This is a genomic window from Paenibacillus sp. (assembly GCF_048976745.1).
Taxonomy (GTDB): Bacteria; Bacillota; Bacilli; order Paenibacillales; family Paenibacillaceae; genus Paenibacillus.
In genome coordinates, this window is the sequence record NZ_JBHGUU010000023.1 from 230,687 (window position 1) to 288,357 (window position 57,671).

Below are 57,671 nucleotides of genomic sequence, written 5' to 3' on the forward strand. Positions count from 1 at the left end.
TTAATCCACCAGTTCCACTCCCCGCTGATGAACCATCGTGAGGATGAATATGGTCAGGACCTGTCTCGTTTTGGCGTTGAAGTCATTCGTGCAGCGAAAAAGGAAATGCCAGCAGACATGCCGCTAATTATGCGGATTTCGGCTGTAGAATACGCGGATGGTGGATACGATATCGACCACACGATCAATATCGCTCGTGCCTACCAAGACGCTGGCGTGGACATGTTCCATATCAGTTCAGGTGGCGAAGGACCTTCGGGACAGCGGAAACCGGGGAACTATCCGGGGTATCAGGTACCATTTGCCCGTCGCTTCCGTGAAGAACTGAACGTTCCTGTCATTGCAGTGGGCATGCTGGAGGATGCAGCATTGGCTCAGGCGGTGATTGGAAACGGCGATGCGGATCTGGTTGCCGTTGGCAGAGGTATGTTGCGTGATCCGTACTGGGCGAACCATGCGGCTCTGGAACTGGGTGTCAGCAAGGATCAAGCTGCCATTGCGGAGCAATATTCCCTTGGATACTAATTTGCTCTAAATTGTATTTAGTAAAATAAGGCCACAGCATGGGTTAAACCTCATACTGTGGCCTTATCTGTAAGATGAGAAGCAAGTACACTCAATTACGGATGATTATGCTCTTCGAGTTGCTTCATAGACGAATTTTTGATTCGATTGTGTCGGTGGCCGGTCCGGGTTAAAGTCGGCGTATACTTTAATATCAGAGAAACCAATGTGTTCGAGAATTAGGCGTAACTCTTCTATGCCGTACCAACGCAAGGTAAGTTGTTGCATCTCTGTAGCGACAAGTTGACCCTGATGCCATTGTTCATAGCGAATCAGACTTACTTTATATTGATGTAGAAGGTTCACTTCAATGGTTTTCACCTCTAGAGTGATCGTATCCCCATCAGGTAATGGAACGGTTGATGTTTCTATCGAAGAGGGTTGTGTCACATCGGGCAGAAACAGATCAAACACGAGCTTGCCGCCAGGTTCCAAATGTTGAAATAGATTACGCAATGCGTTAATCGAAGCCTCTCTGTCTTGGATGAGAAGTAAAGAACCTCCGGGAATGATAATGGTTTTGTATCGATACGGAAGGTCAAGCTTCTCCAGATTGGCAATGAACAGCTCAGGCATGGGCAATGCCCGCTCGGTGCAGCGAGAACGGCAAGAGTTAATCATATCGGTTGAATAATCAAGTCCATCCACCATCAGGCCTGCTTCAAGCAAAGGAATGAGCATTCGGCCCGAGCCAGACATGGCTTCAAGAATCCGTCCTTTGCAGCCTCGAAGATAGTGCCGATAGAATTCAATATCTCCTCCCAAGGAGTGTCCCACGGGTTTGGTTAGATCATAAACGGCGGTACATAGTGGACCGTAATAACTGAAAGACATGGTATAGGTATCCCCCACATTTCAATGTAATGAATTGCAAACGTGGAAAGGAATACGTTAATATTATCCCTTCCGACAACGGTTGGAATTGGATTTTTCAGAGCAGACTATCATAGGAATCACGCACCTTATATGTAGTATATTCCAATTATGGGGTGATGGCACAGTTGGGGTCAACACCTTTTTTAGTCGTTATGTGAACCCATTTGACATGAATCTTAAAATCTCAAACAATGAATAAATATATTCAAGGAGGCGATACGATTGGAATCATCATCAAGTGCATTACCGGATATCCGGGAGGAACTATTGCTTCATGCACCTGTAGAGAAGGTGTGGGAGATGGTCTCGACAGCGCAAGGATTGGGTGCCTGGTTCATGCCAGGTAATCTGGAACCCGTGGAAGGTCACGAGTTTATATTGGAAGCAGGCCCCTTCGGCCAATCACCATGTCAGGTGACGGAAGTTCTTCCGCAACAGAAGCTGTCATTCCGCTGGGGTAAGGACTGGACGTTGACGTTCCAACTGAATGAACAGCCGGAAGGTACGGATTTCACACTGATACACAGCGGTTGGGATGCAGATAAACTGACTGAATTTGGACAGGCCCACGCCATCGTACGGGAACGTATGGAACAGGGATGGGCCGGAATTGTTCAGAAACTTGCCCAAGCTGTTAAATAATCAGTGAGATTCAGATTCAAAAATAGCTTCATCTAAGCTTATTCATTCAATCAACCTCAGACCATCTTGCTCGTTCATTCGGGTGGACATCGGTCTGGGGTTCTTTGGTGTGCTAGGATCTGGCGGAAACCCAAAAAATCCTTCAAATTATAACGATGTTGACCGATTATGATACGTAAACTATTTCAGTGAGCACCAGAAACGTTTAAAATGAATGAAAGCAATAAATCGACAAAATTAGACATCTCTCGCCATTGTGGATGGAAGGAATACATAGATGAGAAAACACTGGATTATGCTGACCATAAGTTTCATATGCATTGTCATTTTTCCGTTGGGCTGGATTGTCCAGACGTTAATTAGCGAGCGGGGTAACCCCCAGGCTACAGATGGAAAAATTGATCTGACCCACTGGGACTTTGATCGCAAGGGTGCAGCGTCTTTAAAGGGAGTTTGGGATTTCTACCCTGGGCAGTTACTGAGCCCCGCAGATATTGAAGCGAATGTATCTGGTCGTAAGCCATTGCTGGCTTCGTCGGGCACGCAGGTCCCGGCCCGATGGAACAAATCTCTCGGGCAAGCACATGGGTATGGAACCTATCATTTGCAAGTGCAGCTTACACCCCGAACGATGAAAAATGATTATGGTATACGCACGCAGAATATACGCATGGCTCACCAGGTGTTTATCGATGGTAAAGAGATTGGTGGCAGAGGCCTGCCAGGAAAGACCCCGGCGACAGATGTACAATTAAACCTGCCATTTACAGGATTCACTTCTATTGAGGGCAATACGGCTGACATTATCATTCAGGTATCAAACTATAGTTATTCTTCTGGGGGCATTGTAGCGCCCATTTTGTTTGGAGACGAGCATAGTATTCTGAAAAGCCAGCAACAGGATTGGCTCAAGGATCTGATGACCTTATTCGGTTTTATCTTGCCAGCCGCCTTTTTTCTGCTTCTGTTCAGATTACGGCGTACGGAGAAGGAGCTTCGTTTTCTCGGATTATTCAGTCTTTCCGGTGCGTTATACGCTCTGACACATGGGGAGAAGTTACTGGGAACGTTTGTACCGTTCCTGACCAATAATGAGATGCTTCGGATTCAGCTTCTTAGTTCAGCCTTTGCCTATTACTTTTTGCTTCGGTATATGGATGCCCGTGTGCCAGGAGCAATTCATCAGTGGTTTGTTCGTCTGGCGGTAGTGCTAGTTGTTACCCAGACCATTGTGGGTCTTACGCTCCCTCCAACACTTTTCTCGTCTCTTGAGCTTCCCATGTTATTGATCTCGCTTGTTGTCATGTTCTATACGCTGCGAGCGATGTTATATTGGTTGAAAAGACGGCCCAATGATAGCCACTTTGCACTGGTGAGCATGATGAGCATACTCATGGTTGTTGTGCTGCACACGCTTGGTGCGTTTACTACCCTAGACACAGCGTTCTTTGCGCTGATTGAACTTTTATTATTTGTATTTGCCCAGATGATTGTGACCGCAATCCGCTTCGCACAATCATTCCGCGATGTGGAAGCCCTTTCGGAGCGTTTGCTTGCCATTGACAGCCTCAAGGATGAGTTCATGGCGAACACTTCGCATGAGCTGCGGACCCCCCTGCACGGCATCATTAATATTGCACAATCAATGCTGGAAGGGGCGGCAGGAGCGGTCACACCCAAACAAGCCAAAAATCTGTCCATGATTACTTCAACCGGCAGGCGGCTTTCACTGCTAATTAACGACATTTTGGACTTTTCCAAATTAAAAAATAGTGAAATCGAGTTGAAAAGGGTAGCTGTTGATCTGGAATCCGTTGCTCGTACAGTGGTTGAAGTCTCGGGATTTTCGTTTGAGGACAAGCCGATTTTGTTGATTCAGCAATGGCCACAATCGTTGCCGCTTGTTGAGGCAGACGAAGATCGCCTCCGCCAAGTTCTGTATAACTTGCTGGGTAACGCCTACAAGTACACTGAGCAGGGTGAGATTCGGTTGTACGCCAGTGTTGAAGGGGATTGGGTGAAAGTATCGGTCGCTGATACAGGGGTAGGCATTGCCTTGGACAAACAGGAGGATATCTTTCAGGCGTATGAGCAGAGTAACGGGACGATTGAGCGATTGAATAATGGTACCGGACTGGGTCTGAGTATTACACGGAAACTCGTTGAGCTTGGCGGTGGTGAGATATGGGTCGAATCGGAACCGGGGCAAGGTTCGACCTTTCATTTCACCCTGCCTGTTATGAAGATGCCACTACTGCAAACTCATTCGAAACCCGTTGCAGCCCGATATGTTGCTGCACAGGGAGCGGGGACGAAGGCGCTTGTGACAAGAGAGTCAGATGAGCCTTCTGATCTTACAGAAGCGGAGCACACGATTCTGATTGTAGATGATGACCCCGTGAATCGACAGGTATTGCTTAATCTGTTATCGACGGAACGATATCGGGTTATCGCAGCGGACAGCGGGTCCACCGCATTGAAACTCCGTGAAGAATTCCCGTCCATTGATCTTGTTATTACGGATTGGACAATGCCTAAAATGTCTGGGCTTGAGTTATGTCGCAAGCTGCGCGAGCACAGTTCCTTGTCTGAGTTGCCCATTCTGATGCTGACCGCCCGAGGGTTGCCTGAGGATATCAAACACGGATTCCAGGCGGGAGCCAATGACTTTCTGAGCAAACCGGTGGATGCTGGTGAATTGCGAGCCAGGGTTCGGACGTTAATTGAGATGCGGAGTTCGGTGCAGGAAGCTATTCGGACCGAAATGGCCTTTTTGCAGGCCCAGATCAAGCCGCACTTTCTATATAATGCACTCAATGTCATTATCGCGACCTGTGCAGTGAATCCGGACAAAGCAACTGATCTGCTGATTGAACTCAGTCATTACCTGCGCGGAAGCTTTGACTTCCAGAACAGGGAGCAGCTTGTTCCTTTGACCAAAGAGTTGGAATTGGTGGAGTCTTATGTGCATCTGGAACAGGCCAGATTTGAAGAAAGACTGGTGGTTGAGTATGAGGTGGAATCGGATGTACAGCTATATCTGCCACCTCTCAGTATTCAGCCACTTGTGGAGAATGCCATTCGACACGGCGTGATGGAGCGGGCAGCCGGTGGGACAGTTCATCTTCAGATTTACAAAGAGAGCGAGCATGTGGTCGTTCAGGTTCAGGATGATGGTGTGGGTATCCCTCCTGAGCGTATGGCTCAGGTCAAGTCTGGGCGCACGGAGGGTCCTGGGGGTGTCGGGCTGCAAAATATAAACCGCCGCCTGATGTCTCTCTATGGTCAGGGACTGGAGATTCATAGCCATGTGGGTAAAGGTACGCAGATCCAATTCCGCATCCCTGTGCAAAAGGTGGATTATGCCAAATAATGTGCCGAATTAAGCAATTATGGTTAACAGAGTAATAAGCGGATACCGATAAAATCGGTATTCCTATTGAATCTTTCATGGCAGGAGGCTAATAGAACGGTGAGAGCCATTGTGATCGATGATGAGAAGCCAGCGCAGCTTCATCTGGAGCGTCTACTACGAACGGACGGACGAATTACACCCGTGCAATGTTTTTCAACAGCTCGTGATGGTCTTCATTTTCTGGCAAAGGAACGTGTAGATGTTGTGTTTTTGGACATTGGAATGCCGGAGATGAATGGCCTGGAAGCGGCTGAATATATACAGCAATTGGACCAGAGTATTCGTATCATCTTTGTTACGGCTTATGCGGACCATGCGGTTGAGGCATTTGAGCTGCATGCATTGGATTATGTGCTTAAACCGGTAAGCTCCGCAAGATTGGCCAAAACGATTGATCGGATCGCGGGCATAATGTCATATACTTCCCAGGTTGCAGCCACCGCCGAGGTACAGGAATCGGAGCCTGTCTCTGTGGAACTGGATAACGAAGTTCCGGGGCTGCTTACGTTCAAACACCTGGATATCTATAGAAGCCTTGATCAGGGTTCCGAGAAACACAAGTGGCGTACAACCAAATCACAGGAATTGTTTGCTTTTTTGTTTCATCACAGAGGAGAGTGGGTAAGCAAAGAGATTCTGCTGGATAAGCTGTGGGGTGATGCATTCCAAGAGAAAGGGTTAACCCATCTGCATACATCCGTATATCAGATCCGAAAGCTGCTTAAGGAATGGAACATGACAGGCAAGCTTGAGTACAATATGAACCGCTATCGTCTGTTATCAGGCAATCTGGTAAGTGACGTTGAACAATTCGAAAAAGCCATGGTATACAACACCATTACATCAGACAATGTCGATGACCTGAGGCATATGATTCCGCTTTACCGTGCCGATTATCTGGAAGAGCATGATTATCACTGGGCACAGGCCAAAGCAAGGGAACTGAGACGGAAGTACACAGGGCTGGTTATGGATATCGCGAGATGGGATATGGAGCATGGTCGTGGCAAGGAAGCGATTGAGCAATTAACGATATTGCAGGAACGGGAGCCTTATTCGGAAGAGATCTGCCGACTCTTGATGGAGGTATATGCATCCCTAGATGATCAGCAAGGCATACTTCGTTTATATCATTCATTTAGATTGACCCTGAATGAGGATCTGGGACATCAGCCGGAGCCGGAAACAAGCAGGTTATATCAGAATCTGACGGACAATTAAATGTAAGTTTGGAGGGTGAGGCGTGAAGTTATTCATACACCGTAAAGATTTGCGTACGGATGATCTGACTGCATTCGATTATTTACGGGAACACGAAGAAGAGAGTCTGCATGTTCTCATCTATGATTCATTTCTCCTGCGGCAAGGCCGAGAGAAGGAACACAGCGGTGTGAATTTTAGGCAGCATGCGGCGGCATTAGGCAGGCAGTATCTTGAAGCCAAACAAAAACTGCATGTTGCTTACGGGAAACCGGCTGAAGTGGTTGATTACATCCTGAAGGAATTCAAAGGCGAGATTGATGAGCTTGTGGTCCATCGGGACATGACACCATATGCAATCGAGCGGGATAGGGCCATACGCAAAGTCAGCGAGGCACACGAGGTGACATTCACACAACTGACCGATCATCTGCTGATGGATCTGAATGGATTTGCTAATTTCACAGGCAAGTCGGAGCCTTATAAGGTATTTGCGGCTTTCCATCGGCGTTGGGTGGAATTCATGAATGAACATCCCAACCCTCCTTCGGCTACAACGGTTGCAGAGTTGAAGGTGAGTGATCGTCAGATTGAATGGCCGGATACGATGCAGGTACCGGGGGAGCTGCTGGAGGGCAGTGGTTCGAAGGACGAGAACCCGCACCTGCTGTTGGATCAATTCTTATCGGATCGAATTGCTGAATATGGGGATCATCGGGATGAATATGAGGCTTACGAGCCGAGTCATCTCAGCTCATATGTAGCGGTGGGAGCCGTGTCTATCCGCAAGATGTACGATGCAGCGAGTCGCACAGCCGAGGCTGGGGAATGGATCAGGCAGCTGTGTTTCCGTGACTTCTACCTTTATCGAGCGGTTTATGAGAGTCACTATTTTACATATGAAAAGGTGTACGATCTCTCTGCTCTCCATGACGATCACTTTGAACGGTGGTGCAAGGCGGAGACAGGCATTCCGATTATTGATGCAGCCATGACGCAACTGAATGAAACCGGGCATATGGCGAACCGTTTGCGGATTCTCACGGCGATGTTTCTCACCAAAAACCTGCAATGCCCATTCACCTTGGGTGAGGCCTATTTCAGGCGCAAGTTGAGTGACTATGATAACATTCAGAATCGTGGTAACTGGCTATGGTGTGCCTCGCTTGGTGAAAATGCGGCTCCGTATTTTCGGGTGAACAATCCGGTAACGCAATCCGAGAAATATGATCCGCAAGGCGATTATATTCGCAAGTGGTTGCCTGAATTGAAAGACTTGCACAGCAAGGACATTCATCAGCCGCGCAAGGATGCCATTGTGGATCTGAAGACATCGAGACAGGCGGCTATTGACGTGTATAAACAGATCCTGGCGAGTCGTGGGAAGTAGACTCAGTCAGGGGCGCGATCATGCCAAACCCAAATTTACCATTCTCATCCGGTTGATCCAACAATCATTTGGTTGAGAGCAGGATGTTCCAAAGACCGCGTACTCGCGGTCTTTTTTACATATATAGACATGAAAATAGTGTGAAATGTGTTGAAAATTTAGGAATTATTAAGAAATTGGACTACCCTTCTTAAGCATTATGGCTTTTAATAGATAGAGAGCTTTATTGTATTAAGTCATATCTGACATATTGACGAACACATTAAGGAGAAACGTTAACATGAGTGAAACACTGAAAAGAGAGCGAATTCCAGAGCTGAATCTGGTTCGTGCCATGGCAATTATCGGCGTACTCAGCGTGCATTCCACGTCCTATGCGACGGTGGACATGACGGGCTCAGGCTACTACTGGCTGTACAACTTTATTAATATCTTTATGAAATATGGTACGCCAACCTTTATTTTTATGAGCAGTTTTGTCCTGTTCTATAACTATTATTCCCGTCCGCTGGATAAGAAACTTGTGAGTAACTTCTACAAAAAAAGATTTGTGTATATTTTGCTTCCATACTTCCTGTTTTCATTGATGTATTTTGTTTTGCTGCATTTCACGCATTATCAGGGCCGACCTTTCGGCGAATCGGCAGTAAGCTTTATCACAAAATTGTTTACAGGCAAGGCCTATACACATCTGTACTTTGTATTTATTAACATGCAATTTTATCTGTTATTCCCATTGGTGTTATGGCTGCTTAAGAAGTATCCTTCCGTGGTGAAATGGTCTGTTCCGATTGGACTATTGATTCAATGGGCATTCATCGTAAGCAATAAATATGGATTCCAGGTACCCAACAAGGGAAGCTGGGCGTTCTCTTACTTTTCCTATTTCATGCTGGGTGCTTTTATCGGGGTGTATTTCCCTAAAATCAAGCAATGGTTTGTCATCAGTCGGGCCAATGCTACCAAAGGACGCGTAGCTTCATGGATTCTGCTCTGGGCGGTCTGGATCATTGCCGGACTTGGTCATGTGTATATCTATTATCTGCTGCGTCTGAAGATCGCAACGTATAACACACTGTGGTATGAATTCTTCTGGAATGTGCATACCTTTGCTTGTGCGCTGGTCCTTATCCAGATTGCCTATCTGCTCTATCGCAAAGGGCCGTCACTGATCGTCAAGCCGCTGAATCGGCTTGGGGCATTGTCCTTTGGCATCTATCTGATTCATCCATTCTTCCTGCTGGTGTATCGGAATTATCCACCGCAAACAGGAGTCTCTTGGTTAGTGCATCTGTGGTATGCCGGAGGATTTGGCGTAGCTCTGATCGCTTCGTGGATCGTCGTTGGATTGACGGCAAGGTTCGTTCCATATGCATGGGTCATCTTTGGCAATCTGCCGAAACCCAAACCACGTCTGGTCCCACAACAGAACTCGGGACAACTGGACGTTCGTTAAGATGGTTTTCCAACACAGGAATAATAAACCGTTTCTTGGTCGACCTTAGGGGAGAGCAGGGAGCGGTTTTTTTGTCTATAAAGATATGCGTGATACGGGGAACGAGTGTTTCTTTTTCCTATATGAGGGGTAATCATAAGGCGGAACGATAATACATTATGGATAACAGGATTAAGGTGAATATAATGACAACATGCGAAAAATGCGGGAGACCGATGCAGGATATATTGGAATATGTGGAACACATTCTTCACGAATGCAGTGAACAGACACAGGAGTACAACTCGAAAGATTATCAGGCCTATGGGCATGAGGGTGTTCACGAGCAGATGTGATACAATAGAAAGAAACCGGATTCATACGGAACCGAGGTGACAACATGGAGACGGGTCCAGCCCCTTTCCGGCAAGGAAAGACGGAACAAGAAGCGCGACTGAGCAAAACATGTATGTATTGCGGACAACAGCGGCCGATGTCCGAATTCCGGCGCAGAACCGGAAAGCGGGCAGGTCCCGGAGCCAGACGGGGAGCCTGCCGCAGCTGTCGTCAGCTTGGCGGACAGGCTGATCACGATACCCGTTTAATCGGGCAAACAGGTGAACCTGGGGAGGTTCAACGGGATAACGTGGTGACACGTCCTGTTGCTGCCAGACCCTCTACATCTGCGAGAAATAAGGCAGGTCGTACCTTCCATGACGTGGAGCAGGGATCTGCTACGGTGCCCGAGTCTGACAGAAGTCTGGTGTCTCAACCGTCAGTAGACTCGAATTCTGCGAATGACGATGAACGTGCTGACTTGGTGACTTCTTCACCCTCTTCTTCAGGTATTCGGAAGAAGAGGAGAAGGCGGAGGAAGAGCAAGCGATCGGAAAGTATAACGGGCAATGAGCTGAGAGAGACGAGCCTGGAGCATGATGGTTTGGCAGGTGAGGTTGTGACTGATTCTGCTGAGCCACAGCCAGGCGAGCGCCGGCGTGGCCAGGGACATTCGCAGGGCCATGCTGCGAATGAAAAGCACACTGCACAGCGGGCTGACGCGCGAGCAGCCGCTGTCGTGCAGGCCGCCGAGCAGACTGCGGCGGCCCAAGGGATGCTGCCGGCTGAGCCGCAAGGCCCGGCAGCAGAGCCCCTGGCTGCGGATCAACCGACCGCAGCCAAACGCAAGCGCAAGCGGCGCCGCAAGCGTGCTGGCGCGCTCTCGCCCGGCGCAGGGCAGACCCGCAGCATCGCTGCTGAGGCCCATGCGCCGGCCCTGAGCGACCGTGGCGATGCCACCACGGTCGCTGCACCTGCGGCGGCGGAGGCACAGCCAGCCGCCGTCAGGCGCGAGCCTGGGCAAGCGCCGGGGGCTGCTGCGGAGGCAGGGCCTCCTGCGCCCGTGCGCCAGCCTGGCTCGCCAGGGTCCAAGCCGCGCCAGGCGCGCAAGGAGCGTGCGCCCAAGGCGAACGGCGAAGAAGCTGCCCGTGGTACATCCGGGCAGCGACCCGCGCATGCCAGCCGCAGTCACGGCGCTAGCACGGATGGCCGTCCCCGCCGCCAGACGCCGGCGGCCCCGGTAGCCATTGACCCGGAAGATCCGGCTTCGCTCCGGACCAACCGGCAAGGTATGGTACGGATGCGCGGCAAGACAGACAAGGGTAGGCGCTGGCATCAGGAAGTGGACATGGAGCTTGCGGTTACGCTGGTCAAGGAAAAAGCTGCTGTGGTGGTCAATCGGTACACGATTCGCCGATTGTTCAGCAATAAGGATTTCAAGCGTTATATCCTGACCCGGGATCACTACACCTGTTACTTCTGTGGATCGTATGGAGATACGATCGACCATCTGCTGCCACGTGCCAAAGGTGGACACACCACCCCGCTTAACTGTGTCTGCGCTTGTAATCTGTGCAACCAGTCCAAAGCGGCGATGGATGCCGAAGAGTTCATGCGTTCCGGAATTCCCGAGTGGAATGCTGCCCACCAGGAAGAACTGAATGAACTGGAAATGCAGGAAGCGCAGTTGGAAGAAGGATAAATACCCCCAAAGAAGGATCGGGGTTTCGATATAAAAAGCACACCAAGACCACAAGAGGTCGAGGTGTGCTTTTTGGATTTAAATTCTGACTCTGGTGGGAGGTCAGTTCACTGTGCAATAATTTCTTCAAATTGACAACGTTGTTCATCCAGGATGTACGTTATACTTGGAGGGCGTAGATTAAACGGCTCCAACATTCGTCTGGATGATGGAGCAACATTCTGAACGAACAACATCAGATAGTAGACTGTATAGATTGGATGGATGCAGATGACCCCGGCAGCATTGGACATTATGTCATATATTACGGAAGAAAATATTCGTTTCTGGCTGGAGAAGTTTCGCTCCTTGGGCCCGTTACCCGGAATTTTGCTTACGTTTATGAAATCATTTGTACCGCCGCTGCCAACGCTGTTGATTGTGGGCGTGAACGGCGCGGTATACGGTCTCTGGGGAGGATTTTTATATTCATGGATCGGCATGGTCCTCGGTTGTACCGTTACGTTCCTGATTGTACGGGAGATCGGGAAATCTGCTTTTGTGGAACGATGGGCACGCAAACCGCGTGTGCAACGCAGTATGGTATGGATTCGGAGGAATGCATTCAGTTATGTTTTTTTGCTGAGTATCTTCCCGGTAGGTCCGTTCGTCATTATTAATGTGGCGGCGGGTATTGCACGAATGCGGTTATTATCCTTCCTGCTGGCAGTGGGCTGTGGTAAAGCGATCATGATCTTCTCTGTTACGTATATTGGTTCCAATGTGGAACAATTTCTGGAGCACCCTGTACGCTGGGTAGGCGTATTACTGTTCATAGCAGTATCCCTGTGGGCAAGCCGCAAACTGGAGCGACACTTTACCCGGTCATCGTCAGATGGTGAAGATCTACATGATCTGAATCAGCCAACTGGCAAATCGATTTCCTCCTAGTTACGGGGTACAGTGGTATAGTTGTGTGGTATTTATGAATTAACCCGGAGATGAACCTTTTTAAAGGGGGATCAGTATGATTGAAAATGTCTTTGATTTTGATAAAGAATTATATCGCATGAATGAAGAAGAGCTTCGTTCATTATTGCGTATGCTCTATCTTAGGGCGGACATGGCAGTCAGTCATCAGACAGAAGAAGAACATTCAGCTCATTTTGCAGTGAGTATACAGCGGATTTTTGAAAGGTTAGATGAGGAAAGGAATAGGAAGCAAGCTGAGCAGCAATTGCTTGATACACAGAAGCCGCGTGAAATTCATATAGCGATTGGTGAATCGCCGTTGGGTAGCATTAAGGTTGCCATGGGTAAAGTTCCGGGACGCTTGGAGCGGCGATTTTATTCTATGAATGACTACTATGCGATTGGCCCATTGGGAGATCTTACTGATAAGATAGTTCTACAACGTAGACACCTTTGGTTGCTGGAGCGACTTTATTTGAGTGAACACGGAAGTTACGCTATCAAAGGTTTAGATGAACTGATGCAATTAAATACCGTGATGAGTTCCATCGATGAAGAGACCAGAATAACCATCTGGTATGCTAATAACGCTCATGAGAAAACAGGTCTCTTGCATGCTATGCATTTGCTGAGTAACAGCAAGAGTCCAATTTATCTGATCGAGACAAGTGGACTGTATAAGAAGTTATTCCATAACCCTGATATTGAGTATGATGTTTGGGGAACAGGAGAGATTATATCTGAGAAGTTGTTAGCCATGTGGAACCACTGTGCAAATGCAGAGCCGGTGTCTTCAGAAGAACGCAAGCAGATGGAGCAAGAGTGGGATCTGCTCTCTGAACAACCAGGCCATCTTCGAATAATGAAAGATAGTAAGATTCATAGCGTGTCCGAGGATGGAATTGATGATTTCATTATGCAAAAGGTGAGAGATCTTACGTTAACCAGACAATCTGATGAATTTATAATATGTGCCCGTGTTGTAGGTGAAGTACTTGGATATTTAGAGCAAGCTGTGGGAGACGCATTTATTGAATATCGAATACGTCAACTTGTACTGCAGGGGCGACTGGAGATGGAAGGCAGGCCACATGCGATGAGGTACTACAGTATCCGACTTGCGAGTACGGAGCGGGACTAAAAGATGCTGGCGTGCGATAGATTAGAGATTAAAGAAAAACGAATAGACTGTTCCACCGGTGAGTAACTCCTACATGTCCGGGGAACAGTCTATTTGTTTCTCGTGAAGTGCTGAATCAGTTTCGTTTGTACATTGTCCAATACCATCCGTCTTTCGATCTTCATTTTGTTATGACTTCTTTCCATTCCAGATTTCCATTAGTGGCCCATCCTGCCCATAGACCGGATCGGTATCCGGAATCGGAACCTCTTGGATTTCCTGAAGAGCTTTGGCACGATCGTCTTCTTCACCTGTGCGTGTGTTGTAACTCATACCGCCCGGATAGGCACCGGCAATACGAAAATCAGTGCTGGACTCCAGACGTTTATGTCCTGTCCCAGCGGGAAGCACAACAACGTCACCTGTTTGAAGATAAACTTTTTGCCCATTTTCTCCGCCTAGCATCAGTTTCACGAATCCACTCACCACCGCAAGAGCCTCATGCGCATTACTATGAAAGTGATGATAGTTGAATACACCATTCAACCAACTATTTCCCCATCCATTACGGTTCAGTAACGATTCTGCGTGAAGCGCCTCTTCAGCCCATACGTTCTTATACAAAAGCACAGGCAGGGTTGGATGATTGGGAATCACACCGTTATCCTGAAGAAATAACGTCTCGATATTTGTTTTCCATTCATGCATCTCATATCACCTCCCTATAAATTACCCGATAAACTCAAGGACGAACAAAAAACAATTGTAAAATGATACAAAATGTATCATTTTAAGGTTATACTCAGTACATAAACTCTCTTCAGGTGCACTCGTTGTATAAATCGCAAGGGGGAATCGTGTGTGAACATTGTTATTACAGGGGCTTCCGGATTTGTGGGATTTAATCTGTCACAGTATTTGGCGCAAAAAGGGCATCGAATTACCCTTCTGGATCGGGATGATTATTGTCAGAGGCTTGTTCATATCTCTCCTCTGCATGAGATGCCGTTCATTTGTTGTGACCTTGCATCCGAGCGGATTCATCTGCCTTCTGGAACAGATTACATTATTCATCTGGCTGCCATGCCTCACGTAGATTATTCGTATCATCAACCGGGGGAAGTCTTCCGCAACAATACCCTCAGCACCCAGGCTATTCTGCAATATGCCACCGAACATCACATCCCTGTTTTGCTGGCATCATCTGTTGAAGTGTATGGTGGCGATTGGGGCAGAGTCTATCATGAATCAGATCCGTATGCGCCCGTCTCTCCTTATTCTGCATCCAAAGTCGCCTGTGAAATGCTTGCTCACTCCTACGCTCAATGTTACGAGCTTCCAGTCAAACTCTTTCGTTTGACCAATCTCTATGGTCCATGGCAATTGCCAGACCGTATCATTCCTCGAAACTTCGGTCGGATGCTGGACGGACTTCCTCTGGATATTCAGGGATCGGCAGTGCGTGATTTCTTGTATGTAGATGATGCCCTCCGGGCCATTGAACAGATCATGCTGAAAGGCAAAGACGGACAGGTCTACAATATATCGACAGGGCTTGGAACAACTATGCAGGAGATCGGGGAGATATTGAAACCAATGGATCGATCGTTAGCTGCTGTAGAGATTCGGGAGCAAGAACCAACCCAGTCCAGAGGGTCCAGTCTGGTTGTACATTCAGGTAGATTACGGGCGGAATTGGGATGGTTACCTCAAACCACATTGGAAAAGGGATTGGAAAGAACTTTTCGCTGGTACCAGGAGCATCCCGAATGGGTAAGGCAATTCAGCCGTGAATATCATACAACAAGGGAAACGCGCAGTTTCATTATCGATATGGCAAGATACGCAGTTCCAGCCGTATAAAAGTACACAAAAAAAGCCAGGGAAGGGTGTATTGAGTAACACCTTCCTTGGCTTTTTTGTGCCTCCGTCTCATCTTCAGTGTTCCTCCGAACATGGACAGTTAGGCTATTTTAAAACGATCTATTGCACGAAATCTTCGTGCTTTTTGACTTCTGCGTCAAAAGGATCTAATGATCTTTTTTAACGTCGGCAATTTTATCCTGTACAGCACCTTTGGCTTTATCTTTTTTACCCTCAGCCTGAAGGGATCTGTTATTGGTTGCATTACCGATCTGATCCTTCACTTCGCCTTTGGCCTTGTTTACGCCTGCTTTGATTTTATCGCTAGTTGAATTACTCATATCGAACATCTCCTTCGTTTCTGGGTTAGTCCTTATTAACCGGGATACTAGCATTCTAAACGTTCACTATTTCATGGCGGTCAGAAATTTGTTCTGGATATTCTGTCAGAAATGCTCTGTACGAAGAGTCAGTATAAGTATAGGCATTGCATAGTCGCGTGCTTCATTAAAGGAATGAGAGGATGTTATGATATGAGCAATTATATTGGAAATGGTGCGTATTGTTATGCCAATTCAGCAGCGATGCTACTGTCATCCATTGGAGAAAAGGTTGACCCGGGTCTCCTTGAAGCTATAGGTGGCTTTTCCCTGGGGGCTTTCTGCACGCAGGAAGATCTTCTGTTTTTTGATAACTGTATCTCCAGCCCAGATCTGGCCATCAGCAAAGCGATGAGCATTCTGGGGTTTAGTGTGCGTGAAAGTGTGCAATCGCGGGGGACAGAGATGCCTGTAGATGAGCTAAGAGAGGCTTTGAAGCAGGGTCCAGTGATGATGGGGCCGCTGGATATGGGCAAACTCATTTACAATCCCAATTCTCCCAACCTGGGTGGTTGCGATCATTATGTAGTGGCGCTCAATATGAAGGGCGATGAAATAAGCCTGCATGACCCGGCTGGATTTCCGAATGTCTTCCTGACACTGGATAACCTTGAGGAAGCATGGAAGTCCGAATTCCCATGGAGTAGCGGTGTGTATCGACGATGGTGGAGTCCTGAACGCATTGAACATCCTGACCTGGAGGAGATTAACCGCCGGGCTTTTACTTGGTTCAAATCAGCCCTTACAGAACAGACCCATGATATTGCTGCACAAGAAGGACGAACCGGAGCTTCAGCCATTCTACATAAGGCCGAACAGGTTCGTGCTGGAGCAATTGATGGTAATGAGTGGGCTCATTATGTGTATTTTGCTCTGCCAGTAGGCGCGCGTCGTGCCCAAGATTATGGTTTGTTTTTTAAAACAATCCATCCTGACCTTTCTGCTTTGAAATACGCACAATCCCGCCAATTCGGGGAATGCCAATCCCGTCTTGTCTCCCGGAACTGGGAGGCTGCTGCGACAATCATGGTGGCACTTGCTGAGACGGAAGCCATGATCGAAGCTGCTATTTTGAAGCTGGAGTAATTGAAGTGAAGCGAGGTTATGAGAAAGGGGGATACATACACATGGATGAATTAGCTGACAATCGCCATATCAGGCCAGGGGAAGACGAGACATTCGAGAATCGGCAACAGGAGTCGGACATTGCGCTTGTCATGCAAGCCCAGACCGGGGATACAGAGGCTTTTGGTGAGCTGATTCACCGTTACCGTGGGCAATTGTTCCGTTATGTGCGAGCACTTACACATGATTCTTATCTCGCAGAAGACATTTTACAGGATGGGCTTATTCGTGCATTCATTCATATTAGACAGCTTCAGAATGCTGGCCGTTTTATGGCCTGGATACAGCGCATTGTGCGTAACCAGGCGTACTCGCATATGCAGCGCCAAAAGCAGCAGCGGGAACAACATTTTTCTTCGTTCCTTGCATTTGGAGCCGATGACGCTTCATGGAGTGAACAAGACTCGCTCGACATGACGCTGAATCATCTTTTGAATGACACCGATCGGAGATCACAGGATACAGGCTATGATCCGTATCAAGCTGTTGCTCAGCAGGAGATGAGGAATAATCTTCACAGGCTGTTGGGTTGTCTGAATGAAAGAGAACAACAGGTTTTCACATCATATTGGATGGAGCAGCTATCACCTCAAGAAATGGCGAACAAATTCAATCTGACAATTGCCAATGTGTATCAAGTTCTGTCCCGTTCACGTAAAAAAGTGTCTCAGCTTCATATTCATTTATCTGTAGATGAAATGCTGGCGGAGTGGAATTCACTCGGGCAAAATCGAGTGACTCTGGAGGAGCCCCTTTCGTTTCGGGCTCCCCAAACCTGGAACTCGGCAGCAGCATCCATTCACGAGATGTTAGGCTATATGGGTCCATCTCCGTCTCTCCCCATGGTTATGGGAATGAGTGGACTTTCTTTTCGTCTGACCATCCTGCCTCAGGACATACATATCGCTGGACCCACCGCCTATAACTTCAAAGAAGTGCTTACCAGAGCATTGCAACATATGGGTTATCGTTCCCATGCGGTTGAGGCTTTGGCAAGCGAAGCGGGACTTAATGCCAATCTGGTCGACCCTTCGATGCTAGAGGAGAAAGCAAAGGGGAAAAGGTTGCTTAATCCAAGGATTGTTCGGGCCCTCTCCCTGATACGTTACTCCATTCATCGAGGAATTCCCGCTGTCGTGTGGGACTTGAATATTCCCGAATTCGGGTTGATCTATGGCTATGATGATGCAGCCCGGACCTTATACGGTACCGATTTCATTAAATCAGGAACAATTTCCTATGATCATGTAGGGCGGGGTGTGAATCAGGAAGTATTTGTGCTGGCAGCGGAATCAGATGGCATGATACGAGAAATGAACTTGCATGCGGCACTGACAGCTGTTTTGGCTCATTATCGTGGGGAGGACCCGTATACCTTGCCGAACACTGTCAGTGGTCTTGCTGCCTATGCAGTCTGGAGAGAGGCCCTAGAATATAGACGGTTAGAACCGAACGGTCACGCCTATAACATTGCCGTTTTGTGGGATGCCAGACATTATGCAAGTGAGTTTTTCAAAGAACTTTCTCTAAAGTGGGCTTCGACTCCCCGCTATTCCAGCTTGATTCCATTCTGTCTTCGGGCGGAAGAGTTATATCGAAACATGTCTCAAAAGTTAAATATACTCTCGGAATTATTTCCTTTTCCAGATGGAGGACTGCCTAATGATAAGCTTCATGCCGATCAGGCTATCTCGATACTTTTGGAGGTGGAGGAATTGGAGCGAGCTGCCATCGTTGCAATAAAAGAGTTGCTTGAAGAAATGGATCGGCATTCCCTCGAAATAGTTATGGTGTGACCTAATTGTAACGATCAGATCTGGCAAACAGTGAAAACATATATCAGGAGGCAGGACGATCCGTCAGGCCTTCTTTCTGTCTTTTTTGCATTCGTGACGCAAGAGGTTCATACTTGAAATAGAAAAGATGTCTCAATGATGGAATAAGGCTGAGCTCAACGCTGCATAATAACGACAGTGACCAATTTCGTTGCATGAAAATTGTGATATTGGAAAACAATTCCTAACCAACTGGATAAATCAATCCTTCCGTGTGTACATATCGCACATCTGGTCATATGTGATCTTGTCTTAATACCACATGTGGTAGGAATACGGATCTTTGACAGGCGGAGAGGTGGCTTTAGCTTGGCTTCATGGGTTGACAAAAAAATCGATTTTGTTACAATGTTCACAATATCTTCACAAGTGTAAAAAATTTCTTTTTCATGTTCATGTGTAAGAGGTGTAATATAAGGGTATAGAGTTCGGTTTCGGCCTGCTTGTCGTTTTGTGCGTCAACACATGTTGTCCGCAATAGATCCAAGATACAATGCATGAGGTGAGAGTGGCCCTGAGCTACGCTTATCCTATTGTGTGAAATTTGGTACATTTAAATGTATTCGATGTATTTTGTGGTTCGGCTCTGCTTGACAGGCATCATGAAAGTCGCGGACTTCTATCCCAAAGTAAAGGAGGACTTTCTCTTATGTCACAATCGCCTACTCAACAAGAGGTGCCGGTTACAGAAGGTGCCGACGTTTCCCAACGCCAGTCCTTGGATGTACTGGATCAACTGATGAAGCCTGAGGTTCAGGAGTCTTTAACCGTTCTGGTGGAGAACCTGCCTAAATTGGCTGAAATGGTTACTGCTATGACGAAAGCTTATGACTTTGCACAAAGTGTAGCAACAGACAAAGTTCTGATCAGCGACACAATGAGCGCAATGGGCGAGTTCGCTAAGCCTGTTGTAGACAAAGCTAAAGGTGTAGCTTCTGCTGCCATCGAAGCCAATGACCGTGCGCAAACAGAGCAAACTTCAGTTGGCTTGTTCGCTATGCTGAAAATGCTCAAAGATCCAAACGTACAACAATCGCTTCGTTTTGCTCAATCTTTCCTGAGCATTCTGAACGAGCGTCAACAACAGAAACGTTAAGACTTAGAAGAACGGAGGATGGATATGTCGAAGCAAATTTTGATCTTGGGTGGAGGATACGGCGGTCTGTTGACAGCATTGACTGCACGTCAATACTTGTCTCCGGAAGAAGCGACAATTACTGTCGTGAACCGTTACCCTACACACCAAATTATCACGGAACTGCACCGTCTTGCAGCAGGAAGCATTGCTGAACAAGCAGTTGCTCTTCCGCTCGAAAAATTGCTGCGTGGCAAAAACGTGAACCTGAAAATCGATACGGTGGATACAATCAAGCCGGACGAGAAAAAAGTTCTGATGACCAGCGGCTCCACTTACTCTTACGATGCACTCGTTGTTGCCCTGGGTAGCGAAACAGCTTACTTCGGAATTCCGGGACTGCAAGAGTACAGCTTCACGCTGAAATCGGTTAGTGATGCAAACCGCATTCGTGCACACGTTGATGCACGTCTGGATGCATACAAAAAATCCGGCAACAAAGCAGACGCAACGTTTGTTATTGGTGGCGGCGGCTTGACAGGTATTGAACTTGTCGGCGAATTCGTTGATCTTCTTCCAGCTGCATGTAAAGAGAAAGGTATCGATTTCAACGATATCTCTCTGTACACTGTTGAAGCAGGTCCTTCCATCCTGGCTGGTTTCCCGCCAGAGCTGGTTGATCGTGCGAAATCAAGTCTTGAGAAACGTGGCGTTAACTTCATCGTTGGCGTAGCAATTACCGAGATGAAAGAAAATGAAGTTATGCTGAAAGACGGCAGCTCCATCCCTACGAATACCCTCGTATGGACTGGTGGCGTTCAAGGTAACGCAGTTGTTGCTAACAGCGGAATTGAAGTGGATCGCGGCCGTGCGAAAGTTACGGAAGTTCTGCAATCCACTTCTCACAAAGACGTGTTTGTTGCTGGTGACAGCGCAGTGGTCTTCCCTAGCGAAGGCGCTCGTCCTTACCCTCCAACAGCACAATTGGCTTGGCAAATGGGTGAAACCATTGGTCACAACCTGGGCGTAATGTTCAAAGGTGGCGCAATGGAATCCTTCACACCAGTATTCTCCGGTACGCTGGGAAGTCTGGGTCGTAAAGATGCTGTCGGCATGATCGGTGGCAACCAGACTCGTCTGAAAGGTCTGCCTGCAACCATGATGAAAGAAGCAAGTAACATCCGTTACCTGGCTCATATTCACGGTTTGTTCGCACTGGCTTACTAATCTTCATGCCATTCAAGGGCGCCCTTCTGGGCGTCCTTTTTCTGTTGTGATGGATGCAACAAAGATCATTAATATTCTGATGTGAAAAGAGTGCGGCGGAAGTGGTCGATCTGAGGTCGCGTATAAATCACATAGGGTTTTAGGTATATTATTAGACAACGGAATGTTACATTTTCCATAGATGTTCAGATGATGTACCGGATATGTACTTAGCAAATATGAACCTGGAGCCGGCGCTTAGAAGCGCCGGCTTTCGTTTAAATGATAGGATGAGCACTGTATATATAAGGAACGGGTAGCCGCAACAAGCAGTCCGTTCAACTGAGAGGAGAAATGACGTATGAACGTTTTAGTTATAGGAGCTAATGGACAAATCGGCAAGTTGGTGGTAGAGCAGTTGGCACAGGAAGGCAAACATAAGGTAACGGCCATGATCCGCAAACCGGAGCAGGCGAATGCATTGAAGGAACTCGGTGCCGATGTGGTGATTGGGGATCTGGAGGGCAGTGTGGAGGACTTGGCTGAAGCTATGAAGGATCATAATGCCATAGTATTTACAGCGGGCTCTGGCGGATCTACGGGTCAGGACAAAACCCTGTTGATTGATCTCGATGGAGCAGTGAAAACGATGGAGGCGGCAGAGCAGCAAGGCATTTCCAGATATATTCTGGTCAGTGCATATGGCGCAGATCAACGGGAGAAATGGTCAAAGTCCATCAAGCCTTATTATGTGGCCAAACATTATGCGGATCGTGCATTATTTGCAAGTGATCTGAATTACACGATTATCCGTCCAGGTGGTCTCAAGAATGAACCAGGCACAGGCAGGATTGCAGTTGGAACCGATCTGGAACCGGGAAGCATCCCGCGTGAAGATGTGGCCCGCGTCATTGTGGCTTCTTTGCAGGAAGAGAAGACGTACCGAATGGCCTTTGATCTGATTGCCGGGGATCAGCCCGTTGAAGATGCCTTGGGCAAACTGTAGATGTTATTGTAAGATAACGGGAGAATGAAATGATGGGGATGAGGGGGAGCGCTGCATGAACGAAGCCGTGCTGGTCATAGAGGATGAGCCCAAAATAGCGCGTCTGCTTGAACTGGAATTACAGTATGAGGGATATCAGGTAGGCAAGGCGGGGAGTGGAACAGAAGGACTGGAGAAGTATGGGGAAGGTCAGTGGGATCTGATTCTGCTTGATGTGATGCTGCCTGGTCTGAGTGGCATTGAAGTGTTGCGCCGAGTTCGGGCCAAGGATGCTACAGTTCCGATTATTATGCTCACCGCCAAAGATTCCGTGGAAGACAAGGTATCCGGCCTGGATCTCGGAGCCAATGACTACATCACCAAGCCGTTCCAGATTGAAGAGTTGCTTGCCAGAGTTCGGGCTGCATTGCGGCTTAATGCCGCGTCATCTGTGGTTTCTTCCGCTTCTTCATCTACACCTGCTGATCCAGGCAATGACTCGTCTGGGCATAAGAATGAAGCTGAGGTGGGCTGGTTGACCGCTGCCGGGCTGAAACTGAATGAAGGAACGCGAGAGGTATTCCGAGATGGCGTGTCTATTGAACTTACTCCACGTGAGTTCGATCTGTTGGTGTATCTGCTGCAGAATCAACGTCAGGTGCTTAGTCGTGACCAGATTGTACAGGCTGTGTGGGGATACGACTATTATGGAGATACCAATGTGGTGGATGTGTATATCCGTTATGTGCGCAAAAAGGTGGATAACGGATTCACACCGCCCTTAATACATACTGTACGGGGCGTAGGATACGTCCTGAAGGAACAGTCATGAGCCTGCGCAGTAAAATCTACGGATATTCGTCTGTATTATTTGCTGTGCTGTTAATCGCGGTGAACCTGTCGGTCTACATCGTGTTTGAACGGATGTCGATAGATAACGAGGTTAATCGGGTAGAAGCGGAAGCAGAGTCTATTGTCAAAGGAGTGCGTCAGTCTGCCGGCTCCATTCCGCCGGATGACTTGCTGCGCGCCTACGCGCCTGTGAACGGCATGCTTCGGATCGTTAATGAAGACGGCACCAGTTCCCCGGTGACAACAACAGCAGCTTCCGATCAGCTGAGCAAGCTGCCCTATAAGTACGAAAGTGAGAAGAAATCGGAGTATACCCAAGTTGAACAGATTGGTTACGTGTGGGTATCAGTCCCGGTCATCTGGCCTGATGGTGAGGTAGTGAATGTACAGGTCACCGAGAGCATTGCCGAGACGGAGAATCGTCTGTCTGTACTTCGTACCGTGCTTGTGGCAGTCACAATTATTGCTCTCATCCCAGCGATTATCTCCAGCCGGATTCTGGCGAATCGGATGACCAGACCGATTCAGCAGATGACACGCACAATGAGTGACATTCAGTCCAGCGGCCAATTCAAGCGTCTTCCACTGGAGGAAGGGTCGAAGGATGAACTGAAAACGATGGGACAGACGTTTAACCGGATGATGGATCTGCTTGAATCCAACTTTGAACGACAGGAGCGATTCGTATCCGATGCATCTCATGAACTCAAAACACCGCTGACCATTATTGAAAGTTATGCCAGTCTGCTACAACGGCGAGGAAAAGAGCGGCCTGAGGTATTCGATGAAGCGGTGGAAGCGATTCTGTCCGAATCGGTTCGCATGCGAGAGATGACCGAGCAACTGCTATTGCTCGCGAAGCAGCCAGAGCAGTGGAATGTTCAGCTGGAGCGTGTGGATATCACGAGACTGGTGACGGACTCCACACGTGCGTTTCGCGAAGCCTATCACCGTGAAGTCCGGTGTGAAGATCCAGGTCCAATCTGGGCGATCAGCGATGAGAGCAAGCTGAAGCAGCTGTTGTTTATTTTGCTGGATAATGCCCGGAAGTATAGTGAAGATGCCATTGAAGTCAGACTGGAAGCCGAGGGGCAAGCGTGCCGAATTCGGATCGTGGATACCGGGATTGGCATGCGGGAGGATGAGCTGGAGAAGGTATTTGATCGATTCTACCGCGTTGATCCGGCCAGAACACGCAGCTTAGGCGCAAGTGGCTCAGGTCTGGGATTGTCGCTTGCCAAAGAACTGGCAGGTGCAGTTGGGGCACGAATCGAACTGACCAGTACCGAGGGTGAAGGCACCGAGGCTTCAATTATTTTGCCATTATCGGTTCAGAACGGGCCGCTCTCATGAAATTCTCATTCTTCTCTTATATACTATATAAACTGAACTAAAGATTGTTCACACTGACACTGCGATGACAGAACAACCTTCCAATCGCTGTTATCCCCAGATTTTTTTGATTCCCTGTTCTCAAGGGGGAAATCCGGGGATAGCGTATGCTTCCGATGTAGCTTTCTTTCAGAAAGCTTTTAGGCGAACGCTTCGCTTTTTCAGGTTTTTTCTGTCCTCTCCGTTACTGTGTAAAAGATTAGTTCATTTTATGTAGTAGCATTGGAAACTAAACTCAGACCGAATATATAACAGATGAACTCGGGCTATGGGGAGAGCTATAAGGGGGAAACGTGATGACAGATCATGAGCAGCGACCACCGGAGATGAAACGGCATGAACAAGGTAACAGTGGATGGGCGAAATCGCGAAGATCACTTTGGTGGGGTTCAGGGCTTCTCATTATGCTGATTGTGGCAGCTGTTGTTTGGTGGAAGCCGTGGCAATCGACGGGTGTAGTACTTACCGCAGATGCGGCAGCCCAATCCGTACTGGATCAATATCCAGGAGAGATTGTGAATTCCACGTTGAAGGACGGGACGTATATCATGCAGCTCCGCTCGGAGACCGGACTGTATGATGTGCAGGTGGATGCCGTCACGGCTACCGTGAATTCCATCAAACGGCTGGAGTCGAACCCACAAGCGGAAGAGAAGACGTTATGGAGCCGCGAGCAGATCAAGACGGCGTTGTTAAAACAACAAACGGATAACCAACTGGTCTCGCTTGAACTTGTCGAGCAGCAAGGCAGTCCGGTATACACCGCGGTTGTGAAGGCGAAGGATAACAGCCGTGAAGAACTCACGATTGACCCATATACGGGAGAGACGATATCTTCCAAAACAATCGCAGCGCCGACAACTGAACCACCAAAGGATGATCCCAAGCCTCAGTTTCTAAGCGAGAAACAAGCCAAGCAGAAGGCACTTGCAGAGGTCCCGGGGGAAGTGGACGACATTGAACTGCGTGGAACCAACAGCGGGAATCCGTATTATCTGGTGGAAATTGATCTGGAGGATGGCCGGGAGGCTATTGTGCAGGTGAATGCCATCTCGGGAGCCATTCGTTCCGTAACCTGGGATGAAGACGAGGATTAACTTTTGCTATGGAAAGAGAGCGATTGAATATAAATTTAACTCGTTGGACAGATGATTCCTAATGTGGAGTCATCTTTTTCATTTGTTTTAAATACATGTTTTTGAATACATACATTATGAACAACAGTTAAAGTTAAATGAGCATTCTCCTCATTTTCTCATCAAATTCTAATCTAACTCTCGCTGATCTCTCATTCCTGCAGGTTATTCTATAGATGTAGACGAGAACGAGAACAACAAACGAGGAGATGAATGATGATGATGAACAAACATAAACTATGGATTGGCAGCTTGTCAGCAGCGGTATTACTTGGTGGATCGGCCGTAGCGGCTAGCGGAAATGTGAACGGACAATCGGTGCAAACGACACCATCGTCAACAACACAATCCGTAACACAGAATCAGAACAGCACAGGCAAAATGCTGAATGCATCCCAAGCAAAAGCGTTGGCCTTGAAAGCGGCGGATGGTAAAGTGGATGACGTCGATCTGGAGCGTAGAAACGGCCAAACGTTCTATGAAGTTGAGATCGATCGAAAGGGCAAAAATGATGTTGTCGTTCGTTTGGATGCGTACACAGGCAAAATCCTGGCAGTTGTGGATGATGAAGACTACGATGATGACGATGATTATGAAGGTGCTGTAACAGGCAATACATCTAACAACTCTGTTTCCAAGCAAGTCAAATTAACGGCATCCCAAGCTTCAAACATTGCGTTGAAACAAGTTACGGGTGGTAAAGTAACCAAAGTTGAGCTGGATCATGATGATGGTCGCTATGTGTATGAGATCGAACTGAGAACCGCTCAAGGTGAAGCGGATGTAGATATCGATGCCAACACGGGTAAAGTGTTATCGTTCGACCAGGATTTTGACGACCAAGATTGAGTAATAAAGGCGAGTATACACCGATAAAACATCATATAAAAAATCTGCCTGTGAGAACAGCCGCACACAGCGAGAGACTGTTACATCATGGAGGCAGGGCAGGTAGAGCAGAGGACGCTTCGGGGGAAGCGTCTTTTTTGCTGTCAATGAAGAGAGTGTGAGTATGAAAATGTACATCTTCCGCCGGATTGTTCACTATTCGAGCAGGAACGTGGCGGATACAATCGGAATCAAGGAGGTGAATGCCCAGCCAGTTTGACCATGAATTTTAATGCTAAAATGCATCATCGATCGGAGGCAGATGAGACATATCGATTTTAATTTATGTAAGCGCTTCACAAAAAAATATGGAGGTGCATTACGATATGGCTATGAACGATGGATGGTTGAAAAAGAATACACATTCACCCCGCTTTAGCCGCCGCTTAAGTTATTTGCTTGTGTTGGTTTTGGCGTTGCAATCATTAGGCATGTTGCTCGCACCCGGACCCAATGCTTCAGCTGCTCCGCTCAGTGTAACGAACGGGGTACAGTTCAAGGATACCAATGGCAATATCGTTCATGCCCATGGGGGCGGTATGATTAAGGCAGACGGGTATTATTACTGGTTCGGGGAGAATCGTAATCCGAATGGAACGTTCAAGGCGGTATCGGTGTATCGTTCAGCGGATCTGAAGAACTGGGAGTATCGCAATGATGTGCTCACCAGCAGCTCGGCAACGGAGCTAAATATCTCCAACATTGAACGCCCGAAGGTTATCTACAACAGTGCTACCGGCAAATATGTACTTTGGATGCACAAGGAGAATGGTCTGGATTATGGCGAGGCCCGAGTGGCCGTAGCTACTTCGAATACGGTTGATGGGAACTACACGTATGTGGGCAGTTATCGTCCACTTGGATATGATTCCAGAGATATGACGGTGTACAACGATAACGGAACCGCTTATCTGATCTCCGCGACCCGAGTGAATGCAGATCTGAATATATATAAGCTGACCCCGGATTTCCTGGGTGTGGAATCGCTTGTCACAACACTGTGGCCCGGACAATATCGAGAAGCACCTGCTTTATTCAAAAAAGACGGCGTCTACTTCCTGATCACCTCGGGTGCCACCGGCTGGAATCCAAATCAGGCCAAATATGCGACAGCCTCCAGCATAACAGGCACATGGAGCGGCCTTAGCAACTTTGGAGACAGCACAACGTATGGTTCTCAATCCACCTATGTTGTTCCCGTAGAAGGTTCGCAGACGACCTCCTATCTCTACATGGGTGATCGCTGGGCTGGAGCGTGGAGCGGACCTGTGCAGGATTCCAAGTATGTCTGGTTGCCACTTTCATTCCCAAGCACAACCAGTCTGGCGATGAACTGGGCCAGCAGTATTACGATTGATACAGCAACAGGGATCGTGACCGGAGTGAATACACCGGATGTCTGGGACCCGAATGCTTCATATCAGCTGATCAGCCGTAAGAGTAACAAATTGCTGAATGTCATCGGGGGTTCTTCCGCCAACGGTGCGGATGTGGAGCAGCGAACAGATGGGGGAACAACGAGTCAACAGTGGCAGATTACCGATGCGGGTGGCGGCTATGTCAAAATCATCAACCGTTCCAGCGGTAAGTTAATCGGTGTAGAGAATGGTTCCACGACCGATGGGGCTGTCATTGAACAGTGGAATGACGGGGGTTGGGCCAGCCAGCAATGGCAGCTCATCCATGTAGGCGGTGGTTATTATAAACTGAAAAACCGCAGTACTGGAAAGGTCTTGGACATCTCTGGTCAATCCTTGGCAGATGGGGCTGCGGCCATCCAGTGGACGGATAATGGCGGTACGAATCAGCATTTTCAGATTGTTAAGGTGCCGTAAGACTTTTTAGATATTACCAAATAAGGTTCCAAATACCGAAAAAGTTATAGATAAAGCTACGAATAAAGCTACAGATAAAGCCCTTGTCACTTACCTTAAGGTGGGATAGGGGCTTTGTGCTGTGTTCACGCTTGTTACGTGATGCTCTTACTCGAAAGGGAAAACCAGATGAGGGCTCACTTCGTGATGTATTTCCGATCATTATCATCCCAAACTGTGGTAAACTAGTAGAATTGTAGAAAAAATAGAGACAGGAGCTGGATAACGAAGTGAGTGAACAACAAGTGCTTTCAATTGAAAGCTTGCGTATGAGATACAACGGACGTTATGTGCTGAATGGCATCGATCTGGAAGTGAATCGCGGTGAGATGATTGGATATATTGGTCCCAACGGGGCCGGCAAGAGTACAACGGTTAAGATTTTACTCGGGCTGGTTGAAGGATATGTAGGTACGGTGCGAATCTTTGGTAAAGATATTGCGGATGGGGATGTGGAGTATAAACGCAGAATCGGCTATGTTCCAGAGGTCGCGGAATTGTACGAACAATTAACGCCTGCGGAATATCTGACTTTTACGGGAGAATTGTATGGCATGTCCTATGAGGATGCGGATTATAAAGCGAGGCTGTTAATGGATTGTTTTGGACTCGAAAAATCATATCATGCCCGCATTGCCTCCTTCTCCAAAGGTATGCGTCAGAAAGTATTGCTGATCTCGGCGCTGCTTCATGACCCGGAACTGCTGTTCCTGGATGAACCTCTCAGCGGACTGGATGCCAATAGTGTGATGGTGGTCAAAGAGATTTTATCGCAGTTGTCAGCCAAAGGTACAACCATCTTTTACTCGTCCCACATCATGGATGTGGTAGAGAAGATCAGCAGTCGAATTGTACTCATCGCTGAAGGACGTGTCGTGGCTGATGGGACGTTCAAGCAGCTCCAACAGCAGTCCATGGAAGGGACGCTGGAGGAAGTATTTAATCAATTGACAGGCTTCAATGAGCATATAGCCATTGCTGAGCGATTTGTATCGATTGTGCAGGAGGTGTACTGATATGGAGAAATCCTCCGACTTCCGCACACTCAAGATTCTGGATCGCTTTCGTCCGATCATCGCCAGAACAGGAGCTGATTATGATGTGCTGCGCCTGATTTTGCGGGTGAAATTTCAGATGGATCAACGCAGAGTACCTACCATCTTGTCCAACAATTCAGGGAAAAAAGAGCGCAAGGAAGGCAATCAGTTTCTTCGTTCCCTGTGGATGTATGGATTAATGGGACTGATGATGGTCCCCTTCATTGTCTGGGATACGGGGCATTTCATGCTTCAGATGGGCCTTGTGTTTGGCATCTTAATGTTTATGATCATGACGTCCATGATCTCGGATTTTTCATCCGTACTGCTGGACATTCGGGATCGTAATATCATTATGACCAAGCCTGTTAATGCACGAACGGTAGGTATGGCCCGAGCCATTCATGCAGGCGTATATCTGCTGCTGTTGACGGGTTCTTTAACTGGCATACCGTTAATTGCTGCGTTGGTGACGCACGGGGTGTTATTCTTTTTGATCTTCCTCGTGGATCTGATTCTGATCAATATGCTGATTCTGGTGACAACGTCCCTGATCTATCTGTTCATGATGAAGTTTCTGGATGGTGAGAAGCTGAAGGATATGATCAATATGGTACAGATCCTGCTTTCCGTGGGGATTGCGATCGGTTATCAGCTGGTGATTCGTTCGTTCAGCATTATTGATTTTGGGATGGTATTTACCCCGGCTTGGTGGCAGCTGCTGCTGCCTCCGTTATGGTATGCGGCTGTCTATGAATGGTTATTCGCGGGCGGTGGGAATGTGTGGATCTATACGTTCACAGCACTGGCAGTCTTGGTTCCGGTGGTAAGTCTGATCATATATGTGAAGCTTATGCCTTCCTTTGAGTTGTATTTGGAAAAAATGGCACATTCGGGTCAGTCCTCCGGACGCAGACGTGGAAGATGGGATCGGTTGATCTCCAAGGTGGTCAGTCGTTCCAGAGAGGAGCAAGCTTGCTTCCGTTTGTCAGCCAGCATGATGCGCAATGAACGGGAATTCAAACTGAAGGTGTATCCATCGCTTGGTTTATCATTTGTTTTGCCTTATATATTTTGGTTTACCCAATTGCAATCCTCCACCTGGGCGGAGTTCAGGCAAAGTTCGTTTGTATACACCTTTTATATCGTGCTGATGCTGGTTGTTACGGTTGTGGTTATGCTGAAATTTTCAGGGCAATACAAGGCGTTCTGGACCTTTCGGGCTGCACCGATGGCAAATGATAGCGCGTTATACAAAGGCGCTCTGAAGGCGTTCTTGTGCAATATGTTCCTGCCTATATTTCTGGCAAATGCCGTTCTGTTTACCTGGACATTCGGATTACGGATACTGCCAGATATTGCGATCATCTTGTTGACGGCGACCGCGCTTGTCCCGCTGGCAGGCAAGTTATTGCTGCGTAAGCCGCCGTTCTCCCAATCCTTCAGTATGGCGCAGCAAAGTGATGGCTGGTATGTATTTGCCGCCCTCCCTGTGCTTGCCATGTTATGGGGAGTCCATGTCTTTTTCCGTTCCGTGTCAGGGGGCGTGTGGATCTATGGTGCGCTACTGATTGTGGCGAATGTGTTGTTATGGACGCTGCTGTTTCGGGAGAAGAAGACAGCAGGTGAGAGGTCGGTTGCGGTTTGAGAATAGAGTACTATAGAAAGAGAGTAAGAGAGTAAGAGCGCTAGACAATAAGAGAGGGTAAAAGAGCTAACCTGGACGCTGCTGTCGGGCTTAGCTCTTTTTGATAGGTGATGCTACAAACTAGGCACAATAGCTTCTCTGTGATTCGTTAGATATTAGATTCATGCTAACAGGGGCAAATAACGTGTATCAGGTTCGTTAAAATGAAGTGGAGCAGTGGAGGCTCTCAGGAGGGAGAACCCTATTTTTTATAGCCTAATCGAAGGATGGATTCCGCTAACCGATCGGCAGCATCGGCTGTGGAGATCGCAGATTGCGCAGCTTCTGCGTATACTTTGCTTAGTGTGCCTGCAATCCCCGCCACCTTTTGGCGGATCAGGTCAGGCCCGGCGCCTTCCAGCTCGTAGGCGGTGGAGATGATTCCGCCTGCGCCCAGCACATAATCAGGTGCGTACAGAATGCCGCGCGCCTGCATGCGGCCTGCAACCAGCTGTCGTTCACTCAGCTGGTTGTTGGCCGCCCCGGCAACGATGGAGCAGCGCAGCTCCTCCACCGTTGCCGGGGTCAGTACGCCCCCTAGGGCACAGGGGGCGAAGACCTTGCAGTCAGCGGCGTGGATATGGGCCGGATCGGCCGGAATGGCGCCGCTGAACTGCACAAGGGCACGTTGTACACGCTCCGGTACAACGTCTGCCACAATGAGCCGTGCCCCGGCTGCATGCAGGTAACGGCACAGGGCATACCCGACCTTGCCCAGTCCCTGGACTGCAACGGGAATGCCCTGCAAAGATGCAATGCCTTGCTGGCGCAGCGAGGTCACAATGCCGATGTGTACACCGTAGGCGGTCATCTCGGCAGTGAAGTCATCCTGCGCCCCAAGTGAACCGGTGGTGTCCGTCACATGTGCAGTCTCCAGTCGGATCTGGTCCATGTCTGTCGCCGTGGTACCCAGATCAAGACCGGTCACGTACCGCCCGTTCAGCCGCTCCAGACAACGTCCCAGTGCGCGAAAGCGCTGCGCCCGCCTGGATGCGTCTGTATCCGGGTTCCTATCTACATGATGCGATACTTCCTCAGCGACAACTTCCCGTTCCGCGCCAGCGGCCTTTCGTTGCTCTACCCCTGGATCTCCAGCGACCGGATCACCACTAACAGACCCGTAACCTTCCTCATCCGGTGCTGCATTCTTTGCAAAAGGTAAATCCCATATGACCACTTTCCCGCCGCCATAGGGCAGTCCGGAGACTGCATTTTTGTACGTCATGCCTCTGGCAAGCTTCATTGCGTCCCGAACAGCCTCTTCCTCGGATGCATACGTCCAGTAGCGGCATCCACCAAGCGCAGGTCCAAGGGCTGTGTTATGAATGGCAATGATCGCCCTCAATCCGCTATGCGCATCATGGCAAAAAATGAGTTCCTCCATGCCTTCCCGCTCCATCTCCTGCCATAGCTGCATGACGGTACCCCCCCTTTTTTTGTTTTGACCCATCCATCCTGTATTCTGTACGATCGTAGTCAGCGTTATGATGATACAGCATATTCACAGGCACCGGTTTTCGACCCTGGGACCTCCGCCGGGTTGATAATCGGTACAAACGGTTCTATAATGGCAGTTCCGGTATGCCAGAGAGCAGAGAATGCCTACGGATTTACACCTAACCGTTTAGAACGAGGGTATAAAGTCCAATGATGGAGATAGAGCGAACGTACAGGCAACGTAGATGAAACAAACTCGTCGAGTAGATGCAGCAAAGGGCCGATTCCGTTGTGAGGGCCAGGAAAGAGGGATTACGATTGTTTAAAATATTGGTATTTATCTTTTTGATCCAGATTGTGTACGTATCGGCTTATACACTCCGGATGATTCTGACACTCAAAGGACAGAAATATATCGCTGCACTGATCAGCATGGGTGAGATTGTGATCTATGTGCTCGGTCTGAATCTGGTGCTCAAATATCTGACTCAGCCTTCAGCCTTAATCGTCTATGCGGTCGGTTACGGACTTGGTGTGTTACTCGGAGCCTGGATTGAAGAGAAGATTGCACTCGGTTACGTTACCGTTAAAGTCATCTGTAACCAGATGGGTGGCAACGTTGCGAATGCCCTGCGGGATAAGGGCTACGGCGTTACCGCGTGGGTGGGCAGTGGACGTGACGGGGATCGGCTGGTGATGGAGATTCTGGCAAAACGCAAAAACCAGAAATTGCTCTATCAGACAATTCTCGATCTGGACCCCAAAGCATTTGTCATTACCGTAGAGCCCAAACAGTTCCATGGCGGCTTCTGGACACGTTCCATCAAAAAGTAAAATCGAGCAGGTCTGCAGCAGATGCAGTCCTGCTTTTTTAGTTTCATTTTATCCGACACCTCCTGGTTACCTCCATGTATCCCTGCAACCTTACTCCCCAAGTTAAGTCTGTACGATTCAAGGTTACTTCCAGTACAATCCCTCACCACATCAGCACTTCTTCCTGAATGTGAGATAGGGATTATTGTTGTAATCGCTTTCGACATTTACATTGAGAACATGTCCTTCGTAACCCGGCATGGCAGCGATGGACGGATGTAATCATTATAAATCGGGAGGAATGGAATCGATGAAAACGACATTTCGAAGCTGGTGCAGTACAGCCTTGGCTATAACGTTGGGACTAACATTATTGTCCGGACCGGCAAGTGTGCAGGCAGCGGGTAACGCAGACTACAATCTCACAGGCTTCTCCCAAGGTAACGCGGGCGGCGGGATCATCAGCGAATCGAACACAGCCACGTATAAGAAAGTGTATAATGCGACTGATCTGGCGCTGGCTCTGAAAAAGAACTCCGGTGTCAAAGTTGTTGAGATCATGAACGATCTGAATCTGGGATGGAATGAAATTCCGAGCGCAGCGCAGACTTCTCCTTTTGCCAAGCATAATGATGCACTGACACATCCCGTATTGAAGCAGACAGGTGTCAGCAAGCTCACGATTGATGGTTTCAATGGACTCACCATTTTCTCCGCCAACGGCTCCAAAATAAAACACGCTGCGATCAGCGTAAAACGAAGCTCCAACGTGATCATCCGCAACCTGGAATTTGATGAGTTATGGGAATGGGATGAATCCACCAAAGGTGATTACGACAAGAATGACTGGGATTACATCACCCTGGAGGAGAACAGCAACGTATGGATTGATCACTGCACATTTAATAAAGCCTATGACGGACTCGTCGATTCGAAAAAAGGAACCAGCGGCGTGACCATCTCCTGGTCCCTCTTCAAAGGGGATGACGGTAGCTCGAACAGCTGGGTTACCCAGCAGATTAATGAGTTGGAAGCAAACAAGGCTTCCTATCCCATGTATAACTATCTGCGCAGCAGTGCCGTAGGTCTTAGCAAAGCCGATATTATCGCCATCTCTGGACCACAAAAGAAAGGGCATCTGGTCGGTTCGACCAGCCTGGAATCGGCTAACGCCAACCTGTCCATGACGCTCCACCATAACTTGTACAAGGATATTCAGGACCGGATGCCACGCCTGCGTGGAGGTAACGCACATGCATACAACATCGTGATGGACGCAACAGGGGCACGTGCCGCTAAGGCCAAAATTACAACGGCGATGGCAACAGCGATTGCGTCCAAAGGTTATAAGTTCGATATCATTGGCAATGGGGCGATCTCTACGGAGAGCGGAGCTGTATTGGTTGAAAAATCAGTCATTAAGGACGTGCTGTATCCTGTTCGTAACAATCAGACCGATCCGGCAGACCCAACCTATACCGGCAAAATCAGAGTGACCGATACGATGTATTCTTTGGATGGCAGCTCCTTCCGGGGCAGCAGTGATACGTCCGGCAGTCCGCTGGCGCCAATCCCGGCCGTGGTAAAATCGTTCTCCTGGAACGGCTTCTCAACACTTCCTTACAGCTATACCACAGATGATCCATCCACGTTGAATGCACGCCTCACGGCTTCCAATGGCGCGGGTTCAGGTAAACTGACCTGGTCCAAGGACAATTGGTTGAAGACGAGTTATTAAGTATCCGTGTAATCCGGTTTTGGGGCAGAGGGAGTACCCTTTACCGTTTGTATTTCCGTAACGATTCCGGGTTCCAGTTAAGAGGGCTTTCGGTTATAACAAAGAGTGCTCCTGCAGCCTTGATGGCCGGGAGCACTCTTTTTATCCATTCAATGATCAATTGGGCACAGAACCTACCGAGTCACGATAGATGATATTACCTTTCACATGTACACGGCCGAAACTGCGGTTTGGGTTGTCGACCTTTTTGAGCATCGACTGGACCGCCGTCCGCGCCATCTGTTCCACATCCACTTCAACGGTTGTCAGCTTGGGATCGGAGAGCATGGCATAGATATCATTATCAAAACCAACAACAGAGCATTGGCCAGGTACCTGAATATCCATGGAAGTCAGTTTCTGGACGAGCAGATGAGCGACCTGATCACAGTTGCATACAAAGGCCGTTGGCAGCTGCTCCGGCAGATCAATCTCAATAAACGTACCTCGTTCATCCCGATCATTCAGAACCAGATCCGGATTCATCGGCAACCGATGTTCCAGCAAGGATTTGTAATACCCGAGGAATCGGTCCTGAATGCTGCTCGTGGAATACAGGTTCCCTACATAGGCAATGTTGCGGTGGCCCTGCTGAACCAGAACGTTCGTCAGCTCATAGGCAGCGTAGAAGTTATCGGTAACAACGGAATCAATGTCCGAATGTTCATCGTAGAAGTCGAGAAACATTTTGGGAACTTCCATCGATCGCACCAGTTCAATATACTCTTTGCTGATCTGTCCGAGCACGATGAAACCATCGACCTTGTTGTCGCTGTACAGCTTGGGCAGTGTTAATTCCTCTTCATCCTCCACATTCAGAATATGTAGAATACCGTAGTAGCCCTGTTCCTCCAGATGTTTCGTAATGCGCTGGAACACGCGTACATAGAACGACTGCGTAGGTCCGGTAAAACGCTCCGGGATAATTACACCAATATTATGGGTTAAGCCTTCCTTCATCGAACGGGCAGCGGCATTATACCTATAGCCCATTTGGGCAGCAAGCACTTTAATTTTTTCCTTTAATTCGCCACTCACGCCATCTTTATCATTCAATGCTTTCGAGACGGTCACACTGCTGACCCCGAGCCTGTCGGCGATATCCCGCATGGTGATATTGTTCTTCAGTATGGTCGCCTCCTTCAAGCCGGTATGGGCACAATGTGCTGTCATTATGATGAGTGCTTTCCTCCAACATAATAACAATCCATATCAGTATACATCGTTACCCACTTGGAATAAAGGCATTCGGGCTGTTGTTTGGCTAATTTTCAGCACATTGCAGGTTTCCCTGGGAGAACGCTCTACCGATGTTACGTTAATTGTTTCTGGAGAAGCTTCTCATTCTGTTCAATCAGCTGACCCCGCTGGCTGGCACAGTCCAGGGAACGATACGGATCGGACGGTGTATTAAACGTATAATCGACCAGTTTCTCCAGGGTGGTTGTTGCCACATGACAGCGGGTATCACTGGATGCGTAATAGATAAAGACTTCTTCCTTCTCATTGACCACAGCACCGTTGCAGAAAATAACATTGGACACATCGCCTACACGCTCGTCGTCATAAGGGGCGATGAAGTGGCCGCCCGGCTTGGCAATTACGCGCGCGGGATCATTCAGATCCGTTGCGAAAGTGTATAACACATAACGCAGTCCTGCTGCGGTGTTCCGAACCCCGTGAGCAATGTGAATCCAGCCACGATCCGTCTTGAGCGGAGCAGGGCCCTGACCGTTTTTGACTTCGTAAACCGTATGATATTGCCGTTCATCAATAACTGTCTCTTCATGAATGACCGGGTTCAAGATATCCTCACACAGACCAAAGGCGATACCGCCGCCGCTGCCAGTCGAGATGAATCCGTCCTGTGGACGGGTGTAGAAGGCATACTTTCCATCCACAAATTCCGGGTGTAATACGACATTGCGCTGTTGAGGGGAATTCGTTGTGATGTTGGGCAACCGTTCCCAGCTTGTGAGATCTCGTGTCCGAACCAGTCCTGCCTGTGCCACTGCGCTGGATGTATCAAATGCCGGAGCCTCCGGGTCTTTGCGTTCCGAGCAATAGATGCCATAGATCCAGCCGTCTTCATGTTGAACGAGGCGCATGTCATACTGATTGGTTTCATCCGCATCGATATCATCCCAGACCAATGGTTTACCCGTGAAACGGAACCCGTCAATTCCATTGTCACTCTCCGCAAGCGCAAAGATCGATTTACGATCCAATCCTTCCGTACGAATGACCATGATGTATTTGCCATTAAAATAGATGGCACCCGGATTCAACGTTGCATTAATGCCCAGGCGTTCCATAAAATGCGGGTTGGTTGTCTCATCCAGATCGAATCTCCAATGCAGCGGCACATGATGGCGAGTGATTACCGGATATTGATACCGATCATATACGCCATTGTAGAAGGAAGAATTGATCTTATTGGGGCGAGTAAGCAACTGCTCCTGTTTCTCCAGTAACTCCTTGTATTTCGGGTGTATCATTCTGATCCCATCCTCTCGATTAGTTCAATACAGAATCTGCTATTGTGATACGGGCATTTCCACGGTCCGGCAATTTCGCTCTGATCCGGTGTGCCGTTCTCGTCAACCGACCAGTACCATTCTCCGCCAGCGCGCTGGTCAATGATGTTTTCTTGCGTATAGGTCCACAGGCGTTTCACTCTGTCCAGAAACAATGGGTCACCTGTGCGCTGATATGCGTTATAGAAGCCAACCATCGCCTCCGCCTGAACCCACCAAATTCGCTTCTCATCGATATGTTCACCTTCTTGTTCATTTAGGAGGGAACCATCGGCATTCACGGCGACATTGGAGATGTTATAGGCAATGTCCGTTACCATCGCCGCATACTCCGGATGTTGTTCCATCCCGAGAACTTTCAGAGCTTCGTCAATCAGCCAGCTGGCTTCAATGTCATGTCCGAACGAGCGCAGGTCAATGATGGATTCCCACTGTTTGTTGAAAAATACCCCGAGAAACTTGGTGTCTTGGTCATACACCTGTTCATATAGAATTCCGAGCAGGCGCTCCAGCGCCGCCTTCACTTGTTGATCCGGCCACACGCGATAGAGCGTGGTGTAGGCCTCTAACACATGGATATGCGTATTCATGGTGTAATCCGCAATCACCCCGTTTTCACTCAGCATTTCATTGGGCTGTTCCTTCCATGTACGATCAAATTGTTCCTTGTATGCAGGTCGTTCGGCATCCAGACCTCTGTCCTCGATGAGAGCAAAAAGCGTTTTCGCAAGTTCCAATGCAGAAGCATCACCAGTCGCACGATAGTATTCACTGAGGGAATACACGCCAAATGATTGCGTATACACATGTTTGCTCGTGTCCAGCGCTTCACCTCTGTAATCTACCATCCAGTACATACCGCCATGTTCAGTATCCATCACATGATCTGCGAGAAAACGATAGGCGTGCTCCGCGTGATCGCGCCATCTTTCGTTTCCGGTAACCCGATACGCTGCTGCAAAAGACCAGAGTTGCCGTGCCGTGGCGATCCCGCCTTTGGGTGCCTGTGGATTCACCTGAAGATCATTGCCCACCCAGCCGTAGAACCCACCGTGGGTTGTATCCATGAGGTTGGACCAGAAGGGTAAAATCTGCATCTCCCAATGCGCTTTAATCTCAGCTTGGAGTTGGGGTGTTTTTGTATTCATAAGTGAGCGCTCCTTCAACGTGTTACATAAATCTTAATATATAAATTGAACTAAAGAATATTTACACTGGCCACTCCGATGACAGAATAACCTTCCGATCGCTGTTATCCCCAGATTTTCTTGATTCCCTTTTTCAAAGGTGAAATTCCGGTGATAGCATAAGCTTCCGATGTAGCTTTCTTTCAGAAAGCTTTTGGGCGAACGCTCCGATTCTTCAGGTTCTTTCTGTCCTCTCCGTTTTGTATAAATGTTTAATCAGTTTATATAATTAAGTTAACGGTAACTTTATAAACTAATATTAGTGCGCTGAAAAACAGATGTCAACGAAATGACTCGCAATTTTTCTTGGTAGGGTATAAATAAATGAATTGACACGTAAGCGTTACCATAATAGAATTCATTTTGTAACCTTAACGATAACTTAATTAAATTAAGAGAGGGGTCGAAACAATTGAGAAAAAACAAAGGTTGGATGATGTTGCTGACGATGCTGCTCATCACTTCACTACTTGCTGCATGTTCATCCGGAGGTGGATCTTCGCAAGCAGGAGAGGAGATCAGCACAGATCCGGCAGATATCAAAGGTGAAATCACTGTTCTGACGCAACGGACAGATATTGTGGATACCGTGTTCAAAGACTACGCGGCGGAGTTCAATAAGGAATACCCGGATGTCAAAGTAAACTTCCAGGCACTGGCCGACTATGAAGGACAAGTGAAGATCCGTATGAGCACCAAGGATTATGGTGACGTATTGATGATCCCCACCAGTGTTCCGATCGCGGATATCCCGGACTTTTTCGAGCCGCTTGGCACGTACGATGAACTGAAAGACAAATACACCGCCATTGAGGAACGCATGGTGGATGGTCAAGTGTATGGTATTCCTACCGTCATCACATTCTCCGGAATTATCTATAACAAACAGGTCTTCAAAGACGCAGGCATTATGGAAGTTCCGAAAACACCGGAGCAATTCCAGGCGGCGCTTCAGTTGATCAAAGACAATACGGATGCCGTTCCGCTCTATACCAACTACGCATCCGGTTGGGCATTAACCCAATGGGAATCAGACCTGCCAACCGTTGCGGGCAGCGTGGATTACGTTAATGTGGACCAACCAAACACAGATGATAACTTTGTGCCGGGTCAGCCGCACTATGAACTGTACAAAGTGCTCTATGATGCAGCCAAGAACGGTCTGATTGAGAAAGATCCAACAACAACCGATTGGGAAAGCTCCAAGGCTGATCTCGCCAAAGGCAAAATTGCCACAATGGCACTTGGTTCTTGGGCGATTACACAGATCCAGGGGATGACGGATACACCGGATGACATTGGATTTTTACCTTTCCCAACCAATGCAACTGATGTTGTGGTACCACTCTCCGCCGACTATAACATCGGAATGAACGTGAACAGTGAGAACAAACCCGCGGCCAAAGCCTGGATTGACTGGTTCCTGGCAAAATCGAATTACGCAGTAGAACAGGGTGGCGGTATGGATGCAGACAAAAACGCAGAATTGCCACCGATTTTGGATCAATACAAAGACGTTCAATTCTCTACACTTACACCTGCCAAAGAAGGCCAGGAAGGTCTGGTTGATAAGATCGATAACGAAGGTGAAATTGGCCTCTGGCAGCCAGACTTCAAGAAACGCATTATCGAAGCGGGTATCGGTAACCGCAAGGAATCATATGACGACATCATGAAGGATCTGAACGATAAGTGGGTAAAAGCACGAGCAGAACTCACGAAATAATTGGATTAACGTAAAAGGATCAGATGGTGAACAGACTGCGGGACACATGGGGAAATCCATGTTGGAGGGGGCAATTGGGTTCTGGAGTTAAGATGTCGGATGCCCTCCCCCGACAGTTGTTCGGCCCAATTTTCCTGGACGGGAATCTTTCGATATATAGGCGGGAGAACCGCTTGGAGGTGTGGAGAGCATGAAGTACTTAAAACTTTCGAATTGGGGTTACTCAGCGCAACGCATATTTATCATCTGTGCCTTCTCAATCATTCCGCTGGCGTTGCTGTTCACGTTTGCATACTTACCTGTCATCAATATGTTCAAATACAGTTTCACCGATTGGAATGGATACAGTAAAAGGTTTGATTATGTTGGCTTTGAGAACTATACGCGCATATTTAGTGATCCCGAATATTTCAAAGTATTTATTGTCAGCTTGTACTACTTCGCGGCTACGTTTGTGCAGATGGGTTTGGCGCTCTACTTTGCCACCATTCTGAGTTTCAAAGTCCGAGGCAAAAACTTCTTCAAGGGCATATTGTTCTTCCCTTATTTGCTGAATGGGGTAGCCATCGGTTTTATCTTCCTCTTTTTCTTCAAACCGGACGGCACACTCGATATGCTTATGCAGGCTGTAGGGCTGGGACAATACACGCAGCTCTGGCTTGGTAATCCGAATATTATTAACGTGTCACTTGCAGGCGCATCAGTATGGAGATACATGGGCTTCAACTTTATTATTTTCCTGGGTGCAATCTCCTCCATTCCGAAGGATGTGTATGAAGCATCGGATATTGACGGCGCCAATCGCTGGCAGCAATTCCGCCATATCATTCTGCCAAGTATTACGCGCATCCTGCAGCTTAACCTGATCTTGGCCATTAGCGGCGCAATTAGTGCGTTCGATATTCCATATATCATGACCGATGGTTCCAACGGCAGTATGACATTTGTCATCCAAACGGTTCACTTGGCATTTAAATATGGCAAGCTGGGACTTGCATCCGCCATGGCTGTGGTGCTGCTCATGATTGTTATTCTTGTTACGCTTGTGCAGCGCGTCACCATGAAAGGGGAGGAATAAACGTGACACCATTCAAATACACCCTTGCGAGTGTGGCTAAATATGCTTCCCTGGTTCTGGCAGCGTTTATCGCACTGTTACCCATTGTGGTCATCCTGTTTGCATCCCTCAAAACGAATGCAGAATATGCGACCAGCAGCCCGCTTGCCCCACCAGCCAACTGGCTGAACTTTGCGAACTATACGAAGGCCTTTGTGGATGGCAACATGCTGGTCGGTTTCAAAAATACAATTATTATCCTGATCATTTCCATCATAGGTGCAACCTTAACAGGTTCCATGATTGCGTATGTGCTGGATCGGTTCAAATTCAAAGGCAAGAAAATCATGGTCGCCGCATTCCTGCTCGCTACCCTAATCCCCAGTGTTACAACGCAGGTCGCCACATTCCAGATTATCAACGCACTTGACCTGTTCAACACACGTTGGGCGGCTATCGTCATGTACCTGGGTACAGATATCATCGCGGTGTATATCTTCCTGCAATTTCTGGGCTCCATCTCAAGTGCACTCGATGAATCCGCCATGCTGGACGGTGCCTCGTACTTCACGATCTACTGGAGAATCATTCTGCCACTGCTGAAACCGGCCATTGTCACGGTCATTATTGTGAAGGGCGTTAACATTTATAACGACTTCTATACACCGTTCCTGTACATGCCAAAGACCGATCTGCAGGTCATATCCACCGCCTTGTTCAAATTCAAGGGGCCTTTTGGATCGCAGTGGGAGGTCATCAGTGCCGGCATCATGATCGCCATTATACCAACGATGATCATCTTCCTGCTGTTACAGAAGTACATCTATAACGGCTTCGCACAAGGCTCTGTTAAATAAATGAAACAACGAAAGGTTTTATGAAATGCAATGAGAATGCACAAGAACGAAGAGGACAGAAAAAAGCTGGAGAAACGGAGTGATCGCATTTATCCCCGGATTTTCCCTTTCATAAGGGTATCAGAAAAATCTGGGGATAACGGCGATCGGAAGGTTGTTCTGTCATCAAAGTGACCTAGTGTAAGTTTAAATGTTCATTTCATAAAGCCTAACCGAAGGGAGAAATGAAAATGTCAGTTGCTGAAACAAAAAACGTACACATTGTTGGGGATGCTTTGCCAAATATGCCGTGGGAGAACAAACCGGATGGAACGGAAGGCCCGGTGTGGAGACATTCGGCGAATCCGGTGGTTCCGCGTAACCCGGTCAAAGGCGTTGCACGTATTTTCAACAGTGCCGTTGTGCCGTATGAAGGAAAGTTCATTGGCGTCTTCCGTGCTGAAACGGTTAATGGACGTCCGCACCTCCACATGGGAGCGAGTGAGGACGGATTGGAGTGGACGATTGAAGAGGAACGCATTGTATTTGTCGATGAAAATGGCGATCCATTTATGCCGAACTATGCGTACGACCCACGTCTGGTCAAAGTCGAGGATACGTATTACATCATCTGGTGTACTGATTTTTACGGCGCTGCATTGGGGCTGGCGAAGACGGATGACTTCAAAACATTTGTCCGCCTCGAAAATCCAATGCTGCCGTTCAACCGTAATGGCGTGTTGTTCCCACGCAAAATCAACGATAACTATGTGATGTTGTCCAGGCCAAGTGACAGTGGACATACGCCATTCGGAGACATTTTCCTGAGTGAAAGCCCGGATCTTGTGTATTGGGGCAAGCATCGTCATGTGATGAGCAAGGGCGGCCAAGGCTGGTGGCAATCGGTCAAAATTGGCGGCGGACCCGCTCCGATCGAAACGTCCGAAGGCTGGCTAATGTTCTACCACGGCGTCACGGGAACCTGTAACGGCTTGGTATATAGCATGGGTGCGGTCATTCTGGATCTCGATGAACCGTCCAAAGTAAAATATCGTTCCTCCAACTTTGTACTTACACCGGAAAAATGGTATGAGGAGCAAGGCTTCGTAGACAACGTCATCTTCCCGTGTGCAACACTGCATGATGCCGAGACCGGACGTATCGCCATCTATTACGGCGCTGCCGACACGTATGTGGGCGTGGCGTACACCACCGTCGAAGAGATCGTGAACTATGTGATCGAGACCGACGAAGTCATCGCCGGAGACCACGAAGAGGGCAAGCTGTAATGCACATGGAATATATCAAGGGATTTACATTTGGCTGGATGAGTGGCAGGGGCGACTTCCGCAAGCCGGAAGCCAAAGAATCCTTGCGCTTGATGGCTGAACGTACAGGCAGTTCACATGTGATTTTTGCATTGGCGGCACATCAGGATCATCCGCAGGCGGTAGAGGTCAAGTATCGGGGTGAACATCTGGTGGAGGATGATGAACTGGCGGACATGATGCGTTACGCCCGGACACTCGGGCTGCGTGTCATTCTGAAACCAACCGTCAACTGCACCGATGGCACATGGCGAGCACACATTAACTTTTTTGATATCGATGTGCCTTGCGAGCCGAAGTGGAAGGATTGGTTCCGCAGTTACACGGCATTTCAGAAGCATTATGCAGCGATAGCAGAGCGGGAAAAGTGTGAAATGTTCATTGTAGGCTGCGAGATGGTGCAGTCCGAGCGTCGGGACCAGGAGTGGCGCGAGGTGATCGCTGGTGTGCGTGAAGTGTACACGGGACTGGTGTCATACAATACGGACAAATACCAGGAAGATCATGTGAAATGGTGGGATGCTGTGGACGTGATCTCTTCCAGTGGTTATTATCCCATCGGAGATTGGGAGGCGCAGCTGGATCGAATTGAGCGGGCAATTGCTCCCTATGGCAAACCCTTTTTCTTCGCAGAAGCAGGTTGCCCCAGCCGCAATGGATCAGCCCAGGTACCGAATGATTGGGGACTGGAAGGTGAAGTAAGTGCGGAGGAACAGGAGCGTTTCTATGAGACCATGTTCCGGCATGTCAGTCAGCGTGACTGGGTACGCGGATTTGGTCTGTGGGACTGGAGCGCACATCTGCATGCGGAGAAAGATGCGCTGATTGACGACGGATACGGGGTGTATGGTAAGCCAGCGGAAAAGGTCATTCGTCGGTTTTATGAGGGTATAACGGTAGAAGTCTAACGAGAAACAAGAAGGCGTATGTGAAGATGAATCTGTAGTGATATGTCTAAATGAGAATCTCACTCAGGTCGAGAGGCTCTTCCTCCCCGAAGGAAGGGCTTTTTTGGCATATTTAATAGGGATGCATACGATGTCGAATTTTGTTGACAAAAGGAGGTCTCCTGCCTATTCTTAATGGATGAATATGATAATCATTATCATAAAATAGAGAAAAGGGGTTCAACATCCATGTCTGTTCAACATCGCAAATCTTCGGCCCTTACGCTGGCAACTATGCTCTTGTTGCTATTCGTTATTGTGGGTTGCAGCAATACAGGAAGTGGAGATGAATCCTCATCTGCTGCTTCGGATCAAACATCTACGAAGTCGATTACGATGTCATGGCCACGTGATATCGGTACAATGAATCCGCATACGTACAATCCTTCGCAATTATTTGCCCAATCCATGCTCTATGAGCCACTGATCAGTTACCAGAAGGATGGAAAACTGGAACCTGCGCTGGCAGAATCATGGACCATCTCCGATGACGGCAAGGTATATACATTCAAGCTTCGCCAAGGTGTGAAATTCTCAGATGGTACGCCATTTAATGCTAAGATTGTGAAAAAGAACTTTGATGCTGTAATGAAAAATAAAGACACACATAGCTGGCTGGGCATTGTAGGCGTGCTCGACAAGACGGAAGTTGTGGATGACCATACTTTCCGATTGACACTCACAGAGCCGTATTATCCTGTTCTTCAGGACTTGTCTGTGGTTCGTCCTTTCCGCTTCTTGGGTGAAGCCGGATTCCCGGATGACGGAGATACTTCCCAAGGCATCAAAGAGCCGGTTGGAACGGGCCCGTGGATGCTGGCTGAATACAAGCAGGACGAATATGCCGTCTTTAAGCGTAACCCAAACTATTGGGGAACAGCACCGAAGGTAGATCAGATTACGGTTAAGATCATTCCTGACGGTGAGACCCGTGTACTCGCTTTTGAAAAAGGTGATCTCGACCTGATCTATGGTGAAGGTATGATCAGTCTGGATGCGTTCCAAGAGCTGCGTGACAATGATGAATATGTGACCCAATTGTCTGATCCGGTAGGCACTCGCAGCTTGTTGCTGAACTCTTCCAATCCAAAGTTGTCCGATGTCAGAGTGCGGATGGCGCTTCAGCAAGGGTTTAATAAACAGGCGATGGTGGAAGGTGTTACTTCCGGATTGGAAGAACCAGCCGATACCGTATTGTCCAAAAACTACCCGTACACCAATGTAGACCTGGAACCGATCACGTATGACGTGGAAAAATCCAAAGCATTACTGGATGAAGCGGGCTGGAAGTTGCCGGCAGGTGGTGCGGTTCGTGAGAAAGACGGGCAGCAGCTTGATTTTGAGATGATTTTTGATAAAACAGACCCGATTCAAAAAGCGATGGCGGAGACCATTCAGGCGGAATGGAGCGAGCTTGGGGTTAAAGTGAACCTCACTGGACTGGAACTGACGGTACAGATCAAACGTTTGAAAGCCAATGATTTCGACCTGTATTTCTGGTATAACTACGGTGCTCCGTATGATCCACATTCCTTCATTAACGTTGTGGCGAGCCCTGGATTCGGGATTTCTGAAACCCTGAGTGCGTTGCCGATGAAAAAGGAACTGGACGATCAGGTGCATGCAGCCCTGTCATCTACAGACGAGACAAAACGCCAGGAGTTATATGGCTCTATCCTGAAGACACTTCAGGAGCAATCGGCGATTGTACCGATCTCTTATATCAAGAAAACGGCTGTATATCAGAAGAAAATTTCCAACTTTATTTTCCCGGCGAATCGTGATGAAAATCCGTTTGTAGGCATTGAATTGGGCAACCAATAAGTAGTAAAGACTTTAATTTCGAAAGTAATAAGGCCCTGGTAAGGTCATGTAGCTTTAGCTTGATAAAAGGGAGGAACGTTTGGTGATCGGTTATATTGGTAAACGAATGATCGCGATCATTCCTATCGTTTTTATCGCTACACTTGTGACCTTTGCGCTTATTCATATCTCACCGGTTGATCCGGCCGAGGCTTATCTGACAGCCGCTCATATCTATCCAACACCGGAGCTGCTTGCGCAAAAACGGCATGAATTCGGTCTGGATCAGCCCTTGTTAACCCAATATGCACATACGATTCAGAAGATTGCCAAGCTCGACTTTGGCACCTCGTATCTCACCAATAAACCCGTATGGGATGAAGTGAAATTAAGGCTTCCGGCTACGGCTGAACTAGCCTTCTGGAGTATATTGTTATCGGCCCTGGTGAGTATTCCTTTGGGAGTTCTGGCGGCGGTGTACAAGAATAGCTGGATTGACATGGTCAGCCGGGCAATTTCCTATTTTGGAGCATCTATCCCACAATTCTGGCTCGGCTACCTGCTGATCTTCTTTTTCTCGGTGAAGCTGGACTGGCTGCCTGTGGAAGGACGTGGATCGTGGGAGAATCTGGTTCTGCCTACAATTACACTCTCCTTGATTCTTATTGCGATCTACACCCGATTACTGCGATCCAGTGTACTGGAGCAATTGCAGGAGACCTATGTACAGTATGCGAGAACACGCGGGATTCGCGAACGAGTCATTATGCTGAAACATGTCCTGAAGATCGCTATATCGCCCCTTATTACGGGGATGGGGATGAGTATGGGCAAGCTGCTGACAGGCACCATTATTGTGGAGCAGGTGTTTTCCTGGCCGGGGTTTGGGCGTTATTTTGTCGATGCGATATTTAACCGGGATATTCCCGTGATTCAATGTTATGTCTTCCTGGCGGCATGCCTGTTCATCGTATGCAATCTGCTCGTTGATCTGGTGCAGCTCGTTATGGACCCACGGATTTCAGCGAAAGGACGGGCAGAACATTGATAAACAAATGGCGTGCGGTATTTAAAGGACAGAGAGCCATCCAGATCTGCTCGGTGATCATATTGCTTTTCTTCGTGATCGCGTTACTAGCTCCATGGATTGCTCCTCATGACCCTGTGAAGGTGAATCTGTTGCAGAAGCTGGCGAGTCCATCGCTTGAGCATTGGCTGGGAACGGATCATCTGGGACGCGACAATCTCACCAGACTGATGTATGGAGCTCGGGTATCGCTCGGATTTGCCACCCTGATCTTTCTGTCTTCTTTGCTCATAGGTGTCATTGTAGGTTCAATCTCCGGTTACCTTGGTGGCTGGGTGGACAGTCTGTTGATGCGCTTGTGTGAAGGCATTATGGCGTTTCCGAATCTGGTGCTTGTGCTGGGTATTGTGGGGATTTTTGGTCCAGGTCTGATGCAGGTGCTTCTAGCACTCATGATGGTGCAGTGGGTGTATTATGCACGCATCTGCCGGAATATGGTCGTAAGTCTGAAGGAACGGAATTTTATCGCCGCGGCGCGGATTAGTGGCTCCTCCTCGTGGACAATTATTCGCAAACATATCATCCCCAACGTACAGCGTCCGATCGTTGTAATGGGCACGCTGGAAATGGGCTGGGCGATTATGGATATATCTGCACTGTCCTTTCTAGGACTCGGTATTCAACCACCAAATGCAGAATGGGGCGCCATGATTCATGAAGGAACGGGTTATATTCGCAGTCATCCGGAGCTGATGATCTACCCGGGTGCATTGATTCTGCTGGTAGTCATTACGTTCAACATTTTGGGAGAAGCGTTATCCGAGCGTTATGGCATTGCAAAAAGGTAGTGGTTCGGAATCGAAGGCATATGAGAGGTGAACGTAACGATGGATGATGCAGCGAAGGTACTCGAAGTTCGTGGTCTGCAAGTGAATCTAAGAACAGCGGAGGGTTCAGTCCCGTTACTGGAGCCCATTGATTTTGAATTAAAAAAAGGTCGTGTCTTCGGTCTCGTCGGTGAGAGTGGCAGCGGCAAGACCGTTACATGTAACGCGTTGCTCCATCTGCTTGATCCGCGCAGGATGGAAGTGTCGGGCAGCATCCACCTGAATGGACGGGAGCTTGGCTCGTTGTCAGGTGAGGAGATGCGGCGCATCCGCGGCAAGGACATCGGATTTATTATGCAGAATCCGATGAATGCTTTTACACCCGTATATACGATCGGATCTCAATTCATTGAAACCTTGCGTACGCATACCGGAATGTCCAAAGCAGCGGCAAGAGAGCGGGCCATTGCTGCCTTGGCAGATATGAATTTACCCGAACCGGCCAAGCTGATGAAGCGATATCCATTTCAACTGAGTGGCGGTATGTTGCAGCGGGTGATGATCGCCATATCGATGTGCCTGCGACCGGCTTTGGTTATTGCGGATGAACCAACGACGGCACTGGATGTCGTAAATCAATTGAAGGTGCTTCAGGAATTGGATCGGCTACGTACGGAATACGGCACATCCATCTTACTTATCTCCCACGATCTGGGCGTGATCTCACAAATGGCCGATGAAGTCGCGGTCATGCAGAAGGGGCGAATTGTGGAGCAGGCGGATGTGTACCAACTGTTCGATCAGCCGCAGCATGAGTATACCCGGATGTTGTTAAATGCCAGACCTGGTATGTCTTTGAGACGATAGCGAATGACATGTGGGATGAATCGTTCAGTGAGAGTATATGTAGAGCGGGTATGAACTGTATTTTGAGTGGGTAGTCGTAGAGTTGGAATGGGCATGGTGATGTGTAATTTCGTCATCTTCGGAGATTGATTCTGCCAAGTACAAGAGAGGAGGATGACCTGATGCTTCAGGTACGTGGAGTAAGCCATAGCTATGGCAAACGGAATTGGCTGGATCGTTCGGGAGCGCGTCCTCCTGTGCTGGCAGACATTTCACTTACGATTGAAAAGGGTGTTTGTCTGGGACTGCTGGGCACGAGCGGGGCAGGGAAAAGTACCTTGGGCAAAATTATTCTTGGTCTGGAGAAGCCCAGCCAAGGCCAGGTTTTATTTCAAGGACAGGATATCTACCGCTCCAGCAAATCCGTGCTCAAGGGATTACGACGTGATCTGCAGGTCGTGTTTCAAGACTGTTACTCGGCTGTGAATCCACTCATGACTGCCGCGCAGATCATCGGTGAGCCGCTGGATAATTACGAGCGATTGTCGGCCAAAGAACAACTTCGTGTGGTCGGACAACTGCTTGAGCAGGTTGGGCTTACACCTGAGGATGGGAGCAAGCTTCCGCACCAGTTCAGTGGCGGTCAATTACAGCGAATTAACATCGCACGAGCCATCGCGCTCAAGCCCAAGTTAATCGTACTGGACGAATCGATCAGCAGCCTGGATATGGTGCATCAGACGCAAATCCTATCATTATTGGCTGAGTTACGAGCGTCCTACGGGTTGTCGTACCTCTTTATCACACATGATATCCGGGCCGCCATGACGATCTGTGACCGCATTGCGGTAATGGATCAGGGAAGGCTGGTCTATAGCGGTGATGCGGGGGATTCGGTGATGCAGTCGGATCATCCAGCTGTGCGGCAGTTGGTTACAGCTATTTTGCCTGAGCATCCATCGGGTCGTATTTCGTTTAAACCTCAGTGAAGTTATTCCTGTGCAAACCAGTGGAGAACTGCTAAATGATGTACAGATTGAGGAAATAAGACTTCTACGATTCGTTAGACCATAATGAATGCTAAAAGGGCTGTCCCCTACATCTTGAACAAGACGTAGGGGACAGCCCTTTTTTTGTAACTGGGATTAGGCACATTTTCTGCTTTCTGATATAAATTAAACTAAAATTACAATTGCGCTTCGCGAAAAACAGGACTACCTCTGAATTACGTATATCCCCAGATCTTTGATTTAACTTACAAGGTGAACATCTGGAGAGAAGCCTTTACTTTCGATGAAGGCTTCTTGCAGAAATCTTTTACCCCATCTTCCGCCCAAGCTGTTCAATCTTATCCAGCCAATTCTTTCTTTGTTCATCTGACTTCTTTCCAACTTGGTCTACAGTTGTTATCCGCACAGGTTTGATGCCGGTGAGTCCAAATGTGGAGATTTTCATCATCTTGTGTGCTGGCTCACCCTGGAACCATTTGAAGTACCAGCTCGGACCATCCATGGTGGTGATCATGCGAGCGGTGCGGCCTTTGAGCAGTTGATCCGGGAAAGGTTTTCCTTTTTGATACTTGAAGGCGTAACCTGGCATGAAGATTCGGTCAACAAAACCTTTCAGCAGGGCTGGTGGTCCTCCCCACCAGATTGGGAACACCCATACGAGATGCTCAGCCCACTTAATCAATTCTTGGGCTTGCAGCAAATCCGGTTCGAGTGGAAGTTTATTGCGATATCCTCCCTCCAGATTCATGTTGAACGTCAGTTCGTTCAGGGTGATCATGCGAACGTCGGCGCCGGCTTGAACCGCACCTTTACGGTAAGCCTCGGCGATTGCGCCGTTATAACTTGGGGAAACGGGGTTGCCTTGAATAATTAATATTTTCTTCATTGGAGATGACACTTCCTGACTATTTTAGTTAATGAACACTAACCTCATGTGCAAAAAGAAAAGGTCACGTGTGACCTGGTAATCCATTCGTATTGATGGTATGTTGACGATTCTCTTTTTATAACGTGCAACTCTGAACCTTTTTTGGAATTTGCGTGGGCGAATGGCTTCCCATCTCCATTGTTACTCCTGAGGTACGTTTCCCAACATCGATGCAAGTCGGTGAACCGTCTCCCCAGTGTAAGGTACCAACAGCTCCGGCAGTTCACCTTGCATACTGGAGACCGCCATGCGTGTAATTGCACCGATCACCAGAACGCCTGTGAGCCGTGAATCCTGCTGAGGCAGTTCACCCCGCAAGATTCCCTGATCGATCAGATCCATTAACGCATCCAATGGCTGACGGTAATCCTCGCTGCTTCCAGCTTCAATAAATATTTCATGATTCTGTGAAATCAGCAGCAGCCCGTAGGGATCTTCATCATGCAGATGGAGAACCTCGGTAACCAGTTGCTTGAAGCGTTCCAGCACCGGACCTTCCTGTCGAACATATCCGTCAATCAGTGAAGTATAGTCGACGCAGTATTGGGTGAAGGCTTCCAGTGCAACGGCATCTTTGTTTTTAAAATGTTTGTAGATCGCCGCATCGGTTACTCCGGCGGCGTCACCGATCTCTTTGACGGATATGCCGTCAACGCCTTTGGTTGCGAACAAGCGCATCGCCGCTTGTAGGATATCTTTCTTTTTGCTATCCACATGAGATTTGTTCTTCATGATTGTATAGTAAGTGATTACTAACCAAAATGCAACAAGCAATTTTGAAACGTTAAATTGCGACACTGAATAAGCGCTTACGAACAAAGCTTGCAGGCTTGAGAGAGGCAACGTATGATGAATAGAAATCAACATCGGAGCCGCAGGAAGAACGAAACGGATGGTGGATAGCGTGAAAGAAGAGACGGATGCATACAGCTGGGTGACACCCAAAGGAATGCTGAATGATCACTATATAACAAGCCGCGAACAGTTGTATCAAGGAATGAACGGACGATATGTGGAGCGATTCACTGTTCCTACTGGTGGAAGTTATATTTTTAAACCACTGACGAATCCTGCACAGCATGGACGGGAACGATGGATGTACGAGCGTGTAATGTTAGGCCTGCCACCGATTTATCCGCAGCTCATTGCAGCGTCGGATCTTACCACTGACCCGGCACAGAGCTGGATGATCTACGAGGATCTGGGGCAACTGATGCATGATTCACAAGAAGAGACAATGCTTGGGGTAGCGGTACATATGGCAACGTGGCATGCGTTGTCTGTTACGGATTGGAGTGAGCTGCCTCGCGTGGGCCAGAAACCGTCTATTCACACCATGTTGGATGAGTTGCAGATGCACAGACAATCTACGGATGACCTGTTGTCTAAGCTGGATATGCAGTTGTCTTCATCGGATTGGGACAAAATTACCATGTTGATCCTCACAGCTGAGGAAGAACTTCCTACCGTTCTGTGCCATGGAGACTTGCATCCCGGTAATCTGGCGGAAGTGGACGGCAGACTGGTCGTCTTGGACTGGGAGCATGCCCATCTGAATACACCGCTGTGGGATGTAGTCCATCTGGTGGATCTCTCACATCCGCTGTTTCCCAGAACGGTTACGCCTGCTTTGCGAGAGCGGGTTATAGATGTGTATCTGGACAAGCTGGGGAGCCTTGGCGTACAGATTGAACGGGTTTCTTTTGCAGAATGGTACAACGCCTATGCTATTGTATTCTCACTCTGGATGCTGCATTTGATTGACGGTGACCTGAGGAGTGAGGAATGTGTGTGGCCAAAGGAACAACTGCGTAACCAGTGGCTTGAGACGGCGGCGACGCTGGAACAGTGCATGAAGCAGATGAGTGAGGAATAGAAATGAGGGGTGAGAAGCTTGCGTAAAGTCGGACTTGTTATGCGTAAAATTCAATTCACAGAAGCACAGGGGCCACGCGTATTTGCGGATCGGCTGAAGCAGATTGGTCTGGAGCTGGGTGTGGATATTGTGTTCATCTCGCCGGAACGTCATGTCAGCGGATACGACTGGTTGCCGGGTTATGAGCATGAGAAAGGTGATCTGGTGAACTACGATATCGTGCTGGACCAGATTCATAGCCAACATATAGAGCATGTCATCTACACCGTATCCGGGTTTACGTTTTTGAAGATGTTCTTACCAAAGAGTGTATTGTTCCCCCACAGTTTCCCCGATCCCGCGCTGACGGGATATGAGATGATGAAGCCTTTTTATACGATGGTGGATAAAGCAATTGTGCAGACCGAGTTTTTGAAAACAGAACTGGGCCGCAATTTTGGTGTACATGACGTGAACGTCATCCCGATTGGCTTTAGCGAAGAGCTGGCGAATCGGCACTATGACCCGAGCCAGGTCGTGCATAATCGGGTGCTCTGGATCGGTCGGGATGAGGCGAACCGTCGCCCGGATCTAGTTTTGGAGTACGCCCGGCAGAACCCGGACAAGGAAGTGTACATGGTATTCGGCGGCGTGCGTTATAAGGAAACCATGAAGAAGTATGACATTCCTGCCAACGTGAAGCTGAAGTTTGCGCTCACACAGGATGAGATCTTTACGTTGATGAATTCTGCGAAGGTGTATTGGAACTGTTCGGCCTTTGATACGTTTGCGATGCCGCTGACCGAAGCGATGGCGATGGGCAAAATGGTCGTGAAGCCGGAGCATGCCTGCTACGGTCACATTCGATCCACGCATGCCTTTGCAGGCAATGAGGACAATTGGTTCGAACTGGTGAACATGGCTGCGGCTGCGCCGCGCAGTGTTTCGGAAGACAACCGCGAGTATGCGTTTGGTGCCTTTTCGCGCACGAGGATGAAGGAAGGATACCGGAACTTTTTCTCAGATTGGTTGAAGTGATTCGATATGTATGCAGATATAACCGGCTTGAGGTTATGGTAGATCAACTTGAGCAATAAGGGTAGGACGAGCAACGATTACACATTCAGTTGGTGGATCGAAAACAGAGACAAAAAGGCTTCTAATCGGGTAGGCAATCCGATCAGAAGCCTTTTTGTTATCCCTAAATCAACGGGCGTTCTGATAGCGATCAACAGGGGGGTATATTATTTTGACCCGAATGAAATGGACATATTTTAGTATTTAACAAAAAAAATACGAGTGTTATGCTGTGAGCGTAAGGAAGGAGTGATCCTCAAATGAAAGCGCTATCTCCGAGAGAATATCAGATTTTGCATTTTCTATTGGAGCGTAGGGATTTCGTTCCGGTCAAAGAAATAGCCGGTCACATGAACTGGTCGGAAAAAACGATTTACAGGGAACTAAACGCCTTGGAACACAATTTGCATATTCGCGGAATTCGCCTCGAACGGAAGCCGGGAAGAGGTATTGCGCTGGCTTTAACCCAGGAACAGACGATGGAGCTGAGGAGAACGCAATGGACTTCGGGAAAAAGGGTGGTGACAACCCTTTCCGTAGAGGCGAGGAGAATCAAAATATTGACGAATTTATTATATGATTCTCCTGAGGAAACCTCGATTAACAAGCTGTCAGAAGAATACTTTATTGGCAAGGCATCGATTGTGAATGATCTCAAGGCCATTGAAGAACGAATTGAACCCTTTCAGCTCCGACTGGAAAAAAGCCAGCTCGGTACCCGTCTGATCGGTTCAGAAATTAACATTCGCAAAGCCATGGCTTCTCTCATTAATGAACTTGTGAGTGAAGAACGGGCGGGAGAACAAGAGGATGAATCTCGGATTGATGGTAACACACTCGTTGAGTTGATAGAACATTTTGGCTACGATTCAGTTCAAGGGATCCAACGTATTCTGGAGGAAACCGAGCAGCAATTAGGATATACCATAGGTGATCCCTATTACATCAACCTGCTGACTCACCTGCTGATTTGTATCCGCAGACTGAAGAGTGGCAAGGTCATTCGATTGGCTGACGGCATTCCTGATCATCCCATAACTGACCCTCATGTACATTCCATCGCAAAAGCCATGGCCCAACAAATCAGTGAGCTATGCGGATTGGAATTACCCAGTGAAGAGATCTATTTCATCTATCAATATCTGATTTCATCAGGCATGAGTGTTCCGTCCCTTAATCTTGAGTTGTCAGGTCTGATGGACAAGGTTTGTCCAGAGTCTAAAGCGATGGTCAAGGAATTAATTCAGACTGTATCCAGGATGATCCGGCGTGATCTCACAACAGATGAACAATTGTACAAGGGTCTGATCATTCATTTCAAACCGATGCTGAATCGTCTAAAATACAACATTTCCATTCATAATCCTCTGCTGGAGGATATACGTGAGGCGTATGCCGAGATATTCTCTCTGGTCCGTTTGGGGATGCTGCCCATGGCCCAAGCCTGCGGATTGAATTCGTTTAGTGATGATGAGATAAGTTACCTGGTCCTTTATTTTCAGGCATCCATTGAGAAAAGCAGTAAAAAGAAAAGAGTTATTCTGGTCTGCTCCACTGGAATAGGGACATCTCACTTGCTGAAAAACCGGATCAATCGTTCATTTCCCGAATGGGAAGTCGTTGATGTCATTTCGACAAGCTGGTTCAAGCGTATGGAGGATTGGACGGACATTGATCTGATTATATCAACCGTGAAACTGGAGCATCATGACTTGCCAGTTGTGTATGTCTCGGCGCTATTAAATGACACGGATGTCAGCTTAATAAAAGCGAAGTTTAACGAGGAGAGGTTGAATCAACATCAAAGCAGGGTGTTTTCGTTTCCACTGCTCAGGGCGTACTTCCACCCATCTTATGTACAGATTGAAACAAATACGAAGGAACAATATACAGAAGGTACAGCATCCCGTCTGAAGCTGTTTGCATCCATACTCCAACACGTAGGCGCTAATCTGGAGAACCGGACATTTGCCGAGGCTAAGCTGAATAACCATTTGTCGGTTTTCCTGATCCGCAGTGATGTGAACGTCAATCCCATCGTCGGTTTTAATGTCATTCAAGGGGAACCGAGCAATTGCAGACTGGAAATTGTAATCGCTTTCTTGAATGATGGGCCACTAACTGAATTATTGATAGAAATACAAAGCTTGTTGATGTGCAGGCGCATGTATGAACAGATCATGAGAGTAACTACACCACAAGAGCTTTTCGAGATATTACAGTCCAAGCACGATCAGGAGGAGGACCATTATGGATATAACCAAGATTATCAACGAACGGTTGATTAAGCTGGATCTACAAGCACGAACCAAGGATGAAGCCATCGAGGAATTGGCGGATCTGCTTGCAAAGGAAGGCGCCCTTTCCTCCAAAGAAGAGTTTATCAAAGACGTCTATTTAAGAGAAGAAGAGGGTCAGACTGGCCTGGAGAACCACGTTGCGATCCCTCATGGCAAATCGGCGGCCGTCCTCAAGACCTCCCTCACCATCGGACGAACAGAGCACCCCCTTGAATGGGAGACCCTGGACGGCAAACCTGTCCATGTCGTTATTCTGTTTGCTGTACGGCTTGTAGACCGAAATACAACCCACATGAAGCTGTTGGTCCAAGTTGCGAGTATGCTCGCAGATGAAGAGGTGCTGGAACGTTTGATGCATGAGTCGGACTCGGCCCAAATTATGGAGCTCTTTGCTAGCAGAGAGAGCGTATCGTAGAACATGGCAATTCAGGAATTTTAATATGGAGCACAATACATCATTTGGAGGGATTCTGATGAACATTGTAGCCGTAGCCGCGTGCACTGCTGGTATTGCCCACACGTATATTGCCAAGGAAAAATTGATCAAAGGTGCTAAAGCGCGTGGTCATGAGATTAAAGTAGAGACCCAAGGCACCATAGGAACAGAAAACGAGCTCTCTAGGGAAGAGATCAGGGCAGCTGATGTTGTCATTGTGGCTGCAGATATCAAAATCGGTGGAGAAGAAAGGTTCAAAGGCAAACGGATCATTCGAGTCAAAACCGAGACGGTCATTAAAGCCCCAATTAAATTCATTGAAAAGGTGGAGCAGTCTTTAGGGGTATCCTCATAACAAGGGAGGCAGGGCGATGAGCGCAAAATCCAATCACGCAGGTTCAGTCATCAAAGGTCACCTGTTAACAGGCATTTCCTATATGATTCCTTTGATCGTTGCTTCAGGGCTGTGTATCGCGCTGGGACAAATTCTGGGAGGGGCCGATGTAGGCAAGGCGGAAGGTACCATTCCGTATATGATTAACCAGATCGGCGGTTGGGGCATGGGGCTGGTTGTCCCTTTAATTTGCGCAGCGATTGCTTATTCGATCTCGGACCGTCCCGGAATTGCTCCAGGATTAATTGTTGGTTTCATATGCAGTCAGATTCAAGCGGGGTTCATTGGTGGGATGCTGGGCGGATTTCTGGTGGGTTATGTCGTACTCGGTATCCGTAGATATGTGAAGCTGCCAAAGTCCATGCAAGGATTAATGCCTGTTCTCGTTATTCCGTTTCTGGCTACATTGATCTCTGGTTTAGGTATCTTTCTTGTCATTGGTCAGCCAATTGTCTGGTTACAGGACAGTCTTACCCATGTGCTTGAATCGATGCAGGGGGGGTCCAAATTTGTTTTAGGTGCCATTCTGGGCTTGATGGCCACCTTTGACTTCGGAG

49 protein-coding genes (2 of these 49 running past the window's edge) are annotated in these 57,671 nt (G+C 48.1%); 40 read left to right on the forward strand and 9 right to left on the reverse strand.

Features of this window, described 5'->3' with window-relative positions; translation table 11 throughout:
- Positions 1 to 525, forward strand: partial view of an NADH:flavin oxidoreductase/NADH oxidase gene (locus ACE3K2_RS25475; RefSeq protein ID WP_421896621.1) — the 3' portion only. It extends 510 nt beyond the left edge of the window; 525 of the gene's 1,035 nt are visible here — the last part of the coding sequence; the start codon falls outside the window, past its left edge; it ends in the stop codon at positions 523 to 525.
- A 105-nt stretch (positions 526 to 630) separates the two neighbouring features.
- On the opposite strand, the gene ACE3K2_RS25480 is transcribed toward ACE3K2_RS25475, so the two are convergent.
- A complete protein-coding gene (locus ACE3K2_RS25480; protein WP_421896624.1) occupies positions 631 to 1,398 on the reverse strand; it encodes a class I SAM-dependent methyltransferase in 768 nt (255 codons plus the stop codon).
- Positions 1,399 to 1,662: 264 nt separating this feature from the next.
- Here ACE3K2_RS25480 and ACE3K2_RS25485 point away from each other — a divergent pair, with 264 nt between their 5' ends.
- From ACE3K2_RS25485 to ACE3K2_RS25520, 8 genes are all read left to right on the forward strand, one after another.
- Entirely contained in the window at positions 1,663 to 2,082 is a 420-nt protein-coding gene (locus ACE3K2_RS25485) for an SRPBCC family protein (protein ID WP_421896627.1), read from the forward strand.
- Positions 2,083 to 2,359: 277 nt separating this feature from the next.
- On the forward strand, positions 2,360 to 5,455 hold the full coding sequence (locus tag ACE3K2_RS25490) for an ATP-binding protein (protein WP_421896630.1): 3,096 nt from the start codon (positions 2,360 to 2,362) through the stop codon (positions 5,453 to 5,455).
- A 99-nt stretch (positions 5,456 to 5,554) separates the two neighbouring features.
- Positions 5,555 to 6,718, forward strand: a complete 1,164-nt coding sequence (locus tag ACE3K2_RS25495; protein WP_421896633.1) for a response regulator — start codon at positions 5,555 to 5,557, stop codon at positions 6,716 to 6,718.
- 22 nt (positions 6,719 to 6,740) lie between these two features.
- Positions 6,741 to 8,087 (forward strand): cryptochrome/photolyase family protein, encoded by a 1,347-nt coding sequence (locus tag ACE3K2_RS25500; protein WP_421896636.1) that lies wholly within the window; start codon positions 6,741 to 6,743, stop codon positions 8,085 to 8,087.
- Positions 8,088 to 8,367: 280 nt separating this feature from the next.
- The gene (locus ACE3K2_RS25505) at positions 8,368 to 9,543 is read left to right on the forward strand and encodes an acyltransferase (protein ID WP_421896640.1); all 1,176 of its coding nucleotides are present in this window, start codon (positions 8,368 to 8,370) and stop codon (positions 9,541 to 9,543) included.
- Positions 9,544 to 9,922: 379 nt separating this feature from the next.
- Positions 9,923 to 11,560 carry an HNH endonuclease gene (locus ACE3K2_RS25510; RefSeq protein ID WP_421896643.1) on the forward strand — a complete coding sequence of 546 codons (1,638 nt, stop codon included), beginning with the start codon at positions 9,923 to 9,925 and terminating at the stop codon, positions 11,558 to 11,560.
- 270 nt (positions 11,561 to 11,830) lie between these two features.
- The gene (locus ACE3K2_RS25515; protein WP_421896646.1) at positions 11,831 to 12,490 is read left to right on the forward strand and encodes a TVP38/TMEM64 family protein; all 660 of its coding nucleotides are present in this window, start codon (positions 11,831 to 11,833) and stop codon (positions 12,488 to 12,490) included.
- Positions 12,491 to 12,566: 76 nt separating this feature from the next.
- Positions 12,567 to 13,652 carry a DUF1835 domain-containing protein gene (locus ACE3K2_RS25520; RefSeq protein WP_421896649.1) on the forward strand — a complete coding sequence of 362 codons (1,086 nt, stop codon included), beginning with the start codon at positions 12,567 to 12,569 and terminating at the stop codon, positions 13,650 to 13,652.
- 168 nt (positions 13,653 to 13,820) lie between these two features.
- Here ACE3K2_RS25520 and ACE3K2_RS25525 read toward each other — a convergent pair whose 3' ends face one another.
- Complete coding sequence (locus tag ACE3K2_RS25525; RefSeq protein WP_421896652.1) at positions 13,821 to 14,339, reverse strand: cupin domain-containing protein; 519 nt, start codon at positions 14,337 to 14,339, stop codon at positions 13,821 to 13,823.
- 153 nt (positions 14,340 to 14,492) lie between these two features.
- Between ACE3K2_RS25525 and ACE3K2_RS25530 the strand changes: the two genes are divergently transcribed.
- Complete coding sequence (locus tag ACE3K2_RS25530; protein WP_421896655.1) at positions 14,493 to 15,494, forward strand: NAD-dependent epimerase/dehydratase family protein; 1,002 nt, start codon at positions 14,493 to 14,495, stop codon at positions 15,492 to 15,494.
- A gap of 167 nt (positions 15,495 to 15,661) precedes the next feature.
- On the opposite strand, the gene ACE3K2_RS25535 is transcribed toward ACE3K2_RS25530, so the two are convergent.
- Positions 15,662 to 15,835, reverse strand: a complete 174-nt coding sequence (locus ACE3K2_RS25535) for a CsbD family protein (RefSeq protein ID WP_076332039.1) — start codon at positions 15,833 to 15,835, stop codon at positions 15,662 to 15,664.
- A gap of 192 nt (positions 15,836 to 16,027) precedes the next feature.
- On the opposite strand from ACE3K2_RS25535, the gene ACE3K2_RS25540 reads away from it, so the two are divergent.
- From ACE3K2_RS25540 to ACE3K2_RS25595, 12 genes are all read left to right on the forward strand, one after another.
- Complete coding sequence (locus ACE3K2_RS25540) at positions 16,028 to 16,960, forward strand: hypothetical protein (protein ID WP_421896658.1); 933 nt, start codon at positions 16,028 to 16,030, stop codon at positions 16,958 to 16,960.
- A gap of 41 nt (positions 16,961 to 17,001) precedes the next feature.
- Complete coding sequence (locus ACE3K2_RS25545; protein WP_421896661.1) at positions 17,002 to 18,795, forward strand: RNA polymerase sigma factor; 1,794 nt, start codon at positions 17,002 to 17,004, stop codon at positions 18,793 to 18,795.
- 688 nt (positions 18,796 to 19,483) lie between these two features.
- Complete coding sequence (locus ACE3K2_RS25550; RefSeq protein ID WP_278297689.1) at positions 19,484 to 19,930, forward strand: DUF1641 domain-containing protein; 447 nt, start codon at positions 19,484 to 19,486, stop codon at positions 19,928 to 19,930.
- Positions 19,931 to 19,954: 24 nt separating this feature from the next.
- Positions 19,955 to 21,136 (forward strand): NAD(P)/FAD-dependent oxidoreductase, encoded by a 1,182-nt coding sequence (locus tag ACE3K2_RS25555; protein ID WP_421896665.1) that lies wholly within the window; start codon positions 19,955 to 19,957, stop codon positions 21,134 to 21,136.
- Between the two features lie 340 nt (positions 21,137 to 21,476).
- The gene (locus tag ACE3K2_RS25560) at positions 21,477 to 22,121 is read left to right on the forward strand and encodes an SDR family oxidoreductase (RefSeq protein ID WP_421896668.1); all 645 of its coding nucleotides are present in this window, start codon (positions 21,477 to 21,479) and stop codon (positions 22,119 to 22,121) included.
- Between the two features lie 55 nt (positions 22,122 to 22,176).
- Positions 22,177 to 22,932: a response regulator transcription factor gene (locus ACE3K2_RS25565; RefSeq protein WP_421896671.1), complete on the forward strand. Its 756-nt coding sequence runs from the start codon at positions 22,177 to 22,179 to the stop codon at positions 22,930 to 22,932.
- Positions 22,929 to 24,305: an ATP-binding protein gene (locus ACE3K2_RS25570; protein WP_421896674.1), complete on the forward strand. Its 1,377-nt coding sequence runs from the start codon at positions 22,929 to 22,931 to the stop codon at positions 24,303 to 24,305. The genes ACE3K2_RS25565 and ACE3K2_RS25570 overlap by 4 nt, the downstream gene beginning before the upstream one ends.
- Before the next feature lie 335 nt (positions 24,306 to 24,640).
- Entirely contained in the window at positions 24,641 to 25,441 is an 801-nt protein-coding gene (locus ACE3K2_RS25575; RefSeq protein ID WP_421896677.1) for a PepSY domain-containing protein, read from the forward strand.
- A 258-nt stretch (positions 25,442 to 25,699) separates the two neighbouring features.
- Entirely contained in the window at positions 25,700 to 26,329 is a 630-nt protein-coding gene (locus ACE3K2_RS25580; protein ID WP_421896680.1) for a PepSY domain-containing protein, read from the forward strand.
- A gap of 365 nt (positions 26,330 to 26,694) precedes the next feature.
- Positions 26,695 to 28,203 (forward strand): RICIN domain-containing protein, encoded by a 1,509-nt coding sequence (locus ACE3K2_RS25585; RefSeq protein ID WP_421896683.1) that lies wholly within the window; start codon positions 26,695 to 26,697, stop codon positions 28,201 to 28,203.
- Positions 28,204 to 28,472: 269 nt separating this feature from the next.
- Entirely contained in the window at positions 28,473 to 29,258 is a 786-nt protein-coding gene (locus ACE3K2_RS25590; RefSeq protein ID WP_421896686.1) for an ABC transporter ATP-binding protein, read from the forward strand.
- 1 nt (position 29,259) lies between these two features.
- Positions 29,260 to 30,927, forward strand: coding sequence for a hypothetical protein (locus ACE3K2_RS25595; RefSeq protein ID WP_421896688.1), 1,668 nt, complete (start codon positions 29,260 to 29,262; stop codon positions 30,925 to 30,927).
- 241 nt (positions 30,928 to 31,168) lie between these two features.
- On the opposite strand, the gene ACE3K2_RS25600 is transcribed toward ACE3K2_RS25595, so the two are convergent.
- A complete protein-coding gene (locus tag ACE3K2_RS25600; RefSeq protein WP_421896691.1) occupies positions 31,169 to 32,383 on the reverse strand; it encodes a Leu/Phe/Val dehydrogenase in 1,215 nt (404 codons plus the stop codon).
- Between the two features lie 338 nt (positions 32,384 to 32,721).
- On the opposite strand from ACE3K2_RS25600, the gene ACE3K2_RS25605 reads away from it, so the two are divergent.
- Both ACE3K2_RS25605 and ACE3K2_RS25610 read left to right on the forward strand, forming a co-directional pair.
- On the forward strand, positions 32,722 to 33,237 hold the full coding sequence (locus ACE3K2_RS25605) for a DUF2179 domain-containing protein (RefSeq protein WP_062836740.1): 516 nt from the start codon (positions 32,722 to 32,724) through the stop codon (positions 33,235 to 33,237).
- A 289-nt stretch (positions 33,238 to 33,526) separates the two neighbouring features.
- Positions 33,527 to 34,954: a hypothetical protein gene (locus ACE3K2_RS25610; RefSeq protein ID WP_421896695.1), complete on the forward strand. Its 1,428-nt coding sequence runs from the start codon at positions 33,527 to 33,529 to the stop codon at positions 34,952 to 34,954.
- Between the two features lie 156 nt (positions 34,955 to 35,110).
- On the opposite strand, the gene ACE3K2_RS25615 is transcribed toward ACE3K2_RS25610, so the two are convergent.
- The 3 genes from ACE3K2_RS25615 to ACE3K2_RS25625 all read right to left on the reverse strand — a co-directional run bounded on the left by ACE3K2_RS25615 (position 35,111) and on the right by ACE3K2_RS25625 (position 38,678).
- Positions 35,111 to 36,166 carry a substrate-binding domain-containing protein gene (locus ACE3K2_RS25615; protein ID WP_421896698.1) on the reverse strand — a complete coding sequence of 352 codons (1,056 nt, stop codon included), beginning with the start codon at positions 36,164 to 36,166 and terminating at the stop codon, positions 35,111 to 35,113.
- 140 nt (positions 36,167 to 36,306) lie between these two features.
- Positions 36,307 to 37,491, reverse strand: coding sequence for a glycosidase (locus ACE3K2_RS25620; RefSeq protein WP_421896701.1), 1,185 nt, complete (start codon positions 37,489 to 37,491; stop codon positions 36,307 to 36,309).
- Complete coding sequence (locus ACE3K2_RS25625; RefSeq protein ID WP_421896704.1) at positions 37,488 to 38,678, reverse strand: AGE family epimerase/isomerase; 1,191 nt, start codon at positions 38,676 to 38,678, stop codon at positions 37,488 to 37,490. Before ACE3K2_RS25625 ends, ACE3K2_RS25620 begins: the two co-directional genes overlap by 4 nt.
- A gap of 451 nt (positions 38,679 to 39,129) precedes the next feature.
- Here ACE3K2_RS25625 and ACE3K2_RS25630 point away from each other — a divergent pair, with 451 nt between their 5' ends.
- The 10 genes from ACE3K2_RS25630 to nikE all read left to right on the forward strand — a co-directional run bounded on the left by ACE3K2_RS25630 (position 39,130) and on the right by nikE (position 50,103).
- Complete coding sequence (locus ACE3K2_RS25630) at positions 39,130 to 40,443, forward strand: ABC transporter substrate-binding protein (protein WP_421896707.1); 1,314 nt, start codon at positions 39,130 to 39,132, stop codon at positions 40,441 to 40,443.
- Between the two features lie 190 nt (positions 40,444 to 40,633).
- Positions 40,634 to 41,521, forward strand: a complete 888-nt coding sequence (locus ACE3K2_RS25635) for a carbohydrate ABC transporter permease (protein ID WP_421896710.1) — start codon at positions 40,634 to 40,636, stop codon at positions 41,519 to 41,521.
- A gap of 2 nt (positions 41,522 to 41,523) precedes the next feature.
- Positions 41,524 to 42,357 (forward strand): carbohydrate ABC transporter permease, encoded by an 834-nt coding sequence (locus ACE3K2_RS25640; protein ID WP_421896713.1) that lies wholly within the window; start codon positions 41,524 to 41,526, stop codon positions 42,355 to 42,357.
- A 230-nt stretch (positions 42,358 to 42,587) separates the two neighbouring features.
- On the forward strand, positions 42,588 to 43,625 hold the full coding sequence (locus tag ACE3K2_RS25645; protein WP_421896716.1) for a glycosylase: 1,038 nt from the start codon (positions 42,588 to 42,590) through the stop codon (positions 43,623 to 43,625).
- Between the two features lie 5 nt (positions 43,626 to 43,630).
- Positions 43,631 to 44,572 (forward strand): glycoside hydrolase family 113, encoded by a 942-nt coding sequence (locus ACE3K2_RS25650; RefSeq protein ID WP_421896868.1) that lies wholly within the window; start codon positions 43,631 to 43,633, stop codon positions 44,570 to 44,572.
- A gap of 228 nt (positions 44,573 to 44,800) precedes the next feature.
- Complete coding sequence (gene nikA, locus ACE3K2_RS25655) at positions 44,801 to 46,435, forward strand: nickel ABC transporter substrate-binding protein (RefSeq protein ID WP_421896719.1); 1,635 nt, start codon at positions 44,801 to 44,803, stop codon at positions 46,433 to 46,435.
- Between the two features lie 82 nt (positions 46,436 to 46,517).
- Entirely contained in the window at positions 46,518 to 47,462 is a 945-nt protein-coding gene (gene nikB / locus ACE3K2_RS25660; protein ID WP_339305006.1) for a nickel ABC transporter permease subunit NikB, read from the forward strand.
- The gene (nikC, locus tag ACE3K2_RS25665) at positions 47,459 to 48,289 is read left to right on the forward strand and encodes a nickel ABC transporter permease subunit NikC (protein ID WP_036606611.1); all 831 of its coding nucleotides are present in this window, start codon (positions 47,459 to 47,461) and stop codon (positions 48,287 to 48,289) included. Before nikB ends, nikC begins: the two co-directional genes overlap by 4 nt.
- Positions 48,290 to 48,328: 39 nt before the next feature.
- Positions 48,329 to 49,135: a nickel import ATP-binding protein NikD gene (gene nikD / locus ACE3K2_RS25670; protein WP_421896723.1), complete on the forward strand. Its 807-nt coding sequence runs from the start codon at positions 48,329 to 48,331 to the stop codon at positions 49,133 to 49,135.
- A gap of 161 nt (positions 49,136 to 49,296) precedes the next feature.
- Complete coding sequence (nikE, locus tag ACE3K2_RS25675) at positions 49,297 to 50,103, forward strand: nickel import ATP-binding protein NikE (protein WP_421896726.1); 807 nt, start codon at positions 49,297 to 49,299, stop codon at positions 50,101 to 50,103.
- 328 nt (positions 50,104 to 50,431) lie between these two features.
- Here the strand turns inward: nikE and ACE3K2_RS25680 are convergent, their stop codons facing one another.
- A complete protein-coding gene (locus ACE3K2_RS25680; RefSeq protein WP_421896729.1) occupies positions 50,432 to 51,010 on the reverse strand; it encodes an NAD(P)H-dependent oxidoreductase in 579 nt (192 codons plus the stop codon).
- 183 nt (positions 51,011 to 51,193) lie between these two features.
- Positions 51,194 to 51,784, reverse strand: coding sequence for a TetR/AcrR family transcriptional regulator (locus ACE3K2_RS25685; RefSeq protein ID WP_421896732.1), 591 nt, complete (start codon positions 51,782 to 51,784; stop codon positions 51,194 to 51,196).
- Positions 51,785 to 51,944: 160 nt separating this feature from the next.
- On the opposite strand from ACE3K2_RS25685, the gene ACE3K2_RS25690 reads away from it, so the two are divergent.
- The 6 genes from ACE3K2_RS25690 to ACE3K2_RS25715 form a co-directional block, all read left to right on the forward strand.
- Positions 51,945 to 52,928, forward strand: a complete 984-nt coding sequence (locus ACE3K2_RS25690; RefSeq protein WP_421896735.1) for a phosphotransferase family protein — start codon at positions 51,945 to 51,947, stop codon at positions 52,926 to 52,928.
- 18 nt (positions 52,929 to 52,946) lie between these two features.
- Positions 52,947 to 53,945, forward strand: a complete 999-nt coding sequence (locus ACE3K2_RS25695) for a glycosyltransferase (protein ID WP_421896738.1) — start codon at positions 52,947 to 52,949, stop codon at positions 53,943 to 53,945.
- Between the two features lie 299 nt (positions 53,946 to 54,244).
- Positions 54,245 to 56,272 (forward strand): BglG family transcription antiterminator, encoded by a 2,028-nt coding sequence (locus tag ACE3K2_RS25700; RefSeq protein WP_421896741.1) that lies wholly within the window; start codon positions 54,245 to 54,247, stop codon positions 56,270 to 56,272.
- Positions 56,235 to 56,699 (forward strand): PTS sugar transporter subunit IIA, encoded by a 465-nt coding sequence (locus ACE3K2_RS25705; RefSeq protein WP_421896745.1) that lies wholly within the window; start codon positions 56,235 to 56,237, stop codon positions 56,697 to 56,699. The genes ACE3K2_RS25700 and ACE3K2_RS25705 overlap by 38 nt, the downstream gene beginning before the upstream one ends.
- A 58-nt stretch (positions 56,700 to 56,757) precedes the next feature.
- The gene (locus ACE3K2_RS25710) at positions 56,758 to 57,075 is read left to right on the forward strand and encodes a PTS fructose transporter subunit IIB (RefSeq protein WP_192271675.1); all 318 of its coding nucleotides are present in this window, start codon (positions 56,758 to 56,760) and stop codon (positions 57,073 to 57,075) included.
- A 16-nt stretch (positions 57,076 to 57,091) separates the two neighbouring features.
- Positions 57,092 to 57,671 carry the 5' portion of a PTS fructose transporter subunit IIC gene (locus ACE3K2_RS25715; protein WP_421896749.1) on the forward strand. The gene runs 512 nt beyond the window's last position, so 580 of the gene's 1,092 nt are visible here — the first part of the coding sequence; the start codon lies at positions 57,092 to 57,094; the stop codon falls past the right edge of the window.

Excerpts from the sequence above, each read along its gene's own strand:
- ACE3K2_RS25480 (WP_421896624.1), bottom strand. The coding sequence starts at position 1,398 with ATGTCTTTCAGTTATTACGGTCCACTATGTACCGCCGTTTATGATCTA.
- ACE3K2_RS25490 (WP_421896630.1), top strand. The coding sequence starts at position 2,360 with ATGAGAAAACACTGGATTATGCTGACCATAAGTTTCATATGCATTGTC.
- ACE3K2_RS25505 (WP_421896640.1), top strand. The coding sequence starts at position 8,368 with ATGAGTGAAACACTGAAAAGAGAGCGAATTCCAGAGCTGAATCTGGTT.
- ACE3K2_RS25510 (WP_421896643.1), top strand. The coding sequence starts at position 9,923 with ATGGAGACGGGTCCAGCCCCTTTCCGGCAAGGAAAGACGGAACAAGAA.
- ACE3K2_RS25515 (WP_421896646.1), top strand. The coding sequence starts at position 11,831 with ATGACCCCGGCAGCATTGGACATTATGTCATATATTACGGAAGAAAAT.
- ACE3K2_RS25520 (WP_421896649.1), top strand. The coding sequence starts at position 12,567 with ATGATTGAAAATGTCTTTGATTTTGATAAAGAATTATATCGCATGAAT.
- ACE3K2_RS25525 (WP_421896652.1), bottom strand. The coding sequence starts at position 14,339 with ATGCATGAATGGAAAACAAATATCGAGACGTTATTTCTTCAGGATAAC.
- ACE3K2_RS25535 (WP_076332039.1), bottom strand. The coding sequence starts at position 15,835 with ATGAGTAATTCAACTAGCGATAAAATCAAAGCAGGCGTAAACAAGGCC.
- ACE3K2_RS25540 (WP_421896658.1), top strand. The coding sequence starts at position 16,028 with ATGAGCAATTATATTGGAAATGGTGCGTATTGTTATGCCAATTCAGCA.
- ACE3K2_RS25545 (WP_421896661.1), top strand. The coding sequence starts at position 17,002 with ATGGATGAATTAGCTGACAATCGCCATATCAGGCCAGGGGAAGACGAG.
- ACE3K2_RS25550 (WP_278297689.1), top strand. The coding sequence starts at position 19,484 with ATGTCACAATCGCCTACTCAACAAGAGGTGCCGGTTACAGAAGGTGCC.
- ACE3K2_RS25555 (WP_421896665.1), top strand. The coding sequence starts at position 19,955 with ATGTCGAAGCAAATTTTGATCTTGGGTGGAGGATACGGCGGTCTGTTG.
- ACE3K2_RS25560 (WP_421896668.1), top strand. The coding sequence starts at position 21,477 with ATGAACGTTTTAGTTATAGGAGCTAATGGACAAATCGGCAAGTTGGTG.
- ACE3K2_RS25565 (WP_421896671.1), top strand. The coding sequence starts at position 22,177 with ATGAACGAAGCCGTGCTGGTCATAGAGGATGAGCCCAAAATAGCGCGT.
- ACE3K2_RS25570 (WP_421896674.1), top strand. The coding sequence starts at position 22,929 with ATGAGCCTGCGCAGTAAAATCTACGGATATTCGTCTGTATTATTTGCT.
- ACE3K2_RS25575 (WP_421896677.1), top strand. The coding sequence starts at position 24,641 with ATGACAGATCATGAGCAGCGACCACCGGAGATGAAACGGCATGAACAA.
- ACE3K2_RS25580 (WP_421896680.1), top strand. The coding sequence starts at position 25,700 with ATGATGAACAAACATAAACTATGGATTGGCAGCTTGTCAGCAGCGGTA.
- ACE3K2_RS25585 (WP_421896683.1), top strand. The coding sequence starts at position 26,695 with ATGGCTATGAACGATGGATGGTTGAAAAAGAATACACATTCACCCCGC.
- ACE3K2_RS25595 (WP_421896688.1), top strand. The coding sequence starts at position 29,260 with ATGGAGAAATCCTCCGACTTCCGCACACTCAAGATTCTGGATCGCTTT.
- ACE3K2_RS25600 (WP_421896691.1), bottom strand. The coding sequence starts at position 32,383 with ATGCAGCTATGGCAGGAGATGGAGCGGGAAGGCATGGAGGAACTCATT.
- ACE3K2_RS25610 (WP_421896695.1), top strand. The coding sequence starts at position 33,527 with ATGAAAACGACATTTCGAAGCTGGTGCAGTACAGCCTTGGCTATAACG.
- ACE3K2_RS25615 (WP_421896698.1), bottom strand. The coding sequence starts at position 36,166 with ATGACAGCACATTGTGCCCATACCGGCTTGAAGGAGGCGACCATACTG.
- ACE3K2_RS25620 (WP_421896701.1), bottom strand. The coding sequence starts at position 37,491 with ATGATACACCCGAAATACAAGGAGTTACTGGAGAAACAGGAGCAGTTG.
- ACE3K2_RS25625 (WP_421896704.1), bottom strand. The coding sequence starts at position 38,678 with ATGAATACAAAAACACCCCAACTCCAAGCTGAGATTAAAGCGCATTGG.
- ACE3K2_RS25635 (WP_421896710.1), top strand. The coding sequence starts at position 40,634 with ATGAAGTACTTAAAACTTTCGAATTGGGGTTACTCAGCGCAACGCATA.
- ACE3K2_RS25645 (WP_421896716.1), top strand. The coding sequence starts at position 42,588 with ATGTCAGTTGCTGAAACAAAAAACGTACACATTGTTGGGGATGCTTTG.
- ACE3K2_RS25650 (WP_421896868.1), top strand. The coding sequence starts at position 43,631 with ATGGAATATATCAAGGGATTTACATTTGGCTGGATGAGTGGCAGGGGC.
- nikA (WP_421896719.1), top strand. The coding sequence starts at position 44,801 with ATGTCTGTTCAACATCGCAAATCTTCGGCCCTTACGCTGGCAACTATG.
- nikD (WP_421896723.1), top strand. The coding sequence starts at position 48,329 with ATGGATGATGCAGCGAAGGTACTCGAAGTTCGTGGTCTGCAAGTGAAT.
- nikE (WP_421896726.1), top strand. The coding sequence starts at position 49,297 with ATGCTTCAGGTACGTGGAGTAAGCCATAGCTATGGCAAACGGAATTGG.
- ACE3K2_RS25680 (WP_421896729.1), bottom strand. The coding sequence starts at position 51,010 with ATGAAGAAAATATTAATTATTCAAGGCAACCCCGTTTCCCCAAGTTAT.
- ACE3K2_RS25685 (WP_421896732.1), bottom strand. The coding sequence starts at position 51,784 with ATGAAGAACAAATCTCATGTGGATAGCAAAAAGAAAGATATCCTACAA.
- ACE3K2_RS25690 (WP_421896735.1), top strand. The coding sequence starts at position 51,945 with ATGGTGGATAGCGTGAAAGAAGAGACGGATGCATACAGCTGGGTGACA.
- ACE3K2_RS25700 (WP_421896741.1), top strand. The coding sequence starts at position 54,245 with ATGAAAGCGCTATCTCCGAGAGAATATCAGATTTTGCATTTTCTATTG.
- ACE3K2_RS25705 (WP_421896745.1), top strand. The coding sequence starts at position 56,235 with ATGGATATAACCAAGATTATCAACGAACGGTTGATTAAGCTGGATCTA.
- ACE3K2_RS25710 (WP_192271675.1), top strand. The coding sequence starts at position 56,758 with ATGAACATTGTAGCCGTAGCCGCGTGCACTGCTGGTATTGCCCACACG.